This is a genomic window from Phytohabitans flavus, assembly GCF_011764545.1.
GTDB classification, from domain to species: Bacteria; Actinomycetota; Actinomycetes; order Mycobacteriales; family Micromonosporaceae; genus Phytohabitans; species Phytohabitans flavus.
On sequence record NZ_AP022870.1, the window covers coordinates 6,062,538 to 6,120,208 of the forward strand.

Consider the following 57,671-nt stretch of genomic DNA (forward strand, 5'->3'; position numbering starts at 1 on the left):
GACCGTCCACTGTGCTCAAGAGCGACGGGTTCCTCGACGCGGAGACGCCCGGCATCCTCAACATCGAGGCCGGCGAATGCTTCGACGACCCGGCCTACGACGTCGCCTTCGCCGACGTGATCGTGGTCTACCGCCCGTGCGTCGAGGGTGCGCAGAACCAGTCGTACGGCTTCGTCCAGGTGCCCGACGGCGCCTGGGACGAGCCGCGCGTGCGGGAGTACGCATGGGACGGCTGCCGCCGCTCGCAAGCCCGCCGCTGGCCGGACGGCGACCCGGGCGTCGCCCTGTACCCGGTGCTCCCGACCGCGGAGACCTGGGCCGACGGCGACCGCACGGTGATGTGCGTGCGCTACCGCCCGACCGGCCGCCTCTCCCCCGCCGACACGCGCTGAAAGCCATTCGCGGGTTTGGTTGTGAACCGCGGAGGGTGAGGCCGCGGGAGCAGCGGTCCGGACCACGACGCACATCGCGGTAGCTCAAATCTCTTTTCGAATTTTGCAGCGGATGCCGGTCTGGACGGCCGATGCCCGAGGTCGCGTGGGCGACCTCGGGCATCACGCGGAACCTCGATCCGGCTAGACCCGGCTGAGGAACGTCGGCGCCTGTGCTTTGGCCGCGGCCTCGCGCACCGGGCGGCTGGGCCACCAGATCTTCTTGCCCAGGTGTACCGCGAGCGCCGGGATCAGCAGGCTGCGGATCACGAACGTGTCGAGCAGCACGCCGGCCGCGATGATGACGCCGGTCTGCACCGAGGGCACAAGCGGCAGGATGGTCAGCGCCGCGAACGTCGCCGCCAGCACAAGTCCGGCACTCGTGATCACGCCGCCGGTGACGGTCAGCGCGTGCAGTACCCCGCGCTTGTGGCCAAGCTGGCCGACCTCCTCCCGGGCCCGGGTCATCAGGAAGATCGTGTAGTCCACGCCGAGCGCCACGAGGAACAGGAACGTCTGTAGCGGCAGGCCGGAGAAGAGCTTGGTGTAGCCCATCGCGTCCAGGACGAAGGCGGCGGCGCCCATAGCGGCCGCGTACGAGAGGACCACGCTGGCGATCAGCACCACCGGGGCCACCAGCGCCCGCAGCAGCAACACAAGGATCAGGAACACCGCCGCGAGGATCAGCGGGATGACCACCCGCTCGTCGCGTTGCGCGGCTACCTCGGTGTCGAGCTGGATCGCCGTCTCGCCGCCGACCAGGGCCTCCGCTCCCGGGACCGCGTGGACCACATCCCGCATCCGCTCCACTGTGTCCTTGGCGGCCGAGCTGTCCGGCTCCGCGGCGAGCACCGCCCGGACCATCGCCCACTGGCCGTCGGGCGAGCGCTGCGGCTCCTGTACCGACGCGACGCCCTCGACGCCCCGCACCGCCGAGGCGACCGCGTCCGCCGCGTCCGCTCGCGCGGTGATCTCGGCCGGGGAGGCCGAGCCCTCCGCGAAGTGCTGCGTGATCAGCCGCTGCCCGATGACCGAGCCGACCTCCTTGGTGAACGTCTCGTTGGCCGGCAGCCCCATGCTCAGGTTGCCGATGCCGAGCGTGAGTGCGGCCAGCGCGACGGCGGTACCCATCCAGATGGCCCGCGGCCGACGCCCGACGAACGCCGCGACCCGGCCCCACATGCGGTGGTCCTCCGCGACGTCGTGCCCAACCGCGTGGGGGCTGTACCGGGGCACGAACGGCCAGAACAGCCACCGTCCGAAGAGGACAAGCACGGCCGGCAGCAGCAGCGTCATGACCAGGAACGCGGCGGCGATGCCGATCGCGCCCACCGGGCCGAGGCTGCGGGTGGAGTTGAGCTCGGCGGCGAGCAGGCAGAGCAGGCCGATCGCGACAGTCGCGGCCGAGGCCAGGATCGCCGGGAACGAGCGGCGCAGCGCGACCGCCATCGCCTGGTGCCGGTCGCGGTGCCGGCGCAGCTCCTCGCGGTACCGGGCGATCAGGAGCAGTGCATAGTCCACGCCGACGCCGAAGACGAGCACGGTGAGCACGCTCTGCCCCTGGAAGTCGACGGTCAGCCCAGCGTGCCTGGCCAGCAGGTACACCACGGCGCTCGCCACCTGGCTGGCCACGCCGACGCAGATCAGCGGTATGAGCCACAGCACCGGGCTGCGGTACGTGAACAGCAGCAGCAGCGCGACCACACCGGCGGTGACAAGTACCAGCGTGATGTCCATGCCGCCGAACGCGTCCAACAGGTCGTCGTTGGCGCCGGCCGAGCCGGTGAGCCCGGTGAGCAGACCGGCCGGTGGCGCGTTCGCCAGCTGGTCCCGGACCTCCCCCGTCGACTCGGCCTGCTGGTCCTCGTCGCCCGCGAGCGAAAAGGAGATCAGCAGCGCCTTGCCGTCCTCGCTCACGATGACCGGCGGCACCTGGCCGCCCTCGGCGTAGCGGGTGAAAGCGGTCCGGTCCGCCTCGGCCTTGGCCCGGTCGGCGTCGGTGAGGCCGGTGTCCCGGGCGTAGACCGCGACCGCGACGAGCCGGTCGGAGCCGGGGAAGGCCGCCTCCGCCCGTTCGAACGCCTGGGTGGCCTCGGCGGTACGCGGCAGCCAGGCCACCGCGTCGTCGGTGACCACGTCGGCGAGCTTGATGGCGAGCGGCCCGATCGCGGACGCGATGACGAGCCACAGCGCGAGCGCCAAAAACTTGGTACGCCTGCCAGACGGCAGTCTGGTGATCCAGTGCCAGGACATCTTGGCTTCCTCCCTCGGTAATCGACGCCTTCGATCCTTCGGCCAGCGCCGCGTCCGGACACTGGTCACAGCACCCCGAGGGGGGTGGGGCTAGCCCTACCGGCAGTGGCGGGCAGGTCGGGCAAGAATGGGTGGCGTGAACGAGGAGCTGACCGCCTGGATAGGCCGGGGCCTGGCCGCGAGCGTGCGGGGCTTCATGCTGGGCGTGGCCTTCTTCGTGAGCGGTCTCACCCTGCTCGTCCTGTGGATCGTCTCGCTCTCGTTGCTGCCGGTCCTCGGGGTCGGCATCCTGCTGCTGCCGCTGGTGACAGTCGCGGTCCGGGCCCTGGCCGACGAGCGACGCAGGCTGGCCGGACAGTGGTCCGGCGTGGAGATCCCTTCGCCCTACAAGCCACGACCATCGATGGAGTCGTTCGGCCTGGTCGGGGCCTGGCAGCGCTGCTTGTGGATCCTCGGCGACCCGGCCACCTGGCGCGATTTCCTGTGGCTGCTCTGCGCCCCGCTCACGCTGGCGCTCGGCATCCTGGGAGCGGCGCTGGTGGGGTATGGGGTCGAGGGCACCCTGGTCATGCCCGCCCTGCTGCGATTCATCGACGGATACCACTACGGGCTCGGTTGGGCGATCGACTTTCCGTTCGAGGGCATCGTCGCGATCCCCCAGGGCGTGCTCATCCTCGCGCTCGGCGTGGCCTCCGCGCCGGCGCTGCTGCGGCTGCACGACAGGTCCACCAAGCAGCTGCTCGGGCCCACCCGCCAGGCGGCGCTCGACCAGCGGGTGCGGGTCCTTACGCGTACGCGGGCGGAGACCGTCGACGCGCAGGCGGCCGAGCTGCGCCGCATCGAGCGCGACCTGCACGACGGCGCCCAGGCCCGGCTTGTCGCGCTGGGCATGAGCCTGGGCCTGGCCGAGGATCTTGTCACCCGCGACCCGGCCGCCGCGCAGAAGCTGCTCGCCGAGGCCCGCGACGCCAGCGATCGGGCCTTGTCCGAGCTGCGCGACCTGGTCCGCGGCATCCACCCGCCGGTGCTGGCCGAGCGTGGGCTCGACGGCGCGGTGCGCGCGCTCGCGCTTACGCTGCCGTTCCCGGTGGAGGTCGACATCGAGCTCGACGGGCGGCCACAGGCTCCGGTCGAGTCGGCCGGCTACTTCGCGATCGCCGAGGCCCTGGCAAACGTGGTCAAGCACAGCCACGCCACACGGGCCTGGGTGCTGGTCCGGCACAGCGGGCGCATCCTCGTCATGACGGTCAGTGACGACGGGGTCGGCGGCGCCGACCCGGCGAGGGGCACCGGGCTCCGCGGGATGGAGCGGCGCCTGGCAGCATTCGATGGAACGGTCGCTGTGAGCAGCCCGCCCGGCGGCCCCACCGTCGTGATCATGGAGCTGCCGTGCGAGTTGTCATCGCCGAAGACCTTGCCCTCCTCCGGGACGGGCTGATCCGGCTGCTCAACGCGTATGACTTCGAAGTCGTCGAGGCCGTCGACAACGGCCCTTCCCTCCTCCCGGCGCTCCTCAAGCACCGCCCGGACGTGGCCGTGGTCGACGTGCGACTGCCACCCACGTTCACCGACGAGGGGCTACAGGCCGCGATCGCCGCACGGGAGCAGGTGCCCGGCCTGCCGGTGCTCGTGCTGTCTCAGCATGTCGAGCAGCTGTACGCCCGGGAGCTGCTCTCCGACCGTACCGGCGGCGTCGGCTACCTGCTGAAGGACCGCGTCTCGCACGTGAGCCAGTTCGTCGACGCGGTCAAGCGGGTGGCGGCCGGCGGCACCGCGCTCGACCCCGAGGTCGTCGGCCAGCTCCTGGCCCGCCGCTCGGCCGAGGAGCCGCTGAAGGCGCTCACTCCGCGTGAGCGCGAGGTGCTCGGCCTGATGGCGGAGGGCCGCTCCAACAACGCGATCGCGGGCCGCCTCTTCGTCACCGACAAGGCCGTCGGCAAGCACATCAACAACATCTTCACCAAGCTCGGCCTGCCCCCGTCGGACGACGACAACCGCCGGGTGCTCGCGGTCCTCACCTACCTGAATGGCTGAGCGCTCAACTTAAGAACCGGTCGTCCGTTCGCAGGAGGTGTTCCGGCTTGCGGGGTGCGATGTTCGAAGGGCCAGTCGCTGCGTCAGGGCTACGACCGGGAGCGGCCGGCGGCGGCCGTGGGCGAGACCACGCCACGGGCCCTCGCCCACGGTCCCCAAAGCCGGGCTTTCCGCCGCGCCAAGCGCGGAGGGGGCGCGGGCGGGTCCCGCCCGCCCGCCGCGGCAACGACGGGCGGGCGGGGGCCTCTGCCCGCCCCGCCTACGGGTAGAGGCCGGCCAGCACGGTGGCGGTTTGGACCGCGTTGGTCACCACAAAGTAGTGACCGCCGTCCACCACGTGCGTGCTGGCGACCATCGACGGGCGGAGCCGGGCGGCGACGCCGGGCAGCGTGCAGAGGGTGTCCTCCGCACCGACCAGCACGTGCACAGGGGTCTCCAGCGAGGGCGTCCAATCGTCCGGTACGAGCGACAGGTCGCGCCGGAAGCGGGCAGCAGCAGCCGGCCAACCTCGTCGGCCGTGAGCGTGGTCGGCGGCATCAGCCCGCTGCGGGTCAGCTCGGCGACAAGCTCCGCGTCGTCCTGCGCGCGGATGGTCCTGGCCGCCGCGCCGGACAGCGGCGGGGCGGAGAGCACCACGTGCCCCGGCTCCAGCCCGGCACCGGCGCGGCCCGCTATCTCGGCCGCGACGAGCGCCCCCAGGCTGTGTCCGAAGAGGACGGTGCCGGACGAGAGGTACGGCGTGATCGCCTTCCACCACGCGTCGGCGACGTCGGCCACCGTGACCGGGCCGCGCAGGCTCGCCTCGCCGGCCACCACCCGCCATGACTCGGGCAGGTGCTTGGCCAGCCGCGTGTAGGAGCCGGCCGAGCCGCCCGCGTACGGCAGGCAGATCAGCGTGCGGCCGTGGCCTTCGCGCAGCACCCGCATGGTGACATTGACCTCGCCGGTACGCAGCTTGAAGCGGGCCAGCTTGCCGGTCGAGGTGACCGGGAGCTGGTCCACGACCTCGATGACCGCCGGCCGCTTGAAGACCGGCAGCCGCTCGCGGAATGCCTGCCGGGCGGCCGTGCGCAGCGCCGAGCGGTCCGCGCCGTTCTCCGGTACCAGGTAGGCGACCGCCTGCTCCAGCCCGTTGCTGTCGTGCGCGCCGACGACCGCCACCTGGGAGAGACCGTCCACCTCGCGGGCGGCGGCCTCCACCTCGAACGGCGACACCTTGAACCCGCCCACGTTGATCAGGTCGTCGCGGCGGCAGATGTACTCCAGGTCGCCGTCCGCCGCGCGGCGCACGATGTCGCCGGTGTACGCGCCGCCGTCCGCGAACGTGCGGGCGGTGGCGTCGGCGCGGTCGAGGTAACCGGCCGCGACCGAGCCGCCGGCCACGTGCAGCCGCCCCTCGACACCGTCCGGCACGATCTGGCCCTGCTCGTCGCGTACGGTGATCCGCACGCCGGGCACCGGGATGCCGGTCGAGCCGGGCCGGCTGCCGTTCGTGGCCACCACGATGTGCAGCACCTCGGTCGCGCCGAGCCCGTTCACCAACGGCGCGCTGCACACCTTGGCGAACTCGCCGCACATCGGGGCGGGCAGGTGCTCGCCGGCCGAGACGGCCAGCCGCAGCGAGCCGAGCGCGAGCGCCTCGCCGTGGCGGATCCGCTCCAGCAGCGCCGCGTACACCCGGGGCACCGAGCACAGCACGGTCGGGCGGTGCGCGGCGAGCGTGGCGGAGACCCGGAAGACGTCCGGCGGGCCGGCGCTCAGCACAGTACGGGCGCCGGCGGCGAGCGGGAAGAGCAGCGAGTTGCCGAAGCCGTACCCGAAGGAGAGCTTGGCCGTGGAGAGCACTGTGTCGGCCGGCGACAGCGCGAGGATCCGGCCGAACCCGGTCAGCACGCTGTCGATGCCGGCGCGGGTGTGCAGTACGCCCTTGGGCTGCCCGGTGCTGCCGGACGTGTACTGGATCAGCACCACGTCACCGTCGCCCTGGTGCGCGGGCGCCGGGATCTCACCGTCGTACGGTGCCATCCGGTCGGCCCGGCCGCGGGGCAGGTCGAGGGCGCCCTTGGCGGGCAGGTGCGTGTCGGCCCGCTCGTCCACGTGCAGGTACGTGGCGGAGCAGTCTGCCGCGATGAACTCGATCTCGGCCGGGGTGAGCATCGGGCTGACCGGTACCGGTACGCCACCGGCCCACCACACGCCCAGGATCGCCACGACCGTCGCGATCGAGTCGTCCGCGACGATCAGCGCGTGGCTCCCCGGCCGGAACGCGGAGCCGTCCAGCCGCGCCCCGTAGGCGTGTACCGCCCGGGCCAGCTCGGCGTACGTGACCTGCCCGCCGGCGTCCACGTACGCGGTCGCGTCGGGCTTACCGGCGGAGAGCAGGTGCTCGACGATGTTGTTGTTCACGATGACGAAACCTCCAAGCTGGCCGTGCTCCCGCACGGCTCGACCGCGAGGGCGAGGATTTTCGTGGGGCTGGTGGCGGCGGCGCAGAGCGCGGCGGCACCAACCACCGCGAGAAACCCACCCGCCGCGCCGAGGTCGCCGAGCGACCGCTCAACGTGCCAGACGGGGAAGGGTTGGCCGGACGCGAGCGCGTCCACGAGTCCGGCGTCCAATGTGGAGATGACGAGGCCGTCCGGGCGGGTCTCCGGCCGGGCGGCGGCCTGGATCACGCGAGCGGTCGCGTGTACGAGGTCGGTGCGCTGGCACTCGCGCAGCTGGATGCCTGGCCCGGCGGAGGGCTCCAGCGCGAGGCAGGCGGCACCCTCGGCGGGCGTGAGGTGGTCGTGCGCGGCGGTGAGGCTCCACCGCGTCACGGTCGCCGAGGCGCCGACCAGCGCGGCGCTCGCGTCACCGGTCGCGATGAGCCGCATGGCCTCCGCGATCGCCGAGATGCCCGCGGTGGCGCCGCCAGTGAGGGTGAGGTTGGGCCCGGCGAGGCCGAGCCGGATCGATACGGTGGCGGCCGGCCCGTTGTACGCGGACGCGGGGCCGAGCGCCGGTGCGACGAAGCCAGGGTCCAATGTAGACGCCTCGGCGCAGACCGTGGCGTACTCCGGCAGCCCGGCCGTGGAGCTGGCCCACACCACGGCCGTCGTGTCGTCCGGCGTCCGAGCCTCGGGGCGGGTCGGCGTATCCGCCGCGGACGCGAGGGCGAGCAGCGACTCGTGCGGTACGCTGCGCAGCCCACGGGAGCCGGCGCGGGCCGGCAGGCGGGGCTCGACCGGCCCGTACACGCCCCGCTCCACCGGCGCCAGCACGGTGTCCGGGGCGGCGAACCGGCGCACCGCCGCGGGTGCCGGTGCGTCGGAGAGGCGGCGGGCGAGCGCCGCCAGGTCCTCCACTTCGGACAGTCGGAGGCCGGCGCCGCGAACGGCGACGCTAGCGGGCATCGGGTGTCCCCTTCCCCAGGAGTACGGTGCAGACCGCGCCGCCGAAGCCGTACGCCTGGCTCAGCACGCGGCGCACCGGCCCGCGCCGGCCGGCCGGCTCCACAAGGTCGACGCCGGCACACTCCGGGTCCGGGTCGACGAGCGTGACGTTGCCGGGCACGAGGTCGTGCGCGAGTGCGCGTACCCCGATGACCGCCTCCAGCGCGGCGGCGCCGCCCTCCGCGTGGCCGAGCTGTCCCTTCACGGAGGAGAGCACCGGTCGCCGCCGGCCGCCCAGCGCCTTGGCGACCGCTCGGGCCTCGACCGCGTCGTTGGCCGGCGTACCGGTGCCGTGCGCGCAGACCCAGTCGACGTCGTCCGGCTCGACTCCGGCGCGGTCGAGGCAGGTCTGGATGGTGGCGATCAGCCCGGCACCGTCCGGGTGTGGCTGGGTCAGGTTGTGCGCGTCGGCGGCGGACGCGGTGGCCAGTACGTGGGCGAGCGGCGCACGGCCACGGGCGGTGACCCGCCCGGCCCGCTCCAGCACGAGCACCGCGGCACCCTCGCCGGGCATCGTGCCCCGGCGCCCCGCGTCGAACGGCCGGATCGCGTCGGCGGCGAGCGCGCGCATAGAGGTGAAGAACGCGAACACCTCCAGCGACAGCTCGTCCGCCCCGCCGCAGACCGCCACGTCGACCTCGCCTGAGGCCACCGCGGCGGCGCCCGCGGCTATCGCCTCGTTGCCGGCCGAGCAGCCCGGCGCGAGGAGCACGGCCGGACCGTCCACTGTGACCACTTTGCGAACGGCGGCGAGCAGTTCGTCCGGGCGGGCCCAGGCCCGTTCGGCAACGCCGAGCGGCCCGCGCCCGATCGCCCGGTCGAGCAGTGGCCGGGTGCCCATGACCGTGCCCACGAACAGCCCCAGCCGCCCGCGCCGCCGGTGCGCCGGCAGGCCCGCGTCGCCGAGCGCCTCGAGCGTCGCGGCGGCCAGGTAGCGGGCGGCGAGCGACTCGTGTGGCGGTACCAGCGAGTCGAGCGCCGCCACCGCACCGGGCGGCACCTCGGCGGCCTGCTGGGTCGGGTACCCGGACAGGTCGTACCGCGTCACCGGCCCGGTGAGCACCCGGCGGTCTTCGATCGCACGCCACAACGCGTGCACGCCAAGTCCGGCGGGCGAGACCGCGCCCACGCCGGACACCGCGACGCTGTCACGGTCCAACGCTCAGTCCCCGGCTGCGCAGCACGGCGATCGCTCCGCCGAGGTCCCGCATGCCGGCCGCCTCGTCGTCGGTGAGCTTCAGCCCGAGCTGCCGCTCCATCCGTACGACGAAATCGACCTTCTGCAGTGAGTCGACGCCGAGATCCTCATAGAAGGCCGCGCCGTCGGTGATCTCTTCCGCTGGTACGTCGAACACATCGGCCGCCAGCTCACGCAGCCGCGTTGCGGACGTCTCCTGTGGCATCGTCTGTCTCCCCTAACCGCTTTCTGCCTCCCCAGGCCCAGTACTGCGGCCGACCGTCGTTGGGAGCGGCCAGGTTCGCCGGGACGATCAACCTGGGGGATCAGACACCGGGCCCGTCGCGCCCGGTCGCACACGGCGTGCGTCGTTAGGGGCCCTGTTCCAAGACCCAAACAGATTTGAGCTACCGCGACGTCCGCGGTGGTCCAGACCGTCGCTCCCGCGGCCTCACCCTCCGCGCTCCACAACCCACCCGCCCGGCGCGGCGGCCGTCTTCGAAAGCGCGGCCCCGCACGCTCGAAGATCCCAGCAAAATCCCTGATTTTGCTGGATCCCGTCGCGGTCTAGGCAGCAAAATCCCTGATTTTGCTGCCATCTCGTCCGCGAAGCGGGCGCTCGTCCGCAGCCGCGGAGGGTGAGGCCGCGGGAGCGACGGTCTGGACCACCGCGGACGTCGCGGTAGCTCAAGTCTTGAAATAGATCGTTTCGGTTTGGAAAGCGATCAGGGCGCCCCCTAATCGCGGGGGCGCCCTGATGGAGGCTGTCGCTCAGTCTTCGTCGCCGCCGACGATCTCGCGGAGCTCGACGCCCCAGTAGCGTGCGTCCGGCCAGCGCTGGGCGATCTCGACAGCCCGTTCCAGCGACTCGGTCTCGAAGATGCATAGGCCGGCGAGCTGCTCCTTGGCCTCGCTGAACGGCCCGTCCGTGACCGCCGCGACCCCGTCCCGGACCCGGATGGCCTTCGCCTGAGCCGGGCTGGCGAGCCCGGCACCGCTCACCCATTCGCCGGTCTTGACCAGCTCCTGCCAGATGTCGCCGGCCTCGTTCTGTAGGACGCCCATCTCCTCCTCGGACATCCCCGCCGCCGCTGCGGTGTTCTGGTAGATCAACATCATGTACTTCACGACGTCACCCCTCGTGGTGTCGGCGCCCCGGTCGGGCGCCTCGCACTGGTGGGTCGGAGCGGCGCACTGGCCCTCGACATCGCCAGGGCCTAGCTGGTGAGATCCACGTCACGTACGCGGCACGGCCCACGCCGGGGGAGAGTCTAGTGGTGGAGATCCACGCCGGCCGGCTCGACGACGACGAGCTCTATCGGGCGGCAGGCTATTCGCCTGATTCCTCCTGGACCCGATGGGTTCGCCCCCTTGGGGTGAAGGGTCCCTCCGGACGGTAATGCCCGTGACTGGAGCCGGCACCTGGGGAAACTGAGAGGAGTCTGAACCGCACCTGGCGCTTGGAGGTGCCCATGACGATCGATGTCCAGCTACCCGATTCGATGCCGGTGCTGTCTCGCGGCCGACATCGCAACCCGCGCAAGGGCGCCTGCTTCATGGAGATGGCGTCCTACCTCGCCGGGGAGAAGTGGAGCGATCACCCGGGCTGCACACACCCGCTGCTCGCCTCGCTCGCCCGCCTGGTCAACGACCACACAAGTGACACAAATCGCCAGCGCCTCGCCGAGCTGATCCCGTCGGTAATCGGCCTGACCAGCGACGACGTCCGCTGGGACGCGCTGATCGCGCTGCGCGCCGCGGAGACCGCCCTGCCGGTCGTCTCCGCCGAGATGCAAAATGCGATGGCGGTCTCGGTGCTCAGCGGCAACCGGCTGCTGGCCGGCCTCGACGGCCGCCCGCCGGACACACTCCGCCCGTCCAGCCGCGGCGCCTTGCTACGGGCGCCACAGGCGGCACGCTGGGCGCACAAGTTCACTTACGACGTCTCCGTCTCACGGAGGATGTACCAGCGGCATGGCGCGCCACGCACGGTGGAGTTCGCGGTGCAGGGCATCGCCAAGGCGTGCATCCCCGACCCGGACGAGACGATGCGCGGCCTGCTCTTAGGCGCGATCGACGACGTCCGGGCCGCTCAGCCGGCCACGACGGTGAGCCACTCGGCGGTGCGCACCCGGTAGCCGTGACGGTCCAGCAGCCCGCGCACGATCGCGGGCACATGGCCCGCGCCGTAGACCACGGCCACGTCGATCCGCTCGTCCGCGCGGGTCCTGTGGATCTCGGTGAGCGTGTCGAGCAGCCGGGCGTCCCGCTCGTGCAGGGTCACGCGGTCTATGTGCTCGGCGAAGTCGCCGTCGGCGAACTCCTCTTCGTGCGGCGAGGGCAGGTCGTTGACCTCGACCTCCGGCCGCAGCAGCGACTGCCGCCCGCCGAAGAACTGCATCGCGGCGACCACCGGCACAACCGCGTACGTGGCCAGCCGGTGTTGGATTGGAACACTCGACCAGGACTTGTCGATCTCCTCGGCCGTGGTGTCCGGATTGATCACCGGCACGCCCAGCGACCGGTACGGGATGTTCTGCTTGACCAGCCCTGAGCGGCGGTTGGCGGGGATGACCCGGTAGGTCATCGTGAGCGCGCTGCTCAGTGCTGAGCGACCACGGATACCCTCGACCACCAGCAGGTCGCAGCGGCGCAGTCGCTCCTCCACCGCGGCGAAGAACTCGGGGCTCGCCACGTGGATCATCGGGAAGACAAGAAACTCGAGCGCGGTGCCGGGCCGCTTCAGGCGGAGCACGGCAGAGCGGGTACCGACGATGCTGTGCTCGATGATCTGCATGCCCGCCTCCGGGAGCGATCCGATGAGCTCACGGTAGGCGCGCCCCGCAACCGGCCCTAGGACTCGTCCTCGTCGTCGGACTGGGGGGTGTCGCCCTTGCGCACCAGCGCCTCGGGGCGGCAGAGCACGGTGATCCGGTACGACAGGCCCACGTTCGACCAGATCTCGCCGCGCAGGCTCAGGCAGAGCCCGACCCCGTCGAGCCCGGCCGGGTGCTCGAAGAAGTCGACCTCGGGATCGGCGATCGCGCCGACCAGGCCCTGCGTGCCGCGGTCGGTGCTGGGCACCTGCACGAGCCCGACCGCGAGCTGCACCTCGACGTCGTCGAGAGAGTCGACGTCGTACCAGTGGGTGTCGGGCAGGAAGAGCTGCGAGTCGACCGCGCGGCGGCGGTAGTCGGGGCCCATCATGCCGGTCTCGCCGTCCGGCTCGTCGCCGATCCAGGCCATCCCTGCGAAGTCGCTGCGCAGCCGCCGGCTCTCGGTGTGGAACTCCGTCACGACGGTATCGATGCGCGGCTGGGCGACGAGGTGCACGTCAGCATCGGTCACGGCAGGGACCCTAGCACCGTCGCGGCGGGGCGCCCGCCCCGCCGCGACGGCACGCTCTACCTCTCCAACTCGACGGCCAGCGGCGTGGCCACGAACACCGACGAGTACGTCCCCACGCCGACCCCGACGAGCAGCGCGAGCGCGAAGTCGAACAGCGACTCGCCGCCCAGCGCGACGAGTGCCACCAGCACGAAGACCGCGCCCAACCCGGTGCTCACCGTGCGCGGCACGGTTTGCAGGCAGGCCCGGTTGGCGAGCGTGGCGAACGGCTCCCGCGCCCGACTCCGGCGCCCTGCTCGGGTCAGCTCGCGGACCCGGTCGAAGACCACCACCGAGTCGTTGACCGAGTACCCGATGACGGTCAGCAGCGCGGCCAGGAAGACGCCGTCGACCGGGCGGCCCAGCCAGGCGAAGAGGCCGAGCAGCAGCAGCACGTCGTGCCCCATCGCCGCGACCGTCGCCAGCCCCCAGCGCCAGTGGAAGCGCACGGCCAGGTACGCGAGCTGCGCGCCGAGCGCCACGACCAGTGCCACGACCGCCTTGCGCCGCAGCTCCTCGCCGAGGCTCGGGCCGATCCGGTCGTCCCGGTCCCGGCGCACGTCGCCCCCACCGGCCTCTGCCAGTTCCTGCCGCACCCGGGCCTCGGTCGCGTCGTCGAACGAGCCCGCGCGGACACTTACCCCGGTAGGCCCTTGGGCATTGACGACCGCCCGGGCAGTCCCGCGTCGGCCACCGCGGCCCGCGCGGCCTCCGGGCGGAGCGGGGCACTCGTCGAGTACGTCACCAGCCGGCCCCCGGTGAACTCGACCCCGAGGTTGAGCCCTCGTACCGCGATGCCGGTCACCGCCACCGCGATGGCGAGCGCCGAGATCGCCAGCCAGCGGCGCCGGTGACCCATGATGTCCGGCTCGCGGCGGGCCAGCGTGCGGCGTACCCACCCGGTGTGCGCCAGCCCGGTCCAGGCCGGCCGCCGCGCCAGCCCCCGCAGGCCCAGCGTGCCCTCCGTGAGCGCGCGGGCCAGCACCAGTGCGGTGAACATCGACACCACCACACCCACGGTCAGCGTCACGCCGAAGCCGCGCACCGGGCCCGCGGCGAGGAAGAACAGCAGCCCGGCCGCGAGCAGCGTGGTGACGTTGGCGTCCGCGATCGCCGACCAGGCCCGCGCGAATCCGGTACGCAGCGCGGTGCGCGCTGTGGGCCGGCCGGTCGCATACTCCTCGCGGGCCCGCTCGAACACGAGCACGTTGGCGTCGATGGCCATGCCGATCGCCAGTACGAAGCCGGCGAGCCCGGGCAGCGTCAGCGTGGCCCCGAGTGCCAGCAGGGCGGCGTACGAGATCAGCCCGTACGCGCCCAGGGCCAACGCGGCCATGAAGCCGACAAGCCGGTACGCCGCGACGACGAACAGCGCGGTGGCGAGCACCCCGACGACCGCCGCCCGCGCCGACGCCTCGATCGCCTCCTGCCCCAGCGTCGGCCCGACCGTGCGCTGCTCGATGACCTCCACGGGTACCGGCAGCGCCCCGGCCCGGATCAGCAGGGCGAGCTCGCGCGCCTCGTCGCCGGTGAACGTACCGGTGATCCGCGCCCGGCCGCTGGTGTTGCCGCTCCCGCACGGGGTGCTGGCGTCGACCTCGGCCGAGACGAGCACCCGCTGGTCCAGTACGACGGCCACCCGGCGGGTCGGGTCGCCCTGTGGGGCACACGCGGCCGTACCGGTCAGCTCGGCCCAGGCGCCCTTGCCGGCATCGCGGAAGTCGAGCTGTATCTCCCAGCCGCCGACCTGTCCGCGGGCGGCGGCCGCGTCCGCCACCTGGTCGCCGCTCAGCGCGGCCGGCCCGAGCCGGAGCGGTTGCCCCCGCTCGTCCGCCAGTACCTCGTCACCATCCACAGTGGATGCGGCGCCGAGCACCGGGCGGAAGGACAGCTGTGCGGTACGGCCGATCACCTCGGTCGCCTGGCCGGGGTCGGTGACGCCGGGCAGTTCGACGATGATGCGACGTTCGCCGGCTCGGGCCAGCGTGGGCTCGGACAGGCCGAGCGCGTCGACGCGGCGGCGGAGTACCTCGACCGCCTCGTCCGTGGTCTCGGCGGTGGCCTTTGCCAGTTCGCCGTCTTTCGTTTCAAGCACTATCTGGGTGCCGCCGCGCAGATCCAGCCCGAGCCGCACCGGCCGGACGGCGATGAGCCATCCGGACACGACGATGACGACCAGGGCGAGAGCGGCGCGCGCGACAGCGGCGCGCGACACGATGTACTCCTCGCTTCTCGGTGGAAAGCCGGCCGGCCGCGCGAAGGCGGGCGAGCCGGGTGAAGGGGTGGACTCGACGCGTGCCGTCAGGCAGGCGGAGCTCGACCCCGGAAGGCGAGGAGCGGCGCGCCGGCCGCCCGCTCCACCGTGGAGTGACGCGGGACGGACCAGCCGGCGGCCGGCGGCGGGAGGGTCTCGACCGCGGCGACCGCGACGGCCCCTGGCGCGGGCGACGCCGCGGCGGCCGACCCGATCGCGGCGACCACGGCGAAGGCGCTCGGCCAAGCGGACGTGGCCGCGAACTGCCCGGACGTGGCGACGCCCGAGCCGGCTACGGTCGACCGGGGCGGTGCGGGGCGCGCGCCGGGCGGCGGGACGAGGAGCGTGACAAACAGAGCCAGCAGCAGGGGAAGTGCCGCGGCCGGCCGGCGGAGCGCCGGTGTTGTCACGCTCGTGAATGTATCAGCCGGGGGCACCGCCGAGGGTCATCCCGTCAAGGTCACCGTTAGTTGAGTTCTTGCGGATATGGATCAGCTTCTTGCGTTGATCAGTCTGAATTTGTATCGTCATCGCCACGAAACATCGCACGGCGGTACGCCCCACGCGCCCGGGCGTGGCGACGTCACCGGTATGGCCCTCTGTCGCCCACGGAAGTAGGTGCCGCACCGCCATGTCCACCAGCCGAGCCAGATCAAGATTCAAAAGAGCGCTCGCGCTCACCACTGCCGTCCTGCTAGCGCCCGTCGCGCTCGCGACCCCGGCCGAGGCCGCTGGCGGCCCCAACCTCGCATCCGGCCGCACCGCGGCGGCCAACGCCACCGACGGCGCGTTCCCCATCGCCAACCTGACCGACGGCGACCAGGCCACCTACTGGCAGGGTTCCGGCGCATTCCCGCAGTGGGCGCAGGTCGACCTCGGCAGCAGCCAGAACATCGACCAGGTGCAGCTCAAGCTCCCGGCCAGCTGGAGCCAGCGCACCCAGACGCTCTCCGTGCAGGGCAGCCCGAACGGCAGCACGTTCGCCACGATCGTGTCCTCGGCGGCGTACACGTTCGCGCCGGGCAGCGGCAACACTGTCACGATCAACTTCGGTGCCACCACCGCGCGCTATGTGCGGATCAACGTCACCGCCAACACCGGGGGTCGGCCGCTCAGCTCTCCGCGCTGGACGTGTTCGCCGTCGCCGCGGTCGGGCCCAACCTCGCCGCCGGCAAGACGATGCAGGTGAGCAGTAGCCAGGGTGGCTACCCCGGAGGCAACGCCAACGACGCCAACCAGGGCTCGTACTGGGAGAGCGCGAACAACGCGTTTCCACAGTGGATCCAGGTGGACCTCGGCTCGTCGATGAGCGTCAACCAGCTGGTGCTCAAGCTGCCGACTGGCTGGGGCACCCGCACGCAGACGCTGACCGTGCAGTCGAGCACCACCGGCAACCCGTTCACCCAGCTGGTCGCCTCCGCCGGGTACGTCTTCAACCCGGCCAGCGGCAACACCGTGACGATCAACTTCACCGCCACCACCACCCGGTACCTGCGGCTAAACATCACCGCCAACACCGGCTGGCCGGCCGGGCAGATCTCCGAGTTCGAGGTCTACGGACCGGCGACGGGTGACACGCAGGCGCCGAGCACGCCCGGCAACGTCGCCTACACCCAGCCGGGCACCGGCCAGATCCGGCTCACGTGGAACGCGTCGACCGACAACGTCGGCGTCACCGCGTACGACATCTACGCCAACAACGAGCTCCGCACGAGCGTGGCCGGCAACGTCACCACCTTCACCGACAACCAGCCGGACGGCACCACGGTCTCGTACTACGTGCGGGCTCGGGACGCGGCCGGCAACCAGTCGGCGAACAGCAACACCGTGACCCGGCCGGGCGCCCCCACCGGCGGCGGTACCAACCTCGCCGTCGGTAAGCCGATCACCGAGTCCGGCCACATCCACACGTTCGTCGCCACCAACGCCAACGACGACAACGTGGGCACCTACTGGGAGTCCAACGGCTTCCCCGGCACGCTGACCGTACAGCTCGGCGCGAACGCCAGCGTCAACTCGATCGTGGTGCGGCTCAACCCGGATTCGATCTGGGGTTCCCGCACGCAGACGATCCAGGTGCTCGGCCGGGAGCAGAGCGCGTCCGGCTTCAGCAACCTGGTGTCCGCGCAGACCTACTCGTTCAACCCGGGCACCAGCAACACTGTGACGATCCCGGTCACAGCGACCGTCGCGGACGTGCAGCTGCGCTTCACCAGCAACTCGGGCGCACCCGGCGGGCAGGTCGCGGAGTTCCAGGTGATCGGCACCCCGGCGCCGAACCCGGACCTGACCGTCACCGGCATCACGTCCAGCCCGGCCGCACCGGTGGAGACCAGCGCGATCACCCTCTCCGCCACCGTGCGCAACGGCGGCAACGCGGCCTCCGGCGCCACGGACGTCAACTTCTACCTTGGTACGACGCTCGTCGGCACCGCCGCCGTCGGTGGGCTCGCGGCGGGTGCCACGGCCACCGTCTCGGCGAACATCGGCCCGCGCGACGCGGGCACGTACCAGGTGACCGCCAAGGTGGACGAGGACAACGACGTCATCGAGCAAAGCGACGCCAACAACTCGTTCACCAGCCCGACGGCCCTTGTGGTCACCGCGGTGTCCAGTTCGGACCTGGTGGCCGCGGCCGTGGGCTGGACGCCGAACAATCCGTCCAACGGCAACACGGTCACGTTTACCGCGTCCATCCGTAACCAGGGCAACATTGCCTCCGCGGCCGGTGCGCACGGCATCACGCTGACCGTGCTCAACGACTCCGGCGCGGTGGTGCGGACGCTTACCGGCTCGTACACCGGCGCGATCGCGGCCGGCGCCACCACGCCGATCATCAACCTCGGCACGTGGACCGCCGCCAACGGCCGGTACACGGTCCGGGTGGTGCTCGCGAACGACGCCAACGAGCTGCCGGTCAAGCAGGCCAACAACACCAGCGAGCGGCCGCTCTTCGTGGGCCGCGGCGCGAACCTGCCGTTCGACATGCTCGAGGCGGAGGACGGTACGGTCGGCGGTGGCGCGGCCGTCGTCGGTCCTAACCGGACGATCGGTGACCTCGCCGGTGAGGCCTCCGGCCGCCGGGCCGTCACCCTCAACCAGAACGGCGCGTTCGTGCAGTTCACCACGCGCGGCGACACCAACACGCTGGTCACCCGCTTCTCCATCCCGGACGCGCCGGGCGGTGGCGGTACCAGCAGCACGCTCAACGTGTACGTGAACGACGTGTTCCACAAGGCGATCCCGCTGACCTCGAAGTACGCGTGGCTGTACGGCGCGGAGGCCGGCCCTGGCAACTCGCCGAGCGCGGGCAGCCCGCGGCACATCTACGACGAGGCGAACATCTTCCTCAACTCCACCGTGCCCGCCGGCAGCCGCATCAAGCTACAGAAGGACGCGGCGAACAGCGGGACGTTCGCGATCGACTTCGTCAGCACCGAGCAGGTGTCGCAGGTGGGCAACCCGGACCCGGCGCGGTACACCACGCCAACCGGTTTCACCCACCAGGACGTGCAGAACGCGCTCGACCGGGTGCGCATGGACACCACCGGCAACCTGATCGGTGTCTACCTGCCCGCCGGCGACTACCAGACGTCGAGCAAGTTCCAGGTGTACGGCAAACCCGTCCGCGTGGTCGGCGCCGGCAACTGGTACACCCGGTTCGTCGCGCCACAGAACCAGGAGAACACCGACGTCGGCTTCCGCGTGGAGAGCGCGGCGAACGGCTCGCTCTTCACCGGGTTCTCGTACTTCGGTAACTACACCCAGCGCAACGATGGTCCCGGCAAGGTCTTCGACCTGCAGAACGTCTCCGGAATCACCATCGACGGCATCTGGGCCGAGCACCAGATGTGCCTCTACTGGGGTCTCAACACCGACAACATGACCATCCGCAACAACCGGATCCGCAACGGCTTCGCCGACGCCATCAACATGACGAACGGCAGCACGGGCAACCTGGTCAGCAACAACGAGTCCCGGGCGTCCGGCGACGACAGCTTCGCGCTCTTCGCGGCCACCGACGGCGGCGGCGGGGCGCAGCGGGACAACGTGTTCGAAAACCTCACGTCGATCCTGACCTGGCGTGCCGCCGGTGTCGCGGTCTACGGCGGGTTGGGTAACACGTTCCGGAACATCTATGTGGCGGACACCCTGGTGTACTCCGGTATCACCATCAGCTCGCTCGACTTCGGCATCGCGATGGACGGCTTCGGCGCCAGCCCGCCGACCGTGTTCGACGGGCTGTCGATCGTGCGGTCTGGTGGGCACTTCTGGGGTGCGCAGACCTTCCCCGGCATCTGGGTGTTCTCCGCCTCCAAGGTGTTCCAGGGAATCCGGGTCAGCAACGTGGACATCGTCGACCCGACATACCACGGCATCATGTTCCAGACCGGCTACGTGGGCGGTCAGCCGCTCTTCCCGGTCGCCGACACCGTCTTCACGAACGTCTCCATCTCGGGGCGCAGCGCAGCGGTGACGCCTTTGACGCCAAGTCCGGCTTCGGCATCTGGGCAAACGAGCTGCCCGAGCCCGGGCAAGGGCCGGCACGCGGCTCGGTGACGTTCAACAACCTACGGTTCAGCAACAATTTCCAGAACATTCGGAATACGACTACCACGTTCACCATCAACGTCAATCCGTAGTTCCCCACCGGGACAGGGCCTTCGCGCGTGCGCGGGGCCCTGTTTCGTTGTTTATCAAGCGTGTGGGTGTTTCCGGGACGCTGCCGGGCCCCGGCTTTAGGGGTTCTATACGGGTGTCCCCCGGCTCGGCGCCCGACAATCATGGCTCTCGTAAGTCGAGACGGACCCCCACCGATGCCCCCGGTGGGATCTCGCGGGGAGGAATCGTGACCCAAGCACTTGCCGAGCCCACATACCAGGAGCTCCGCTATCCGGCCGGTGGCACACCGGCGCACCGGCACGCGGACGCATACCGGTCGCTCTTCGAGCGGTCCGGCATCTGTATGGCCTCCGTCGACCTGGCGCTGCGGGTCCAGGAGGCAAACGAGCCGTTCCGCCGGGACCTCGGCGGAGCCAAGGAGATCGTCGGGCGCGACCTGTTCGATTTTCTCCGGGTGAGCACCCAGGCCACGCTCCGCCGCCAGTTCATACGCCTCATGGAGGGGCGGAACGAGCGGATCACCGAGCGGGTACTGGGGCTGCGCTCCGAGGAGTGCCTCATGCCCGCACAACTGACCGCGGTGTCCATCCGGGACCGCTCGCCGCTGGTGTCGAGCATCCTGATCATGCTTCAGTGGGACGAGACGGCGGCCGACACGGCTACCCGTTCGGCCCGCCACAAGGTGCTCACCGACCTCGACGCCCGCATCCTTCAGGGCGTGGCGATGGGCATGTCCACCGTCAACCTGGCCGCCAAGCTCTACCTCAGCCGGCAGGGCGTGGAATACCACGTGGCGACCATGATGAAGAAGCTCAAGGCGCCCAACCGGGCGGCGCTTGTCTCCCGGGCCTACGCGACGGGCGTGCTCTCCGCGGGCATGTGGCCCCGGTGGTAGCGCAAGAATTCATCAAGTAACCCCCTATCCGGGTTGCCTCATAGCGTGGTCAGGGAGTTGGCTGGCGGGCCGCTTGGCGTGGCGCCGCGCCAACTCCCTGTTTCACGTCCAGGAACGGGGAGATCAGATCCGGCACCGCCCGGTCGGCCAGTGTCAGCGCCTGAGCCTCGCCGGCGTCCGGAATCTTGTAGCCGCCGTGGTTGGCGGCGGTGGTGGCGGTCAGCGTGACCAGGCCGGCACGGCGTTGCATCGGCGAGCTTGTCACCACCCAGCCGATCACGCCGTCCCGGCGCAGAGCGACGGTGCTGCGCCGCACGCTCCCCTGCCGCGCCACGAGGTATTCGCCGGCGATGCCGTGTCCGAGGGCGCGGTAGGCATCGAGGCCCATCCAGACGGCGGCTGGGATCAGCACGACCGCGCTGATCCAGGCCAGGTGGAGCAGCGCTTCGACAAGCAGTAGCCCAAGCACGGCGAGCACCAGCGCAACCCCCACCGCGGCGCCGACCGCCCACACGAGGCGGCGCCGGCGGGCGGCCGGCGGGTGCGGGGTGAGGATAGCCGCCTCGGTCGGGGTCATCGGCTCGCGCAGGATCTCAGCCGCCACCCGGTGCGCCAGCTCCTTGGGTACGACCGGCAGCAGCGTACGCGGGTCGTTCCGCTGCTCGTCGATGCTGACCGTGAACCCGCTCGCCACCGCGTCCAGCCGGGCGCCGTCGGCCAGCCGGGCGCCGAGCGGCTCGACCACCTCGATGCCGCGCAGCCGGCGTTCCTCCAATGTGAGCGAGCGGCGGGTCAGCAGCCCCCGCCGCACCAGGAGATTGCCTGACTGACGGGTTAGGCGGAAGCCCCACCACAGCTCGACCCACAGGCCGAGCGAGCCGATCACGCCGAGCACGAGGCCGATCGCCACGATGACCCGAGCAGCGGGATCAGCGGCAGCTCCCGGAAGAGGTCACGGACGAAGTCGACGACCGCGACCTGGAGGTTGAACCAGTCGCTCACCTGCATCACGAGGCCGAACGCGCCGGCGCCGAGGGCGGGCGTGGTGACCGCGATGGGCGCGTACCGGATCCAGGCCAGGTTGAAGCGGGCCAGCTCGACCTCGGGTCCTTCGTGTCCCTTGTGGAGAAGGTCGGCCCGCAGCGCCTGGGCCACCTCCCGCCCGAGCGGGTCGAACGTGATCGAGACCTTGCCGAACATGTCCTGCTCGCCGGTACCGATCCGGAGGCTGGCCAGGCCGAGCAGCCGGTGGACGATGGTGGCGTTGACGTCGACGTTGCGCACCCGCTCGCGCGGCACCGACTTGTGCGTGCGGAAGACGAACGTAAAGCGCCGTTCCACCCGCTCCTCGGTGATCCGGTACTCGGTGTACCACCAGCGGACCCAGTCGACGAGCACGCCGTGCGCGATGAGCACGACTCCGCCGCCACCGACCACAAGGGACACGAGCCAGGCGGCGACGCCGCCTTGGAGGAGCAGGAGCGCGGTGGGCACTCCGGCGACGATGACGAGGCCGAGGAGATAGAGCGCGGTGAGCCAGAGGGTACGGACGTCGAGCCGCTGCCACTCCGCGCTGCTCATGTCGCGTCCCCGTCGGTTGCCTGGGTCACGGCGGTGAGCTTGCGTACCAGCTCCTCGGCGCGCTTGTGGTCGAGCCCGTCGATCCGCACCGGTCCCCGCGCGGAGGCGGTGGTGACCGTGACGGTGGCGAGGCGGAAGCGCTGCTCCAGCGGGCCGCGCACGGTGTCGACGGTCTGGATGCGGGACATCGGCGCGATCCGCCACTGCTGGAAGAACCAGCCCCGGCGCGCGTACACCGCGTCGAGCGTGACCTCCCAGCGGTGCACCTGGTACCGGATCCGGGGCACCGCGACCGCGTACGCCACGCCGCCGATGACGACGAGCACGAGCGCGGTGAGCAGCCACGGCCGGAGCGGGCCGATGAGCAGGGCCAGTACGGCGAGGACCAACGCCGCCGCGCCGGTGACGGCGAGCGCGCGAGTGGCCCACCAGGTGACGGCGCGGCGCTCGACGGGGTTGCGAGGCGGGCGGAGTCGCACGGTACGCGTCTCGGTCACGCGATCAGTCTCCCTGCTGGCTGAGTTCCTCGTCGAGGAGCGCGAACATCTCCTCGTCCGAGGCGTCATCCAAGTTAATCTCTGCGCGCGGCGCCTGCTCGCCCCGAGCGTCGGCCCATCTGGCCCGGAGTACCTCGAGCCGGCCTTCGATCTGCTGGTGCGCCTTTGCGTCCACTGTGGTGCCGGCGAGCGCCTTCTCCAGCGACTCCAGCACGGCCAGCAGCCCGTTGAGCTCGGCCGCCGCGTCCGGTGCCAGCTCGCCGTGCAGGTACTCGACAAGCGCGGCCGGCGTCGGTTGGTCGAACAGCAGCGTGGCGGGCAGGCGGAGGCCGGTCACCGCGTTCATCCGGTTGCGGAACTCGACGGCGGTCAGCGAGTCGAACCCGAGGTCCTGGAACTGCCGCTCCGGCTCGACGTCCGCCCGCCCGGCGTGCCCGAGCACCGCCGCCACCTGGTCGAGCACCAGCTCCAGCAGCACCTCGCGGCGCTCCGCCTCGCTCACGGCGGCGAGGCGCTGGGCGAGCCGGTGCCCGCCGTCCGCCACCTGATCGCGGCGGGCCGGTACGCGGATGAGGCCGCGCAGCAGCGCCGGCACGTCTCCGGCCCGGCGGATTGTCGCGAGGTCCAGCCGTACGGGTACGAGGCTGGCCGTTTCCGCGCCGAGCACCGTGTCGAACAGCGCCAACCCCTGCTCAGTGGTGAGCGGTGGCATGCCGGCCCTGGCCATCCGCTCGTTGTCGGCCGCCATGCCCTGCGCCCACGGTCCCCACGCCAGCGAGACAGCCGGCTTCCCGTCCGCCCGTCTTTGCGCGGCAAGGGCGTCGAGGAAGGCGTTGCCGGCGGCGTAGTTCGCCTGCCCCGCCCCGCCAAACGTCCCAGCCGCCGAAGAGAACAGCACGAACGCTTGAAGATCACCGGCCAACTCGTGCAGGTGCCAGGCCGCATCCACCTTCGGCCGCAACACCTTGTCGAGCCGCTCCGGGGTCAACTGAGTCAGCACGCCGTCGTCGAGCACCCCGGCGGCGTGCACGACCGCACTCACCCGGTGCCGGGCCAGCAGCGACTCCACCTGCACACGCTCGGCGACGTCGCACGCTTCCACGGTCACCTCGGCACCGAGCCCGGCCAGCTCTGCGGCCAGGTCGGGAGCGTGTCCGCTGCGGCTGACCAGCAGCAGGCGCCGCACACCGCGGGCACCGGCCAGGTGCCGGGCCACATCCGCACCCAGGCCGCCGGTACCGCCCGTGACAAGCACAAGACCATCCGGATCCCAGGTGTACGGGTCGCCTGCTGCCGCCCTGCCCAGCCGCGCGACGTACGCCTCGCCGTCGCGGAGCACGACCTGCGGCTCGGCGGCCTGGAGTGCCGGGGTGACGTCGGCCTGGTCGGTGTCGACGAGGGCGAAGCGGTCCGGATTCTCCGACTGGGCCGAGCGCACAAGGCCCCACACGGCGGCTGCCGCCGCGTCGGCGCCGGTCGTAGCGCCACGGGTGACGACGACGAGGCGGGACCCGGCAAGCCGCTCGTCGGCGAGCCAAGCCTGCATGAGCCCGAGCATGTCGGCGGTGAGGGCGTGAGTGGCTTCGACCGGCTGCCCGCTGCCCTGCGCGGTGACGAGCATTGTCGCGGGTGGGTCCGTCACGGCGGCGAGGTCCGGGTAGGCGGTGGCACCCATCGCCTCCGCGAGTCCGAACGGGTCGGTGCCGAGGACGGCGACGGATCCCGCGTGCTCCCCGGCCGCCGTGGCCGGCACCCAGTCGAGGGCGAAGAGGGCATCCTGCTCGATGGGCTTCGCGACGGTGGCCACCGGCCTGGTGACGAGCGACTCGACCGTGGCGACAGGTGCGCCACCGGCGTCGGTGACTGAGATGGACAGTCCACTCTGGTCGGACCGCGCGAGGCGTACGCGTAGCGATGTGGCACCCGAGGCGTGCAGCGTGACGCCCGTCCAGGAGAAGGGCAGGCCGCCGGCGTCGTCGGTACCGCCCTCGCTGGGCAGCATCGCGGCGTGCAGGGCGGCGTCGAGCAGGGCCGGGTGGATGCCGAAGCCGTTCCCGGCGCCGTCTGGCAGCTCGACCTCGGCGAAGGTCTCGCCGCCCCGGCGCCAGGCCGCCCGTAGGCCCTGGAAGGCAGCTCCGTACGCGAAGCCGGCGGCGGCGAAGGCGTCGTAGCAGCCCTCCACGTCGACCGGTTGGGCGCCGGCCGGCGGCCAGGCTTCGCCGCTGGAGGTGGCGGCCCGCTCGCCGGCCACGAGCACGCCTGCCGCGTGCTGGGTCCACGGGGCGTCCGCCTCGGCCGAGTAGACGCCGATGCGGCGGCGACCCTCCTCGTCCGGCTCGGACACCGAGACCTGGAGGCGCACTGTGCCCTGTTCGGGCAGGACCAGCGGCGCGGCCAGGGTCAGCTCTTCGACGTGGCCGCAGCCGACCTCGTCGCCGGCCCGGATCGCGAGCTCCACGAAGCCGGTACCAGGGAAGAGCAGTGCCCCGCCGACGCGGTGGTCGGCCAGCCAGGGGTGCGTACGCAGCGAGAGCGTGCTGGTGAAGAGCATGCCGCCGGAGTCGGCGAGTTGTACGGCGGCGCCGAGCAGCGGGTGGTCGGTGGCGTCGAGCCCGGCGGCGCGTACGTCCCCGGTGCGGGTGGTCGCCGGGGCCGGCCAGTAGCGCTGGTGTTGGAAGGGATACGTGGGTAGGTCGACATGCTGTGCCGCGCTGTACACCGGTCGCCAGTCGATGGCGGTGCCGCTGGTGTGCAGCCGAGCCAAGGCGGTCAGGAACGCCGTTTGTTCGTCGCGGTCCTTGCGCAGGATGGGGATCGCGGTACCGGTCATCGCGGACAGCACCCCGTCCGGCCCGATCTCCAGCAGCGTGGCGCCGTCGAGGGCAGCGACTGCGTCGGCGAACCGCACGGTGTCCCGCACATGACTGACCCAGTACTCAGGATCGGTCACATCCCCGGCTGTCGCGATCGGGACCCGCGGCGGACGGAAGGTGACGTCTTGGATGGCGGCCCGGAACTCATCGAGCATCGGATCCATCAACGGCGAATGGAACGCATGCGAAACCCGCAACCGAGTGGACCGCTCAAACCGCCCCGCCACCGCCTCCACGTCGTCCACATCCCCCGCGATCACCACAGCGGAAGGACCATTCACCGCGGCGATCGACACCCGCCCAACCAGGTAGGGCGTGATGTCGTCTTCGCTGGCCTGGACCGCGACCATCGCCCCACCAGCGGGTAGCCGCTGCATCAGGCTGGCCCGCGCGCTGACCAGCCGGCAGGCATCCGGCAGGTCGAGAACGCCAGCGATGTGGGCGGCGGTGACCTCACCGATGGAATGGCCGGCAAGGTGGCCGGGCTTGATGCCGAACGACTCGGCCAGACGGTAAAGGGCGACCTCCACCGCGAACAACGCCGGCTGCGTATAACCAGTCTGGTTCAACGCTTCGACGTCCTCACCCCACATCACGTCCCGCAAACCCGGGTCGAGATGCTCCAACACCTCATCGAGCGCCGCCGCGAAGACCGGGTAGTGGGCGTACAGGTCACGACCCATACCCAGACGCTGCGAACCCTGACCGGAGAAGAGCACGGCCAGCGGACCGGGCTTGGCCTGGCCGCGCGCGACCTCGCTGACACCGTCCCGGGTCGCCAGCAGGACCGCGCGGTGGTCGAAGACTGACCGCGTGCTCAGCGTCAAGCCGACATCCGCCGCTGGGACGTCGACGGCCCGCAGCCGCTCGATCTGCACGGCCAGCGCGGCCTCGGACTTGGCGGACACCGGCCACGGCACCATGGCCGGGTGCGGGGCGGCTTCGCTGGCTGGTTGCGCCGGCTGCTCGAGGATGACGTGTGCGTTGGTGCCGCTGATACCGAACGACGACACCGCCGCCCGGCGCGGCCGGTCCACCTCAGGCCAGGCTGTCTGCTCAGTCAGCAGCTCGACCGCGCCAGCAGACCAGTCCACATGCGACGACGGCACGTCCACGTGCAGCGTCTTCGGCGCGACACCGTGCCTCATCGCCATGATCATCTTGATTATGCCTGCCACGCCAGCGGCTGCCTGGGTGTGACCGAGGTTCGACTTGACCGAGCCGAGCAGCAACGGCCGCTCCCGGTCCCGCCCATAGGTCGCAAGGAGCGCCTGCGCCTCGATCGGGTCGCCGAGCGTCGTGCCGGTGCCATGACCCTCGACCACGTCGACGTCCGCTGTGGAGAGTCCGCCGCTGGCGAGGGCCTGCCGGATCACCCGCTGCTGGGAAGGGCCGTTCGGGGCGGTGAGGCCGTTGGAGGCGCCGTCCTGGTTGATGGCGGAGCCCCGTACTGTCGCGAGGACTTGGTGGCCGTTGCGCTGTGCGTCGGATAGGCGTTCCAGCACCAGCATGCCGACGCCCTCGGACCAGGCCACGCCGTCGGCCGCGTCCGCGTACGCCTTGCTGCGCCCGTCGGGTGACAGGCCCCGCTGCCGGGAGAACTCCACGAAGGCTGTGGGAGTCGACATCACCGTCACACCACCGGCCACCGCGAGCGTGCACTCCCCGCCCGCAGCGCCTGTGCGGCGAGGTGCAGTGCGACAAGCGACGAGGAGCAGGCGGTGTCCACACTGACCGCCGGCCCTTCGAAGCCGAACGTGTACGACACTCGGCCGGATGCCACGCTGCCCGAGCTGCCCTGGCCCTGAAGTCCCTCGTGCTCGCCGCCGTCGAGGAGCGCGCCGTAGTCGTTGTACATGACGCCCGCGTACACGCCGGTCTGGCTTCCGCGCAGGGACACCGGGTCGATGCCGGCCCGCTCGACCGCCTCCCACGTCACCTCCAGCAGCAGCCGCTGCTGCGAGTCCGTGGCGAGCGCCTCGCGCGGGCTCATCCCGAAGAACGCCGGGTCGAAGTCGCCAGCGTCGCGCAGGAAGCCGCCCTCGCGCGTGTACGAGGTGCCGAGGTGCTCGGGGTCCGGGTTGTAGAGGGCTTCCAGGTCCCAGCCGCGGTCGGTTGGGAACTCGCTGATCGCGTCGGCACCGTCCCGGACGAGCCGCCACAGGTCCTCGGGCGAGCCGACCCCGCCCGGGTACCGGCACGCCATGCCGACGATGACGATCGGGTCGTCGGCCACGCTGGGCAGTACGGTGGCGGGCACGGCGACCGCACTGTCCACATCGAACAGCTCGTCGTGCAGGTAGCCGGCGAGCACGGTCACGGTCGGGTAGTCGAAGACGAGCGTCGCCGGCAGCCGCAGTCCGGTGCTGCCGCCGAGCCGGTTACGCAGCTCCACGGCGGTGAGTGAGTCGAAGCCCAGCTCCTGGAACGCCCGCCCCGGGTCGACCTGTGCGGCTGTGGCGTGCCCGAGTACGGCGGCGACCTGCCCCCGTACCAGCTCGACAAGCTCGGTCCGGCGCTCGGCTTCCCCGAGTCCGGCGAGGCGGGCGATAAGCCCGCGCGTGGCGTCCGAGGCTTGGCCCCGGCGGACCGGTACGCGGATGAGCCCGCGCAGCAGCGCCGGCACCTCACCGGCCTTCCGCAGCGTGGCCAGGTCCAGCCGTACGGGTACGAGGTTGGCCGTTTCCGCGCCGAGCACCGCGTCGAACAGCGCCAACCCCTGCTCACTGCTCAGCGGTGGCATGCCGGAACGAGCCATCCGCTCGTTGTCAGCAGCCATGCCCTGTGCCCACGGTCCCCACGCCAGCGAGATAGCCGGCTTGCCTTCCTCGCGGCGCTTTGCCGCGAGCGCGTCGAGGAACGCGTTGCCGGCCGCGTAGTTTGCCTGCCCCGCCCCGCCAAACGTTCCAGCCGCCGAAGAGAACAGCACGAACGCCTGCAAATCATCGGTCAGCTCGTGCAGGTGCCAAGCCGCATCCACCTTCGGCCGCAACACCTTGCCGAGCCGCTCCGGAGTCAGCTGAGTAACCACCCCGTCATCGAGCACACCGGCCGCATGCACCACCGCACTCACCCGATACCGGGCCAGCAGCGCCTCCACCTGCACACGCTCGGCAACGTCGCAGGCCTCGACCGTCACCTCCGCGCCGACCTCGGTCAGCTCAGCCGCCAGGTCCGGCGCGTGCCCACTTCGGCTGACCAGCAGCAGCCGCCGCACACCGCGGACACCGGCCAGATGCCGGGCGATGTCCGCGCCCAAGCCGCCGGTACCGCCCGTGACCAGCACAAGACCATCCGGATCCCAGGTGAAGCTGTCGGCCGGCGCTGAGGCACGGCTCAGCCTTGCGGCGTGGATCGTGCCGTCGCGGACGAGGATCTGCGGCTCGCCGGTCGCGAGCGCCCGCTCCACCTCGACGGTTCCATCGGTATCCACAAGGACGAACCGGTCAGGGTGCTCCGACTGCGCGGACCGCACCAGACCCCACACGGCTGCCGCCGCCACGTCATCGCCGGTCGTGGCGCCCCGAGTGACGATGGCGAGGCGGGACCCGGCGGGCCGCTCGTCGGCCAGCCAATCCTGGAGCTGCCCGAGCACCCGTGCCGTCAGGGCGTGGGTGGCGTCCACCACCGCGCCGGCCCCCTCGGCTGGCACGATCGCCGCGCCTTCGAGCGGCTCGGCGGGGTGTCAACCGGCACCCACTCCAGGCGGTACAGCGCGTCCCGCTCCACCGGCCCCTCGGCCTCCGGCAGTGCCCGGACCACCAGCGAGCGTACGGAGGCGACCGGCACACCAGAGGTGTCGGCCACGTCGAGGCGGAGCGCGTCGTTGCCCACACGGGACAGTCGCATCCGGACGGTCGCGGCACCAGCGGCGTACAGGCGCACGTCCGACCAGGTGAACGGCACGGCCAGGCCACCCGACCCGTCCTCGCCAGCACCGGCGAAGGCGGCCGCGTGCAGGCTCGCGTCGAGCAGCGCGGGGTGGATTCCGAACGCACTCGCGCCGTGTACCTGCTCGGGAAGCGCGACCTCGGCGAAGACCTCGTCGCCGCGCCGCCACGCCGCCCGCAACCCTTGGAAGGCTGGACCGTAGTCGAGGCCCGCAGCCGCCCGGCCGGCGTAGAAGTCGTCTAGGTCGACCGGTGCGGCGTCCACCGGCGGCCAAGCGTCCACATCGAACTCTGACGCCGGACCGCCCTCGGCCAGCTGGCCAGAGGCATGCTCCAGCCACGGCTCGTCCACGCCGGACCGCGAGTGTATCGCGATCGGTCGGCGGCCGGCCTCGTCGGGCGGGCCGACCCGCACCTGCACCTGGACGGCGCCCGACTCGGGAAGTACGAGCGGTGCGGCCAGCGTCAGCTCCTCAACCCGGTCGCAGCCGACCTGGTCGCCGGCCCGGATCGCCAACTCCACGAATCCGGTACCGGGGAAGAGCAGCGCACCGCCCACGCGGTGGTCGGCGAGCCACGGGTGCGTGGCCAGCGACAGCCGCCCGGTGAACACCACGTCGTCCCCGCCGGCAAGCTCGACCGCCGCACCGAGCAGCGGGTGCCCGGCCGGTGCCTGGCCCAGCCCGGCCGCGTCCCCGGTGTACATGGGGGCGGCCGGCCAGTACCGCTCGTGCTGGAACGGGTAGGTGGGCAGCTCGACCGGCTTCGCTCCGGTGAACGCCGGCCGCCAGTCGATGGTGGTGCCGCTGGTGTGCAGCCGTGCCAGGGCGGTCAGGAGTGCGGTCTCTTCGTCCCGGTCCTTGCGCAGGGCGGGGATTGCGGTGCCCGTCATGGCCGACAGCACCCCGTCCGGCCCGACTTCCAGCAGTGTCGCCTCGCCGAGGCTGTCGACCGCATCAGCGAACCGAACCGTGTGCCGCACGTGCCTGACCCAATACTCAGGGTCAGCCACGTCCCCGCTACTGGCGATCGGGATACGCGGCGGGTGGAAGGTCAGGCTCTCGATCGCGGTCCGGAAGTCATCGAGCATCGGGTCCATCAGCGGCGAGTGGAAGGCGTGCGAGACCCGCAGCCGGGTCGCCTTCTCGAACCGCGCCGCTACTGCCTCCACCTCGCTCTCCACACCGGCGATGACGACGGCCTCGGGTCCGTTGACAGCGGCGATGGACACACCGGAGGTCAGCACCGGCGCGATGGCGGCCTCTGTGGCTCGGAGGGCGACCATCGCCCCACCGGCCGGCAACTGCTGCATCAGACCCGCGCGGGCGCTCACCAGACGGCAGGCATCGGCCACGTTGAAGACACCGGCGACGTGAGCAGCTGCGATCTCACCGATGGAGTGGCCAGCGAGATGGTTTGGCTTGACGCCGAAGGACTCGATGAGGCGGTAGAGCGCGACCTCGACGGCGAACAGCGCGGGCTGGGTCCAGCCGGTCTGGTTGAGCAGATCCGGATCCGAACCCCACATCACGTCCCGCAACCTCGGATCGAGATGTGTCAGGACCTCATCCAGCGTTGCCTTGAACGTCGGGAATCGGGCGTACAGATCACGACCCATGCCGAGCCGCTGCGACCCCTGGCCGGAGAAGAGCACGGCGAGGGATCCGGGCTTGGACACGCCCCTGGCCACCTCAGTGATGCCGCCGCCGGCCATCGACAGGAGCACCGCCCGGTGCTCGAAGACGGAGCGAGCGGTCAGCGACAGTCCGACGTCGGCGGGCGGGAGGTCCAGGGTGCGCACCCGCTCGATGAGCGTCTCCAGCGCCGGCTCGGACTTGGCCGCGACCGGCCAGGGCACCGTCGTCGGTTGGACCGCCGGCTCGGGTGTGGGTACCGGCTCGGGCTGCTCCAGGATCACGTGTGCGTTGGTGCCGCTGATGCCGAACGACGACACCGCAGCCCGCCGTGGCCGATCCACGTCTGGCCACGCCACGGACTCAGCGAGCAGCTCGACCGCGCCCTCCGTCCAGTCCACATGCGACGACGGCGCATCGACGTGAAGGGTCTTCGGTGCGATGCCCTGCCGCATCGCCATGATCATCTTGATCACGCCTGCCACACCAGCGGCTGCCTGGGTGTGGCCGAGGTTTGACTTGACCGAACCGAGCAGCAGTGGCCGCTCCCGGTCCCGGCCGTAGGTGGCCAGCAACGCTTGGGCTTCGATCGGATCGCCCAGCGTGGTGCCGGTGCCGTGCCCCTCGACGACATCGACGTCCGTCGTGGAGAGTCCGCCACTTGCCAGGGCCTGGCGGATCACCCGCTGCTGCGAAGGGCCGTTCGGCGCGGTCAGGCCGTTCGAAGCGCCGTCCTGGTTGACCGCGCTGCCCCGTACGACCGCCAGGATCGCGTGGCCGTTGCGGACGGCGTCGGACTGGCGTTCCAGCACGAGCATGCCGACGCCCTCGGACCAGGCCACGCCGTCGGCCGCGTCGGCGAACGCCTTGCACCGCCCGTCCGCTGCCAGCCCGCGTTGACGCGAGAAGTCGACGAACGCGCCGGGCGTCGACATCACCGTTACGCCGCCGGCTACGGCGAGGGAGCATTCACCACTGCGGAGGGCCTGCATCGCCCAGTGCATCGCGACGAGGGAAGAGGAGCAGGCGGTGTCCACGGTTACCGCCGGCCCCTCGAACCCGAACGTGTACGCCACCCGCCCGGACGCGATGCTCAGCGACGTACCGCTGCCCTGGTGGCCCTCGTAGTCGCCGCCGCCGAGCAGGGCGCTGTAGTCGTTGTACATCGCGCCGGCGAAGACACCCGTCTGGCTGCCGCGCAGGGATGCGGGGTCGATGCCGGCCCGCTCGACCGCCTCCCACGTCACCTCCAGCAGCAGCCGCTGCTGCGAGTCCGTGGCAAGCGCCTCGCGCGGGCTCATCCCGAAGAACGCCGGGTCGAAGTCGCCAGCGTCGTGCAGGAAGCCGCCCTCGCGCGTGTACGAGGTGCCAGGGTGGTCAGGGTCGGGGTGATACAGCGCCTCGACGTCCCAGCCCCGGTCGGCCGGGAACGGGGTGATGGCGTCCACTCCCCGGCGACCAGCCGCCACAGGTCCTCCGGCGAGGCGACCCCTCCGGGGTAGCGGCAGGCCATGCCCACGACCACGATCGGGTCGTCGCTCACCGGCGGCAGCGCTCGTACCGGCACGGCGGGGACAGTGTCCACATCGAACAGCTCATCGTGTACGTGCGCGGCGAGTACGGCCGGCGTCGGATAGTCGAACGCGAGCGTGGCGGGCAACCTCAGCCCCGTGGCCGCGTTGAGCCGGTTGCGCAGCTCGACCGAGGTGAGCGAGTCGAAGCCGAGGTCGCGGAACGCCCGCTCGGCATCCACATCGGACTGGCTGTCGTGGCCGAGGACGAGTGCCGCCTGCTCCCGTACGAGGGCGAGCAGCGCGTCCCGCCGTCCCGCCTCGTCCAGCCCGCCCAGGTTCCGTACCAGGTCGGCGGCGACGGCCGACGTGGACGCCGACGCCCGCCGTGCCCGGGTGCGGACCAGGCCGCGCAGCAGCGGGGTACCTCGTCCAGGCGGCGCAGCGCGGCGAGGTCCAGCCGGACCGGGACGACGGCCGGGGTCCCGGCGGCGATGGCGGCATCGAAGAGGGCCAAGCCTTCCTCGGCGGTGAGGGGTGGCATCCCGGAGCGGGACATGCGCTCGGCGTCGGAAGCCATACCTTGCGTCCACGGTCCCCAGGCCAGTGACACCGCCGGCATCCCGGCGGCCCGCCGGCGCGTGGCGAGGGCGTCGAGGAACGCGTTTCCGGCCGCGTAGTTGGCCTGACCCGCGCCGCCGAAGACACCGGCCGCCGAGGAGAAGAGCACAAACGCCTGGAGGTCGCCAGCCAGCTCGTGCAGGTGCCAGGCGGCGTCCACCTTGGGCCGCAGCACAGTGTCGAGGCGGTCGGGGGTGAGGGAGGCGACGATACCGTCGTCGAGGACGCCGGCCGCGTGCACCACCGCCGACACCCGGTGGCGGGACAGCAGCTTGGCGAGCGCGGCACGGTCGGCGACATCGCAGGCGGCAACGGTCACCTTGGCGCCCAGCGTGGAAAGCTCGGCGCGCAACGCGGATACGCCCTCGGCCTTCGCGCCCCGCCGGCCGACGAGCAAGAGGCGGCGTACCCCCTGTCCGGCCAGATGCTTGGCCACGACGGCGCCGAGGCCGCCGGTCCCGCCGGTGATGAGCACGAGGCCATCGGGGTCCCACTCGGTGCGGTCTTCGGGCGCCGCCAGGCGGCCGAGCCGGCCGGCGAGCGTTTCGCCGTCGCGGAGCAGCAGCTGCGGTTCGCCGGTCGCCAGCGCACGCGGGAGCCGCCCGATGGACGCCTCGTCCGCGTCGACGAGGGTGAAGCGGCCAGGGTTTTCCGACTGGGCCGAGCGGACCAACCCCCACACGGCGGCGGCGGCCAGGTCGTCGCCGGAGACCGCACCCCGCGTCAGGACCACGAGATGCGCTTCCCGCTCTTCGGCGAGCCAGCGCTGGAGCAGGGCGAGGATTCGGGTCGTCTGCGCGCGCACTTCGGCGGTCGGGCCGGCACCTGTGGATCCGGCGACGGTGACGACGACTGTGCCGCTGTCCGGCGGTGTGTCCACTCCGGGCGCCGCCACACCGAATGGGTTCGGTCCGAGGACGGCGATCGGCTCACCGGCATCGTCCGGCTCGGTGACGGAGACCCACTCGAGTGCGAAGAGCGCCTCCCGCTCGATTCCTGGCCTTTCGACGGTGACCGGCCGGGTGACGAGGCCCTCTACAGTGGCCACCGGTGTGCCGTCGAGCGCGGCAACGGCGATCGCCACGGCACCGCGTGATGACGGCGACAGCCGTACCCGCACCGAGGTCGCGCCTGAGGCGTGCAGCGAGGCACCCTCCCACGAGAACGGCAATCCGGCCACATCGCCGGAACCAGCGGCCGCCATCGCGGCGTGCAGGGCCGCGTCGAGCAGCGCGGGGTGTATCCCGAAGGCGTTCGCGCCTGGCGCCTGCTCGGGAAGGGCGACCTCGGCGAGCACCTCGTCACCCCGGCGCCACGCCGCTCGCAGGCCCTGGAACACGGGGCCGTAACCGAACCCGGCCTCGGCGAAGCCGTCATAGCAACCGGTGAGGTCGACCGGCTCGGCACCGGCGGGTGGCCATGTGTCCACATCGAACCGGGCCGGCCGTGCGCCGTTCCCGAGGAGGCCGCTGGCGTGCTCCACCCACGGCTCCTCGGCTCCCGAGGGTCGCGAGTGGATGGTGACCGGCCGGCGACCGGCCGCGTCTGGGGCGGCGACCCGGACCTGTACCTGGGTCGCACCGCGCTCGGGCAGCACGAGCGGCGCGGCCAGCGTCAGCTCTTCCACGCGGTCGCAGCCGACTTCGTCGCCGGCCCGGATCGCCAGCTCCAGAAGGCTGGTGCCGGGGAAGAGCACAAGCCCACCGACGCGATGGTCGGCGAGCCACGGGTGGGTGGCCAGCGCGAGACGGCCGGTGAAGACGACCTCCTCGCCACCGGCGAGCTCTACGGCGGCACCGAGGAGCGGGTGCCCTGCGGGCGCTTGGCCAAGCCCGGCCGCGTCTCCGGTGTAGACCATGGCCGTCGGCCAGAACCAGCCGTGCTGGAACGGGTACGTAGGCACGTCGACCCGCTTGGCCGCGGGGAGGGCTGGCTTCCAGTCGACGGTCGTCCCGGTGATGTGTACCCGGGCCAGGGCGGTCAGGAGCGCGGTCTCTTCGTCCCGGTCCTTGCGCAGGGCCGGGATTGCGGTGCCCGTCATCGCGGACAGCACCCCGTCCGGCCCGACCTCCAGCAGTGTGACGTCGCCCAGACCAGCCACCGCGTCAGCGAACCGGACCGTCTCTCGTACATGCCTGACCCAGTACTCAGGGTCCGTCACGTCCCCGCTACTCGCGATCGGGATACGCGGCGGCTCGAAGGTCAGGCTCTCGATCGCGGCCCGGAAGTCGTCCAGCATTGGGTCCATCAACGGCGAATGGAACGCGTGCGAGACCCGCAGCCGGGTCGACTTCTCAAACCGGGCCGCAACCGCCTCCACCTCGTCTTCCACACCAGCGACGACAACGGCTTCGGGGCCGTTGACGGCGGCGATGGAAACACCAGCGGTCAGCAGCGGGGTGACCTCAGCCTCGGCGGCCCGGATAGCAACCATTGCCCCGCCGGCCGGCAACTGCTGCATAAGCGCGGCGCGGGCGCTCACCAGGCGGCAGGCTTCTGCCAGCTCAAGGACGCCGGCGACGTGCGCCGCAGCGACCTCACCGATCGAATGGCCAGCGACGTAGTCCGGCTTGACGCCGAAGGACTCGACGAGGCGGTACAGCGCGACCTCGATCGCGAACAGCGCGGGCTGGGTCCAGCTGGTCTGGTTCAGCAGATCCGGATCCGAACCCCACATCACATCCCGCAGACCAGGATCGAGATGCACCAACACCTCGTCCAACGCCTGCGCGAACACCGGGAAGCGGGCATACAGCTCACGGCCCATACCCAACCGCTGCGAACCCTGACCAGAGAAGAGCAACGCGATGGATCCGGGCTTGGACACACCCCTGGCCACCTCGGTCACACCGTCAGCCGATGCCAGGAGCACCGCCCGGTGCTCGAAGACTGACCGGGTGCTCAGTGTGAGGCCGATGCCTGCGGCGGGAGCATCCACGGCCCGCAGCCGCTCGATCTGCGCGTCCAGAGCGGCGGCGGACTTCGCCGAGACCGTCCAGGGCACGACGCCTGCCTCGGGCGCCACCTCGAGCTGCACCGGCGCCGGCGTGTGCTCGAGGATGACGTGTGCGTTGGTGCCGCTGATGCCGAACGACGACACCGCCGCCCGGCGCGGCCGGTCCACCTCAGGCCAGGCTGTCTGCTCAGTCAGCAGCTCGACCGCGCCAGCCGACCAGTCCACATGCGACGACGCCGTATCGACGTGCAGGGTCTTCGGCGCGACACCGTGCCGCATCGCCATGATCATCTTGATTATGCCCGCCACACCAGCGGCTGCCTGGGTGTGACCGAGGTTCGACTTCACCGAACCGAGCAGCAACGGCCGCTCCCGATCCCGCCCATACGTAGCCAGCAGCGCCTGCGCCTCGATCGGGTCACCCAGCGTCGTACCAGTGCCATGACCCTCGACGACATCGACGTCCGCTGTGGACAATCCGCCACTGGCCAAGGCCTGCCGGATCACCCGCTGCTGCGACGGGCCGTTCGGCGCGGTCAAGCCGTTCGACGCGCCGTCCTGGTTGATCGCGGAGCCCCGTACTGTCGCGAGGACTTGGTGGCCATTGCGCTGTGCGTCGGATAGGCGTTCCAGCAAGAGCATGCCGACGCCCTCGGACCAGCCCACGCCGTCGGCCGTGTCGCTGAACGCCTTGCACCGCCCGTCCGGCGACAGCCCTCGCTGCCGGGAGAACTCCACAAACGCGCCCGGCGTCGACATCACCGCGACACCGCCGGCCAGCGCGAGAGAGCACTCGCCGCTGCGGAGTGCCTGTGCCGCGAGGTGCAGCGCGACAAGGGACGATGAGCAGGCGGTGTCGACGGTGACCGCCGGTCCCTCAAACCCGAACGTGTACGACACTCGGCCCGAGGCGATGCTGCCCGAGCTGCCGTGCCCCTGGTACCCCTCGTGCTCCGCCCCGTCGAGCAGCGCGCTGTAGTCGCTGTACATGACGCCCGCGTACACGCCGGTCCGGCTGCCGCGCAGCGACACCGGGTCGATGCCGGCCCGCTCCACGGCTTCCCAGGTCACCTCCAGCAGGAGCCGCTGCTGGGAGTCGGTGGTGAGTGCCTCGCGCGGGCTCATACCGAAGAACGCCGGGTCGAACTCGGCCGCCTCGCGCAGGAACCCACCGGACCGCGTGTACGAGGTGCCGGCGTGGTCAGGGTCGGCGTGGTAGAGCGCGTCGAGGTCCCAACCCCGGTAGTCGGGGAACTCGGTGATGGCGTCGACCCCGTCGCTGACGAGGCGCCACAGGTCTTCTGGCGAGGCGACCCCGCCCGGGTAGCGGCACGCCATACCGACGATGACGATCGGGTCGTCGTCCAGCTTCGGCAGGGCAGCGGTCGGCACGGCGATGGCACTGTCCATATCGAACAGCTCGTCGTGCAGGTACCCGGCCAGCGCCGTGACCGTCGGGTAGTCGAAGACGGCCGTGGCGGGCAGCCGTAGCCCTGTGCCTGCGTTGAGGCGGTTGCGCAGCTCAACGGCGGTGAGCGAGTCGAAGCCCAGGTCCTGGAACGCCCGGGCCGGGTCCACATGCTCGGCGCCGGCGTGGCCGAGCACGGTGGCGACCTGTCCGCGTACAAGGTCGACCAGCTCGACGCGGCGTTCGGCCACACCGAGGCCAGCCAGCCGCGCGACGAGCCCGGCGGCCTTGTCGGAACGGGCGACCGCGGAGCGGCGGGAACGCGAGCGGATCAGTCCACGCAGGAGCGGCGCCACGTCACCGGAGGCGCGGATCGCCGCCAGGTCGAGCCGGATCGGGACCACCGCCGGCTCGTCGGCCGCGAGCGCGGCGTCGAAGAGCGCGACGCCCTGCTCCGTGGTGAGTGGCGGCATTCCGGCGCGGGCCATCCGTTCCGCGTCGGTCACCATGCCCTGGGTCCACGGACCCCAGGCGAGCGAGGCTGCCGGCAGCCCTTCGGACCGGCGGTGCTGGGCGAGCGCGTCGAGGAAGGCGTTGCCCGCGGCGTAGTTGGCCTGCCCCGCCCCGCCGAAGACGCCGGCCGCCGAGGAGAAGAGTACGAACGCGTCCAGGTCCAGGCCGCGGGTCAGGTCGTGCAGGTGCCACGCGGCGTCCACTTTGGGCCGGAGCACGGCGGAAAGGCGCTCCGGCGTGAGCGAGCCGATGACCCCGTCGTCGAGAACGCCGGCCGCGTGCACGACCGCGTGCACGGGATGCTGTGCCAACAGCGCGGCCAGCGCCTCGCGGTCGGCCACATCGCAGGCGACGACGGTGATGTCCGCGTCCAGATCGGCCAGCAGCTCCGCGCCACCGCCGCGACGGCTGGCAAGCACCAGGCGGCGTACCCCATGGGTGGTCACCAGGTGCCGGGCGATGACCGCGCCGAGGCCGCCGGTACCGCCGGTGATCAGCACCGTCCCTTCTGGACGCCAGGCGATCGTGGGCGACTCGGCCCCTAGCCGCGCCAGTCGCGCGGCACGCAAGATGCCGTCGCGGATGGCCAGGTGTGGCTCGTCCAGCCCGAGCGCCTGCGGCAGCGCGGACGCCGAGGTGGCGTCGATGTCAATGAGGGCGAACCGGTCCGGATGCTCAGACTGGGCCGATCGTACGAGGCCCCACACCGCGGCTGCGGCCACGTCGTCGCCGTCGGTGGCGCCCCTAGTGACGATGGCCAGGCGCGAGCCGGCGAACCGCTCGTCGCCGAGCCACTCTTGCAAGAGTCCGAGCACCCGCGCGGTCAGCGTGTGCGTAGCCGATGCGGGATCAGCGCCCGGCGCCGCGGCGATCGGGAGCAGCACCGCGGCCGGTGGTTCGGCGATCGTGACGAGGTCCGGGTACGCCTTGACCGGCAGTGCCTCGCTGATCCCGAGCGGGTCCGGCCCGAGGATCGCCAGCCCGCCGAGGTCGATGGGCGTGCCGGCCGGTACGGGCGTCCAGCCAAGGCCGAAGAGCGCATCCCGTTGCGGCGCCTGCTCACCCTCGACGAGCGGCCGGACGACGAGGGAACGTACTGCCGCGACGGGCGCGCCGGTGGCATCGGCGAGGTCGACTGCGAGCGCGCCTGACCCGTCGCGGGTAAGCCGGACGCGCACCGAGGCAGCGCCGGCCGCATACAGGGAAACGTCGGCCCAGGAGAACGGCACCGCCCGCTCCTCGGCCGGGCCCGCGAAGCCGGCGGCGTGCAGGCTCGCGTCGAGGAGCGCAGGGTGCATGCCGTACGACGCCGCGTCGCTGACCTCATCGGGCAGCGCGATTTCGGCGAAGACCTCGCCGTCCCGCTGCCATGCCGCGCGCAGCCCTTGGAATACCGGCCCGTACGCGAAGCCCTCGGTCGCCCGCTCGTCGTAGAAACCCGCGACGTCGAGCGGCTGGGAGCCGTCCGGCGGCCAGGTCGTTGCGTCGAATGTGGACTCAACGGCACCGGGTGCCAGGACGCCAGAGGCGTTCTCCGTCCAGGGCGCGTCGTCGGCGCTGTCGAGTCGGCTGTGGATGGTGACGGTACGCCGCTGCGCCTCGTCCGCCACGCCGGCCCGAACCTGCACCAGCAGCGCGCCCTCCTCGGGCAACACCATTGGCGTGGCGATGGTCAGCTCTTCGATCCGGTCACAGCCGACCTCGTCGCCGACCCGGATCGCTAGCTCCACGAAGGCGGTACCGGGTACCAGCACCGAGCCCATGATGGCGTGGTCAGCGAGCCACGGGTGGGAGGCGAGCGACAGCCGGCCGGTGAAGAGGAGCCCGTCGCCGTCGGCGAGTTCGACGGCGGCGCCGAGCAGCGGGTGGTCGGCCGAGCCGAGGCCCGCCGCCCGCACGTCGCCCGGCCGGGTGAGCGAGGCCGCCGGCCAGAACCACTCACGCTGGAACGGGTAGGTGGGCAGCTCGACCGGCTTCGCTCCAGTGAACGCTGGCCGCCAGTCGATGGTGGTGCCACCGATGTGCAGCCGTGCCAGCGCGGTCAGGAGTGCGGTCTCTTCGTCCCGGTCCTTGCGCAGAGCCGGGATTGCGGTACCCGTCATCGCGGACAGCACCCCGTCGGGGCCGACCTCCAAGAGCGTCGCCTCGCCCAGACCAGCCACCGCGTCCGCGAACCGGACCGTCTCTCGCACATGCCTGACCCAGTACTCAGGGTCCGTCACGTCCCCACTGCTCGCGATCGGGATACGCGGCGGATGGAAGCTGATGTCCTGGATGGCGGTCCGGAAGTCGTCCAGCATCGGGTCCATCAGCGGGGAGTGGAACGCGTGCGAGACCCGCAGCCTTGTCGCCTTCTCGAACCGGGCCGCTACCGCCTCCACCTCGTCTTCCACACCGGCAATGACGACGGCTTCGGGGCCGTTGACGGCGGCGATGGAAACACCCGCGGTCAGCAGCGGGGTCACGTCGGCCTCGGCGGCCCGGATAGCGACCATCGCCCCACCAGCCGGCAGCTGCTGCATAAGCGCAGCGCGGGCGCCCACCAAACGGCAGGCATCAGCCAACTCGAGAACACCAGCGACGTGCGCCGCAGCGATCTCACCGATCGAGTGACCCGCCAGGTGGTCCGGCCTGACGCCGAAGGACTCGACGAGGCGGTACAGCGCTACCTCGATTGCGAACAGCGCGGGCTGAGTCCGGCCGGTCTGGTTCAGCAGATCCGGATCCGAACCCCACATCACATCCCGCAAACCCGGATCGAGATCTGTCAGGACCTCGTCCAACGCCTGCGCGAACACCGGGAACCGGGCATACAGCTCGCGACCCATACCCAACCGCTGCGAACCCTGACCAGAGAAGAGCACCGCAAGACGACCGGACGCCGCCGTGCCTCGCGCGACTTCCTGTGCGCCGTCTGCCGACGCCAGGAGCACCGCCCGGTGGTCGAAGACTGAGCGGGCGGTCAGGGCGAGCCCGACACCGGCAGCGGGCTCATCGACCAAGCGCAGCCGCGCGATCTGCGCGTCCAGTGCGGCCTCAGACTTGGCCGACACGGGCCACGGTACAACCGCCGGCTCGTGGACCTGATCCGGCGCCGGCGTGGCGGCCGGCTGTTCCAGGATCACGTGCGCGTTGGTGCCGCTGATACCGAACGAGGAGACACCCGCCCGTCGGGGCCGGCTCAGCTCCGGCCACGCCCGCGCCTCGGTGACCAACTCCACCGCGCCCTCGGTCCAGTCCACATGCGACGACGGCGCGTCGACGTGCAGCGTCCTCGGTACCGTGCCGTACCGCATCGCTTGGACCATCTTGATGACGCCGGCCACGCCTGCTGCGGCCTGGGCGTGGCCGAGGTTGGACTTGATCGAGCCGAGCAGCAGCGGTTCTTGCCGGTCGCGCCCGTACGTGGCGAGCAATGCCTGCGCCTCGATCGGGTCGCCGAGCGTCGTACCGGTACCGTGCCCCTCGACGACGTCGACATCCACTGTCGACAGTCCGCCGCTTGCGAGTGCCTGGCGGATGACTCGCTGCTGCGAGGGTCCGTTCGGGGCGGTGAGGCCGTTCGAGGCGCCGTCCTGGTTGACCGCGGAGCCGCGGACCACGGCGAGTATCTGGTGCCCGTTGCGGAGTGCGTCGGACTGCCGCTCCAGCACGAGCATGCCGACGCCCTCGGACCAGCCCACCCCGTCCGCGCCGTCCGCGAAGGCACGGCACCGGCCGTCCGGCGACAGGCCGCGCTGCCGGGAGAACTCCACGAACGTGTGCGGTGTCGAGATGACCGTTACGCCACCGGCCAGCGCCAGCGTGCACTCTCCGCTGCGCAATGCCTGCATCGCCCAGTGCATCGCCACGAGGGACGACGAGCACGCGGTGTCCACAGTGACCGCTGGCCCCTCCAACCCCAGCGTGTACGCCACCCGCCCGGACGCGATGCTGCCGGCGCTCCCCTGCCCCTGGTAACCCTCGTGCTCGCCGCCGTCGAGGAGCGCGCTGTAGTCGTTGTACATGACGCCGGCGAATACGCCGGTCTGGCTGCCCCGCAACGAGACCGGGTCGATGCCGGCCCGCTCGACCGCCTCCCACGAGACTTCCAGCAGCAGCCGCTGCTGCGAGTCGGTCGCGAGCGCCTCCCGCGGCGACATGCCGAAGAACTCGGCGTCGAACTCCCCCGCGTCGTGGAGGAACCCGCCCGACCGGGTGTACGAGGTGCCGACCTGGTCGGGATCCGCCGCGTACAGGCCGTCGAGGTCCCAGCCGCGGTTGTTCGGAAACTCGGTGATGGCGTCGACGCCCTCGCTGACGACCCGCCACAGGTCGTCCGGAGAGGCGACACCGCCCGGGTAGCGGCACGCCATGCCGACGATCACGATCGGGTCGTCGGCCAGCGCGAGCGCGGTGCGCGCCACCGCCGGCCCCTCGTCCTCCGCGCCGATCAGCTCCTCCAACAGGTACGTGGCGAGCGAGGACGGCGTCGGGTAGTCGAAGACGAGCGTGGCGGGCAACCGCAGCCCGGTCGTGCCGCCGAGCCGGTTGCGCAGCTCGACCGAGGTGAGCGAGTCGAAGCCCAGCTCCTGGAACGCCTTGGCCGGGTCGATCCGCTCCGCGCCGGCATGCCCGAGGACCGCGGCGACCTGTCCCCGCACCAGGTCCAGGACCGCCTCGCCGCGCTCGCCCTCGTCCAGCCCGGCCAGCCGCTGCGCCAGACCACGAGAAGCCTCCGACGCCCGCGCCCGCCGGACCGGGTTGCGGATGAGGCCCCGCAGGATGGCCGGTACCTCGCCGGCCGCCCGGATCGCTGGCAGGTCCAGCCGCACCGGCGCCACCACGGGCTCGCCAGTTGTCAGCGCCGCGTCGAGAAGCGACACGCCTTGCTCGGGCGAGATGGGCGGCATCCCCGCCCGTTCCATCAGCTCCGCATCCGCCGACATGCCGACTTCTGCCGCCCATGGTCCCCAGGCGAGGGAGACGGCCGGTAGCCCTTGCGCACGCCGGTGCGCGGCCAGAGCATCAAGGAACGCGTTACCCGCCGCATAGTTTGCCTGCCCGGCACCACCAAAAACGCCGGCAGCGGAGGAGAACAACACAAAGGCGTCCAGGTCGCGGGTCAGCTCGTGCAGATGCCAGGCGGCATCCACCTTCGGCCGCAACACATTGTCAAACCGCTCCGGGGTAAGTGACTCGACTACCCCATCGTCCAAAACGCCGGCCGCGTGCACGACGGCGGTCACCGGATACTGCCGCAACAACTCGGCCAGCGCATCGCGATCGGACACGTCACACGCGACCACGGAAACCTCGACGTCCAGGTCCGCGACAAGCTCGGCACCGCCACCACGCCGACTCGCCAAGACAAGCCGCCGCACACCATGCGATACCACAAGATGCCGGGCAACTACCGCACCCAAACCGCCAGTGCCACCGGTGATGAGCACAGTGCTGTCCGGACCCCAGACGGGTGCACCGGTCAGCCCGGCCGAGACCCGCGACAGCCGCTTAGCGAACGCCTGCCCCTCGCGGATCGCCAGCTCCGGCTCGTCCGATCCGGCAGCGGAAGGAAGAAGAGCCGCGGACGCTGAATCGCCGTCGATCTCGACCAGCGCGAACCGGCCCGGATTCTCCGCCGCCGCCGTACGCACCAGACCCCACACCGCCGACGCGGCCAAATCACCCGCACGGGTCACGAACACCAGCCGCGAACCAGTGAATTCCTGTACCAGAGCCAGTACGCGGCTGGTCAGCTCGCGCACCGCGGTCGGCACATCCAGCCCGGCCGGCGACACTACTTCGTGCAGCTCGGCGTCCACCTGCGCCTCAGCAAGAGCCACCGGTGTCCACTCCGGACGGAAGAGCGACTCGGTGACCGCATCGTGCTCAGTGACGGGTGCGACCGACCGGACCACGAGCCCTTCGACCGACGCGACGAGCCCGCCGGCCGGATCGGCTGCGGCGATCGCCACCGAGTCACCACCGGTACGGGTCAGCCGTACCCGCAAGGCGGAAGCACCTGCCGCATAGAGCGACGCGCCCTCCCAGGCGAACGGCACGCCGCCGGCCGGCATCCCCAGGTCGGCGACACCCAGCGCGTGCAGCGCGGCATCCAGAAGGGCGGGGTGCACGCCGTACGCCGAGGCATCCTGCACCTGCTCGGGGAGGGCGACCTCGGCGAAGACCTCGTCGCCCTGCCGCCACACTGCCCGGAGTCCCTGAAACACCGGCCCGTACGCGAATCCCTCGTCGGCCAGCCGCTCGTAGAGGCCCTCGACGGGGATCGGCGATGCTCCGGCCGGTGGCCAGGCAGCGGTGTCGAACGCCGGTGGGCGGGCGCCCCCGGCGAGGAACCCGGTGGCGTGGGCGGTCCACGGTGCACCCTCCGCGCCCTCTCGTCGGGAGTGGACGGAGAGCGGGCGGCGGCCGGCCTCGTCGGGCGCGCCAACGCGCACCCGCACCTGGACCGCGCCCGCTTCGGGCAGCACGAGCGGCGCGGCGAGCGTCAGCTCCTCGACCCGGTCGCACCCGACCTCGTCACCCGCGCGGACGGCGAGCTCAAGGAGGGCCGTCCCGGGTACGAGCACCGAGCCGAGCACCGCGTGGTCGGCGAGCCACGGGTGTGAGCGCAGCGACAGCCGGCTGGTGAAGAGGACGCCTTCGCCGCCGGCCAGCTCCGCCGTCCCGCCGAGCATCGGGTGTCCCGCCGGGGCGAGGCCGAGCGCGGCCGCGTCGCCGAGCCCGACCAGCCCGGACGGCCAGAACCACTCGCGCTGGAACGGGTACGTGGGCAGGTCGACCCGATGCGCGCTGGTGCCGGTGAAGTACGCCGGCCAGTCGATGCGGACGCCGGATACGTAGAGCTGGGCGAGCGCGCCGAGGATGGCCGCGTCCTCGGGCCGGTCTTTGCGCAGGATCGGCACCGAGCCCTCGATGAGCGCGGAGAGCACGCCGTCCGGTCCGATCTCCAGGAACGTGGCCCCGTCCAGGGTCGCGACCGCGTCGGCGAAGCGGACGGTGTCCCGTACGTGCCTGACCCAGTACTCAGGATCGGTCACGTCCCCTGCGGCGACCACGGGGATTCGAGGTTCCGCGAACGACAGCGATGACACTACGGCCCGGAAGTCGTCCAGCATCGGTTCCATCAGTGGCGAGTGGAACGCGTGCGACACCCGCAACCGGGTCGACTTCTCGAAGCGAGAAGCCACCGCCAATACCGCGTCCTCTTCACCCGCGACCACGACGTTGGACGGTCCGTTGACCGCCGCGATCGACACACCTTCGGCCAGCAGAGGCAGGACCTCGGACTCGGCGGCCCGCAGTGCCACCATCGCCCCGCCAGCCGGCAGCGCCTGCATCAACGATGCCCGCGCGGTAACGAGACGGCAGGCATCGTCCAGCGACAGCACACCCGCCACATGCGCCGCCGCGATCTCACCGATCGAATGACCCGCAACATGGTCCGGACGCATACCGAACGACGACACCAACCGGTACAGCGCCACCTCGACAGCGAACAAAGCCGGCTGCGCCCAACCGGTCTGGTTAAGCAGATCTGGATCCGAACCCCACATCACGTCCCGCAAGCCCGGATCCAGCTGCGCCAGCACCTCGTCCAGCGCCGACGCGAAGACCGGGAAACGGGAGTACAGGTCACGGCCCATACCCAGCCGCTGCGAACCCTGACCGGAGAAGAGCATCGCGAGCGGGCCGGCCCCGGCCACGCCTCGGGCGGCCTCGACCACGCTGTCGCCAGTGGCCACCAGCACCGCCCGGTGCTCGAACACTGACCGGGCGGTCAGCGCGAGGCCGACGCCGGCGCGCGGCAACTCCAAGGCGCGGAGCCTGCCGATCTGGGCATCGAGCGCGGCCGCGGATCGCGCCGACACCGGCCACGGTACGACCGCTGGCGAGTCGGCCGGATCGGTCGAGGTCGGTGCGGGGGTTGCCTGCTCCACGATGATGTGTGCGTTGGTGCCGCTGATGCCGAAGGAGGAGACCGCCGCCCGTCGTGGCCGATCCACCTCCGGCCACGCCACCGCGTCCGGCACGAGCGTGACGGATCCAGCTGCCCAGTCCACATGGGACGACGGGGCGTCGACGTGCAGCGTCTTCGGCACCACGCCGTTCCGAATCGCCATGATCATCTTGATCACGCCTGCGACACCGGCGGCCGCCTGGGTGTGGCCGAGGTTGGACTTGATCGAGCCGAGCAGCAGCGGCTCGTCCCGGTCGCGCCCGTACGTGGCCAGGAGCGCCTGCGCCTCGATCGGGTCGCCCAGCGTCGTACCGGTGCCGTGCCCCTCGACGACGTCGACGTCCACCGTGGACAGGCCGCCACTTGCGAGTGCCTGGCGGATGACCCGTTGCTGCGACGGGCCGTTCGGCGCGGTGAGCCCGTTCGAGGCGCCGTCCTGGTTGATCGCGCTTCCGCGTAGCACCGCGAGGATCTGGTGACCGTTGCGGAGCGCGTCGGACTGCCGCTCCAGCACGAGCATGCCGATACCCTCGGACCAGGCCACGCCATCGGCCGCGTCGGCGAAGGACTTGCACCGCCCATCCGCCGCCAGCCCGCGCTGCCGGGAAAACTCCACGAACGGCCCGGGCGTCGACATCACCGTTACACCACCGGCCACCGCGAGGCTGCATTCCCCCGCTCGCAGCGCCTGTGCGGCCAGGTGGAGCGCGACAAGCGAGGAGGAGCAGGCGGTGTCGACAGTGACCGCCGGCCCTTCGAAGCCGAACGTGTACGAGACCCGCCCGGACGCGACACTCGCGGAGCTGCCACTGCCTTGGAAGCCTTCGTAGTCGCCGCCCTCCACGAGGGTGATGTAGTCGCTGTACATCACGCCCGCGTACACGCCGGTCTGGCTGCCGCGCAGAGAGGTCGGGTCGATGCCGGCCCGCTCCACCGCCTCCCACGTCACCTCCAGCAGCAGCCGCTGCTGCGAGTCGGTCGCGGTCGCCTCGCGCGGGCTCATCCCGAAGAAATCGGCGTCGAACCAGCCTGCGTCGTGCAGGAAGCCACCGTTGGTGACGTGTGTCTTGCCGGGCCGGTCCGGGTCGGGGTCGTAGAGCGAGTCGAGGTCCCAGCCACGGTTGGTGGGGAAGCCGGTGATGGCGTCGGTGCCGTCGAGCACGAGACGCCACAGGTCCTCTGGTGAGCGGACCCCGCCCGGATAGCGGCAGGCCATGCCGACCACCACGATCGGGTCGTCGGCGAGCGAGGGCAGCGCGCGTACCGGGGTGGAGACCACGACGTCGGCACCGACGAGCTCATCGACGAGGTGGCCGGCGAGGGTGGCCGCGTTCGGGTAGTCGAAAATGAGCGTGGCCGGCAGCCGCAGGCCGGTCACCGCGCCGAGCCGGTTACGCAGTTCGACGGCGGTAAGCGAGTCGAAGCCGAGTGCCTGGAACGCCCGCGCAGGATCGACCGACCCGGCCGTCGCGTGGCCGAGCACCTGGGCGACCTGCCCACGTACCAGATCGAGCACGACCTCCCGCCGCTCCTCCACCGCGAGCCCGGCGAGGCGCTGCGCGAGGCCCTCGGCCGTCGCCGACATCGCGGCGACGCCACGCCGCGCGGGCGTCCGGATCAGGCCGCGCAGCAGCGATGGTACGTCGCCGCGAGAGCGGAGGACGCCCAGGTCGAGCCGCACCGGCAGCAGAGCCGGCTCGCCAGCGGCCAGTCCGGCATCGAAGAGGGCTACGCCCTGTTCCACGGCGAGCGGTGGCGTACCGGAGCGGCTGACACGGTCCACATCGGACGCGTTCATCGCCCCGGTCATGCCGATCTCGGTGGTCCACGGTCCCCATGCCAGGGAGGTGGCGCGGAGACCGGTCGCGTGTCGGTGGCGGGCAAGCGCGTCGAGGAACGCGTTGCCGGCCGCGTAGTTGCCCTGCCCCGGGCTGCCGAACGTGCCCGACGCAGAGGAGAAGAGCACGAACGCTTCCAGATCTGTGTCGCGGGTCAGCTCGTGCAAGTGCCACGCGGCGTCCACTTTCGGGCGCAGCACCGTGTCGATCCGCTCCGGTGTGAGCGAGCCGATGACACCGTCGTCGACCACGCCGGCGGTGTGGACGACACCCCGCACGCGATGGCCGGCCAAGGCGGCGGCGAGCGCGTCCCGGTCCGCCACATCGCAGGCGACGACGGTCGCTTCGGCGCCGAGCGCGGCAAGCTCCTCGACGAGCGCGGCCGCGCCGCTGGCTGCCGGGCCGCGGCGGCTGAGCAGTAGCAGGCGTCGTACCCCGTGCGTGGTCGCGAGATGGCGGGCGAAGACGGCACCGAGCCCGCCGGTGCCGCCGGTCACGACAATGGTGCCCTCGGGGTCCCACACGGTCGGCTCGCCCGCTGCCTCGGCCCGCGCGAGCCGGGGCGCGAGCACCGCGCCGTCGCGGATGGCGACCTCGGGCTCGTCCACATCGAGCACCCACGGCGGGATCTCCGCCGTACCGTCCAGGTCGATCAGGCCGAACCGGTCCGGGCTCTCGGACTGCGCCGACCGCACGAGACCCCACATCGCGGCGGCCGGGATGTTGCCGCCACCCGCGGCTCCGCGGGTGACGAAGACGAGCCGGACGTCGGCGAACCGTTCGTCCGCGAGCCACCGCTGGAGCAGGTCGAGGGCGCGGCCGGTGAGCGCGCGAGTAGCCGCGGGCACGTCCACATCGGATGGCGGGCGCATGTCGACGAGGACGACGCCGCCTGTCGCGTCGAGGGTCGCCAGGTCGTCGACGTCCTGGATACGGACGAAATCGGCTTCGGTGGTGGAGGTAGGGGCGCTCAGCGGTACCCAATCGATGCGGAACAGCGAGTCGCGGTCAACCGCGCCGCCGCCCAGCTGCTCGGCCGGCATTTTCCGGACCACGAGCGACTCGATTGACGCCACCGGCCCGCCGGCCGGATCGGTGACCACGATGGACACCGCGTCGTCGGCGGTGCGTGACAGCCGGATCCGGACCGCCGTGGCACCGGAGGCGTGCAGCGAGACGCCCTCCCAGGAGAACGGCAGACCACCGCGGCTGATCGAGCCGAGGTCGGCGAAAGCCACGGCGTGCAGTGCGGCGTCCAGGAGCGCGGGATGGAGGAAGAACCGCCTCGCCTCGCCCTCGACCGCCTCGGGCAGGGCCGCCTCGGCGAAGACCTCGCCGTCGCGCCGCCACCCCGCGCGCAGCCCGCGGAAGACCGGACCGTAGTCCCAGCCGGCCTCGGCGAGTCCCTCGTAGAGTCCACTGAGGTCGACGCGTTCCGCACCGGGCGGGGCCACACCTCGCCGAGCTGCGCCGCCTCAGTCGGTGCTGTACTCACCGCACCCGTGGCGTGCGGCGTCCACGGCGCATCCGGCGCTCCCTCGGGCCGGGAGTAGACCCCGACCGGGCGGCGACCGCTCTCGTCCGCGTCGCCCACCCGCACCTGTACGTGCGCCGCGCCCCGCTCCGGCAGGACGAGCGGCGCGGCGAGCGTCAGCTCCTCGACCCGCGTGCACCCGACACCGTCGGCGGCGCGGAGCGCCAGCTCGAGGAAGGCCGTGCCGGGGACGAGTGTCCGCCCCATGACGACGTGGTCGGCGAGCCACGGGTGGGTGCGCAACGACAGGCGGCTGGTGAAGACCGCCCCTTCGCCGTCAGCCAGGTCGACGGCGGCACCGAGCAGCGGGTGCTCGACCGACTCCAGACCGAGGTCCGCGGCGTCGCCGGCGCGGCCGTACCCGGACGGCCAGTAGCGAGCGTGTTCGAAGGCGTACGTGGGCAGGTCGACCCAGTGCGCGCCGGTGCCGGCGAAGACCGGGCTCCAGTCGATCGTCGTACCGGTGGTGTGCAGCCGGGCGAGCGCGGTCAGGAACGCCAACTCCTCCGGCCGGTCCTTGCGGAGCACGGGGATGGCAGTGCCGGTCATCGCGGAGAGGACCCCGTCGGGTCCGACCTCCAGGAGCGTCGCCGCGCCCAGCCGCTCTACAGCGTCGGCGAAGCGGACGGTGTCGCGCACGTGCCTGACCCAGTACTCAGGATCCGTCACATCACCAGCCGCCACCACAGGAATGACAGGCTCCGCGAACGACAGCGAGGTAACCACCGCGCGGAAGTCATCCAGCATCGGCGCCATCAACGGCGAATGGAACGCATGCGACACCCGCAACCGCGTCGACTTCTCAAACCTCGACGCCACCGCCAACACCGCGCCCTCGTCGCCCGCGACGACGACATTGGACGGGCCGTTCACCGCCGCAATCGAGACACCCTCGGTCAGCAGCGGCAGCACCTCGGACTCAGCGGCCCGCAACGCCACCATCGCCCCACCGGCCGGCAGCGCCTGCATCAGCGAAGCACGCGCGGAAACCAACGCACACGCATCGGGAAGCGACAGCACACCCGCCACGTGCGCCGCCGCGATCTCACCGACCGAGTGCCCGGCCAGATAGTCCGGTGAGATGCCGAACGAGGACACCAGCCGGTACAGCGCCACCTCGACCGCGAACAGCGCCGGCTGCGCCCAACCGGTCCGCTCCAGCAGGTCCGGATCCGAACCCCACATCACATCCCGCACGCCCAGATCCAGCTGCGCGAGCACCTCGTCCAGCGCCGACGCGAAGACCGGAAAACGGGAGTACAGGTCACGACCCATACCCAGCCGCTGCGAACCCTGACCGGAGAAAAGCACCGCCAGCTCGCCCGGCTCGGCGGTGCCCCGGGCCGCCTCGGTGATTCCCTCGGCGGCGGACGCCAGTAGGACGGCCCGGTACTCGAGCGGCGACCGCCCGGCCGCGAGCGAGTATCCGACGTGGACCGCGCCCTCGCCCAGCCGTCCGGACACGCGAGCGATCTGCTCGTCCAGCGCCGCCGCGCTCGCCGCGGAGACGGGAAGCGGCGCGACGGCCGGCGCCGAGACCACCTCCGGCGGGCCGGCGGGCGACGGTGCCTGCTCCACGATCACGTGCGCGTTCGTGCCGCTGATGCCGAACGCGGAGACACCCGCCCGCCGCGGTCGCCCGGTCTCCGGCCACGCCATTGCCGACGTCAGCAGCGCGACCGAGCCCGCCGACCAGTCCACATGCGACGATGGTTCGGACACGTGCAGGGTCTTCGGCAGCACACCATGCCGCATTGCCATGACCATCTTGATGACACCGGCGACGCCGGCCGCAGCCTGGGCGTGGCCGATGTTCGACTTGACCGCGCCGAGCCACAGCGGACGTTCCCGGCCCTGCCCGTACGTCTCCAGCAGTGCCTGCGCCTCGATCGGATCGCCTAGCGTGGTGCCAGTGCCGTGCGCCTCGACAGCGTCCACCTGGTCCGGGGTCAACCGCGCGTTGCTGAGCGCGGCCCGGATGACCCGCTGCTGCGACGGGCCATTCGGGGCGGTGAGGCCGTTGGAAGCGCCGTCCTGGTTGATGGCCGAGCCGCGGACGACCGCGAGGATGCGGTGGCCGTTGCGCTGGGCGTCGGAGAGGCGCTCCAGCACCAGCACCCCGGTGCCCTCGGACCACCCGGTGCCGTCGGCCGACTCGGAGAACGGCTTGCACCGCCCGTCCGGCGCCAGCCCACCGCCCTGCGACGTAAAGGACACGAACGCCGACGGGGTCGACATCACAGTTGCCCCGCCCGCCAGGGCGAGCGAGCACTCGCCGCCGCGCAGCGCTTGTACCGCCCAGTGCAGCGCCACGAGCGACGATGAGCATCCTGTGTCGACAGTAACCGCTGGCCCTTCCAGTCCGTACGTGTACGAGAGCCGCCCGGAGATGACGCTGGCCGCGAAGCTCGTGCTGGAGTACGCGTTGATGTCGGCGTCGGAGTTGAGCGCCACGTCCGCGTAGTCCTGCCCGGTGGTGCCCATGAAGACACCGCTCTGGCTGCCGCGCAACGACGATGCGGGAATGCCGGCCCGCTCCAGCGCCTCCCACGAGACCTCCAGCAACAGCCGCTGCTGTGGGTCCATCGCCAGCGCCTCGCGCGGCGAGATGCCGAAGAAGCCCGGGTCGAACTCGACCGCGTCGTAGATGAAGCCGCCCTGGCCGGTCAGGCTGCTGCCGTCGCCCGTACCGGATAGCGCGTCGAGGTCCCAACCGCGGTCCTGCGGGAACCCGGAGATCTCGTCGCGCCCCTCGTCGACAAGCTGCCACAGCTCCTCCGGCGAGGTGACCCCGCCCGGAAACCGGCACGCCATGCCCACGATGGCGATGGGTTCCGCCGCCGCCGCGACCAGTTGCTGGTTCTGCTGTCGTAGGCGCTCGATCTCCTTCAGTGACGACCGCAGCGCTTCGACGTACTGGTTTGTGGAGGTGGTCATATGGCTCACTCCGGTCGCGCGTCAGGTCGTCGTGTTGTCGATCGCCAGCTGTAGGAGGCTTTCCGCGTCCATGTCGTCGATGGAGGTACCGGTGGTGGGTGCCGGTGCCGGCACCTCGCCGTCCTCCTTGGCGAGCTGGAGCACCATGTCCAGCAGCCCGGCCTTGCGGAGCCGGCTGACCGGGATGGAGGCGAGTACCCGCCGGATCTCCGCGTCCGGGTCGTCGGCCGCCACGGTGGACACGTCCTCCGGGTAGAGACGGGCCAGCAGGTTCTGGGCGAGCGCGGTGGGCGTCGGGTAGTCGAAGGCGAGCGCTCCGGGCAGCGTCAGGCCGGTGGCCGCCTTGAGCCGGTTGCGCAGCTCCACAGCGGACACCGAGTCGAAGCCGAGGTCCCGGAAGGCGCGGCCGGCCGGAATCGGCTCGCCGGCCTCGTAGCCGAGGACCGCGCCTGCGGCCGCGCGTACCAGCTCGAGGACCTCGCGGCCCCGCTCGCTCGCCGGAATCGTGTCGAGGCGACGCTTCAGCGCCGGCTCGTCCCCGTCATTCCGCTCGCCCTCGTGGCCGGCGGCGTCGAGCCGCCGTACCTCGGCGAGGTCGGACAGGAGCGGGCTGGGCCGGCTGGCGGTGAACGTGGGCGCAAAGCGCTCCCAGTCCATATTGGTCACCGTCAGGACGGCTGTGCCGTCCTCGAGCGCACCCTGGAGCGCCGCCAGTGCGAGCGGCGGTTCCATCGGCAACACTCCTCGGCGCCGCAACTGCTCGTTCACCTCCGAACGGGCGGCGAGTCCGGCCTCACCCCAGGCACCCCAGGCAACCGACGTCGCCGCAAGACCTTCACTCCTGCGGTACTCGGCCAGCGCGTCCAGGTAGGCGTTCGCCGCCGCGTACGCGGGCTGGCCACCACTACCCCACACCCCGGCACCGGAGGAGAACAAGACGAAATCACTTAGACCCAGATGTGCCGTGAGCTGGTGAAGGTGCCACGCCGAAGCGCCCTTGGAGCCGAACATGAGCCCTAGCTGGTCACCGCTGAGCGCGGCCACCGGGCCCTCGCCGTCGACCGCGCCCGCCGCGTGCATCACCGCGGTGAGCGGTGCATCGGATGGGATGCCGGCGAGCAGCGCGGCGACCGCGTCGCGGTCGGAGACGTCGCAGGACGCGACGGTTACCCGGGCCCCGAGACTCTCCAGCTCGGATACGAGCTGTGCGGCACCCGGCGCGGCGAGCCCGCGCCGGCTCGTCAACAGCAGGTGCGCGGCACCGGACCGGGCTGCCCAGAGCGCCACCTGTCCGCCGACGCCACCGGTACCACCGGTGACAAGCACCGTGCCGCCGGAACGCCAGGGCCGCGCTACCGTCGCCGGCCGCGCGGAGGCACGCCGCAACCGCCGCCCGTGTACGCCGCTAGCGCGCACCGCCACCTGGTCCTCGCCGCTATCACCGCGGAGCACGCCGAGTAGCCGCGCCGCGATCCGGCTGTCTGACCGCTCAGGCAGGTCGACGAGCCCGCCCCAGCGGTCCGGGTGTTCGAGCGCGGCCACCCGGCCAAGCCCCCATACAGCGGCCTGGAGCGGTCTGGTCACCGGGTCCTGCGGTCCGGTCGACACCGCGCCTCGGGTGACGCACCAGAGCGGAGCGGTGATGCCGCTGGCGCCGAGCGCCTGGAGGAGCGCCACTGTGGCAGCGAGCCCGGCCGGCACGCCGTCGGTGCCGGCTTCGTCCGTCGCGCCGAGCAGCGCGACCACGCCCGCGAACGTCTCTCCGGTCGGGAGCTTCGCGGCCTCCGCCCGTACCGTGTCCGGCCCGAGGGCGGCCACGACCTCCTCCACCCACGGGTCCGCCTCCGGGGGTACGACGACGAGCCACGGGCCGGTGTGGTGGCCGTTGGCCACGGGTGGATCGGGCAGCCGGGTCCACTCCACCCGATAGCGCCAGGAGTCCACGGTGGAGCGTGCCCGGCCACGGTCGCGCCACGAGGAGAGCGCCGGGGCAACCTCCCGCACCGCGTCGGCATCCACCTCCAGCGCGGACGCGAGCGACTCCAGGTCGCCGCCGGCCACGAGCTCCCAAAACTCCGCGTCCACCGCGGTCTCGCCGGCCGCACCCGATGCCACCTCGCCGGAGATCCAGAAGCGCCGTCGCTGGAACGGGTACGTGGGCAGGTCCAGGACGCGGTATCCGGCGCCAGGGAACGCCACCCTCCAGTCCACGGGTACGCCGAGCACGTGCGCCTCGGCCAGTGAGGTGAGGAAACGCGTCCGGCCACCGTCGTCGCGGCGCAGGGAGCCGACGCCGGCCACGTCGTCCGGCAGGCCTGGCACGAGTACCGGGTGCGGGCTGGCCTCGATGAAGACGCGGTGCCCATCGGTCATCAACGCCTGGGTCGCCTCGTCCATCCGCACGGTCTGCCGCAGGTTCGTGTACCAGTACTCAGCATCGAGAGCGGACGTATCGATCTGGCCGCCGCTCACCGTGGAGTAGAAGGGAATCCGGGACGGCTGGGGGCGTACGCCGGCGAGGACCCGAAGCAGCTCGTCCCGCACCGACTCCACCTGCGGACCGTGCGAGGCGTAGTCCACGGAGACCCGCCTTGCCCGTACCTCCACCTGCTCGCAGGCGGCCGCCAATGCGTCGAGCGCCGCCGGGGTACCGGAGACGACGACCGACGCGGGACCGTTCACCGCAGCCACCGACAGGTCTCCGGCCCACGGTGTGACCAGCTCTGTGACCCGCTCGACCGGCGCGGCGACCGACATCATCCCGCCGTGTCCACAAAGGCCGACGAGGGCCCGGCTGCGCAGCGCTACCACGGCGGCCGCATCGGCCAACGACAGCGCACCGGCCACGTACGCGGCGGCGATCTCGCCCTGTGAGTGCCCGACGACCGCGGCCGGCGTGACGCCGTACGAGCGCCACAGCTCGGCCAGCGCGACCATGATGGTGAACAGCGCTGGCTGCACCACGTCGACCCGCTCCATCAGCTCCGGGTCCCCGGTGCCGGCCACGACGTCCGCCACCGACCAGTCCACGTAGGGCGCGAGCGCCGCCGCGCACTCGTGCACCGCCTCGCGGAACACGTCGGAACTGGCCATCAGCTCCCGGCCCATGCCCCACCACTGCGATCCCTGACCGGGGAAGACGAATACGCCGCCCCGACCGCCGCCCTCGACCACCGCACCGGTCACCAGGCCCGCCGACTCCGCGCCGGAGACGAGCGCCGACAGCCCGGCCCGGGCGTCGTCCAGGCTCTCGCCCACGATGACCGCCCGGTGCTCGAACGTCGACCTAGCCGTCGCGAGCGACCAGCCCAGGTGCGCGGGGTCCGCCCCTGCCTCCAGGTAGGACAGCAGCTGAGCCGCCTGCTCCCGCAGCGCGTCGCCGCTGCGACCGGAGACCAGCCACGGGACGGGGCCGGCAGGTCCGTCCGCCTCGATCGGCGGCCCGGACGCCGGTGCTTCCTCCAGGATCGCGTGGACGTTCGTGCCGCTGATGCCGAACGACGACACACCGGCACGGCGCGGGTGCCCGTTGACCGGCCACTCAGTCGGGTCGGTGAGCAGTTCGATCGCGCCGGCCGTCCAGTCCACGTGGGACGAGCGCTCGTCCGCGTGCAGCGTCCGCGGGAGGTGACCGTGCCGCAGCGCCATCACCATCTTGATGATGCCCGCGACGCCGGAGGCCATCTGGGTGTGGCCGATGTTCGACTTGACCGAGCCGAGCAGCAGCGGCCGGTCCCGGTCCTGGCCGTACGTCGCGAGAAGCGCCTGCGCCTCGATCGGGTCACCGAGCGCGGTGCCGGTGCCGTGCGCTTCGACAGCGTCCACATCGGACGGCGCCAGGCCGGCGTTGGCGAGCGCTTGCCGGATGACCCGCTGCTGCGAGGGCCCGTTCGGGGCGGTGAGGCCGTTGGAGGCACCGTCCTGGTTCATCGCGCTGCCGCGCAGCACCGCGAGTACCGGATGCCCGTTCCGCACCGCGTCGGAAAGCTTCTCCACCAGAACGACGCCCACACCCTCGGCCAGCGACATGCCGTCCGCGCCTTCGCCGAACGCCTTGCACCGCCCGTCCGTCGACAGCGCGCCGAGCCGGCTGAACGCCACGAACTCGGTCGGGTTGGGCATCACCGTCACACCGCCGGCGAGCGCCAGCGAGCTCTCCCCGGTACGCAGCGACTGCGCGGCCAGGTGCAGTGCGACGAGCGAGGAGGAGCAGCCGGTGTCCAGGGATACCGCCGGGCCCTCCAACCCCAGCAGGTACGACACCCGGCCGGACACCACACAGGAGGCCGAGCCGGTGACCATGTGCGTCTCGGATGCCTCCTCTGTGGACGCCCCAGCCGCGTAGTCCTGGTACGTCGCACCGATGAACGCGCCGGTCTGGCTGCCGCGCAGCGATGCTGGATCGATGCCGGCCCGCTCGACGGCCTCCCAGGCGGTCTCCAGCAGCAGTCGCTGTTGTGGGTCCATGGCGAGCGCCTCGCGCGGAGATACGCCGAAGAAGCCGGGGTCGAACCCAGCGGCGTCGTCGAGGAATCCGCCATGTAGCGAGTACGTCTTACCTTCCCGGTCGCGGTCGGCGTCGTAGAGGGCGGCGGCGTCCCAGCCGCGGTCGGTGGGCCAGCTGGTGATGGCGTCCACACCGTCGAGCACGAGCCGCCAGAGGTCCTCCGGGGAGCGGACTCCGCCCGGGTAGCGGCAGGCCATCCCGACGATCGCGATCGGCTCGTCGTCCGCCACGTGGGCGGCGGCGACCGGTGTGGCCGCGGCACCGGCTGTGCCGAGCACCTGACCGCGCAGGAAGTCGGCCAGCGCCACCGGATTGGGATGGTCGAAGACCATGGTGGCCGGCAGCGTCAGGCCGGTCGCGGTGGCGAGCCGGTTGCGCAGGTCGACGGCGGTGACCGAGTCGAAGCCCACCTCGCGGAACGCCCGCCGGTCCCCCAGCGCCTCGGGCGACGCGTGCCCGAGCACCTTGGCGGCCTCGCCGCGCACCAGGGCGAGCAGCATCCGCTCTTGTTCGGCCGGAAGCAGACCGCGCAGCCGCGCGGCGAACTCGCCCTCGTCCCGCTCGTCCGTCGCCCGCTCGTCGGCCTCGGACAGCGCCCGCACCTCGGGTACCTCGTCGAAGAGCGTGGTGGCGCGCCCGGAGGTGAAGACCGGGAAGTATCGGTCCCAGCGTACGTTCGTCAGCGCGATCGCGGTCTCGTCGTCGTCGAGCGTCCGCTTCAGCCCGGAGAGGGCGAGCTGTGGGTCTATGTACTCCAGGCCGCCTCGCCGGATGCCGAACGGGTCCTCCTGCCCGAACCGCTCCACGTCGTCCGGCCACTTTCCCCAGTGGACGGACGTCGCGACGAGGCCACGGGCGCGGCGGCTGTGCGCCAGCGCACCGAGGTACGCGTTGCCGGCGACGTACGCGCCGTGCTCGCC

At 71.6% G+C, this 57,671-nt stretch carries 22 protein-coding genes and 6 pseudogenes (2 of these 28 cut by a window edge); 6 read left to right on the forward strand and 22 right to left on the reverse strand.

Translation table 11 applies throughout. From position 1 onward, the window contains the following. A protein-coding gene (locus tag Pflav_RS26640) for a hypothetical protein (protein ID WP_173039141.1) crosses the window boundary here: on the forward strand, positions 1–392 show its 3' portion. The gene continues 94 nt to the left of window position 1, outside the view; only the last 392 of its 486 coding nucleotides appear in the window; its start codon lies beyond the left edge, outside the window; its stop codon occupies positions 390–392. 183 nt (positions 393–575) lie between these two features. Here Pflav_RS26640 and Pflav_RS26645 read toward each other — a convergent pair whose 3' ends face one another. After that, a complete protein-coding gene (locus Pflav_RS26645) occupies positions 576–2,684 on the reverse strand; it encodes an MMPL family transporter (RefSeq protein ID WP_173039142.1) in 2,109 nt (702 codons plus the stop codon). A 136-nt stretch (positions 2,685–2,820) separates the two neighbouring features. On the opposite strand from Pflav_RS26645, the gene Pflav_RS26650 reads away from it, so the two are divergent. Then, complete coding sequence (locus Pflav_RS26650; protein ID WP_232071949.1) at positions 2,821–4,122, forward strand: sensor histidine kinase; 1,302 nt, start codon at positions 2,821–2,823, stop codon at positions 4,120–4,122. Next, complete coding sequence (locus tag Pflav_RS26655; protein WP_173039144.1) at positions 4,074–4,718, forward strand: LuxR C-terminal-related transcriptional regulator; 645 nt, start codon at positions 4,074–4,076, stop codon at positions 4,716–4,718. The genes Pflav_RS26650 and Pflav_RS26655 overlap by 49 nt, the downstream gene beginning before the upstream one ends. A gap of 306 nt (positions 4,719–5,024) precedes the next feature. On the opposite strand, the gene Pflav_RS26660 is transcribed toward Pflav_RS26655, so the two are convergent. The 5 genes from Pflav_RS26660 to Pflav_RS26680 all read right to left on the reverse strand — a co-directional run bounded on the left by Pflav_RS26660 (position 5,025) and on the right by Pflav_RS26680 (position 10,448). Then, complete coding sequence (locus Pflav_RS26660; RefSeq protein WP_173039145.1) at positions 5,025–7,124, reverse strand: AMP-binding protein; 2,100 nt, start codon at positions 7,122–7,124, stop codon at positions 5,025–5,027. Then, on the reverse strand, positions 7,121–8,113 hold the full coding sequence (locus tag Pflav_RS26665) for a beta-ketoacyl synthase N-terminal-like domain-containing protein (RefSeq protein ID WP_173039146.1): 993 nt from the start codon (positions 8,111–8,113) through the stop codon (positions 7,121–7,123). Before Pflav_RS26665 ends, Pflav_RS26660 begins: the two co-directional genes overlap by 4 nt. After that, complete coding sequence (locus Pflav_RS26670; RefSeq protein ID WP_173039147.1) at positions 8,103–9,311, reverse strand: beta-ketoacyl synthase N-terminal-like domain-containing protein; 1,209 nt, start codon at positions 9,309–9,311, stop codon at positions 8,103–8,105. The genes Pflav_RS26665 and Pflav_RS26670 overlap by 11 nt, the downstream gene beginning before the upstream one ends. Beyond that, the gene (locus Pflav_RS26675; protein WP_173039149.1) at positions 9,301–9,555 is read right to left on the reverse strand and encodes an acyl carrier protein; all 255 of its coding nucleotides are present in this window, start codon (positions 9,553–9,555) and stop codon (positions 9,301–9,303) included. The genes Pflav_RS26670 and Pflav_RS26675 overlap by 11 nt, the downstream gene beginning before the upstream one ends. A gap of 545 nt (positions 9,556–10,100) precedes the next feature. Next, the gene (locus Pflav_RS26680; RefSeq protein ID WP_232072739.1) at positions 10,101–10,448 is read right to left on the reverse strand and encodes a YciI family protein; all 348 of its coding nucleotides are present in this window, start codon (positions 10,446–10,448) and stop codon (positions 10,101–10,103) included. A 353-nt stretch (positions 10,449–10,801) separates the two neighbouring features. Here Pflav_RS26680 and Pflav_RS26685 point away from each other — a divergent pair, with 353 nt between their 5' ends. Then, positions 10,802–11,467, forward strand: coding sequence for a hypothetical protein (locus Pflav_RS26685; protein ID WP_173039153.1), 666 nt, complete (start codon positions 10,802–10,804; stop codon positions 11,465–11,467). Here Pflav_RS26685 and Pflav_RS26690 read toward each other — a convergent pair. From Pflav_RS26690 to Pflav_RS26705, 5 genes and pseudogenes are all read right to left on the reverse strand, one after another. Continuing rightward, positions 11,422–12,126, reverse strand: a complete 705-nt coding sequence (locus tag Pflav_RS26690) for a TraB/GumN family protein (protein ID WP_173039155.1) — start codon at positions 12,124–12,126, stop codon at positions 11,422–11,424. The genes Pflav_RS26685 and Pflav_RS26690 overlap by 46 nt on opposite strands. A gap of 56 nt (positions 12,127–12,182) precedes the next feature. Then, positions 12,183–12,677: a hypothetical protein gene (locus Pflav_RS26695; RefSeq protein ID WP_173039157.1), complete on the reverse strand. Its 495-nt coding sequence runs from the start codon at positions 12,675–12,677 to the stop codon at positions 12,183–12,185. A gap of 56 nt (positions 12,678–12,733) precedes the next feature. After that, a pseudogene (gene secF / locus Pflav_RS43925) lies at positions 12,734–13,333 on the reverse strand (protein translocase subunit SecF); the annotation flags it as partial. Between the two features lie 20 nt (positions 13,334–13,353). Continuing rightward, a complete protein-coding gene (gene secD / locus Pflav_RS26700; protein WP_197938754.1) occupies positions 13,354–14,931 on the reverse strand; it encodes a protein translocase subunit SecD in 1,578 nt (525 codons plus the stop codon). 86 nt (positions 14,932–15,017) lie between these two features. Next, positions 15,018–15,380 (reverse strand): hypothetical protein, encoded by a 363-nt coding sequence (locus tag Pflav_RS26705; protein ID WP_173039159.1) that lies wholly within the window; start codon positions 15,378–15,380, stop codon positions 15,018–15,020. Positions 15,381–15,601: 221 nt separating this feature from the next. On the opposite strand from Pflav_RS26705, the pseudogene Pflav_RS26715 reads away from it, so the two are divergent. Beyond that, positions 15,602–19,613, forward strand: a pseudogene (locus Pflav_RS26715) (galactose-binding domain-containing protein). A 206-nt stretch (positions 19,614–19,819) separates the two neighbouring features. Next, complete coding sequence (locus Pflav_RS46265) at positions 19,820–20,488, forward strand: helix-turn-helix transcriptional regulator (RefSeq protein WP_173039163.1); 669 nt, start codon at positions 19,820–19,822, stop codon at positions 20,486–20,488. 49 nt (positions 20,489–20,537) lie between these two features. On the opposite strand, the gene Pflav_RS43935 is transcribed toward Pflav_RS46265, so the two are convergent. The 11 genes and pseudogenes from Pflav_RS43935 to Pflav_RS46280 form a co-directional block, all read right to left on the reverse strand. Continuing rightward, positions 20,538–21,398, reverse strand: coding sequence for a PH domain-containing protein (locus tag Pflav_RS43935; RefSeq protein WP_197938755.1), 861 nt, complete (start codon positions 21,396–21,398; stop codon positions 20,538–20,540). Then, positions 21,371–22,069 carry a PH domain-containing protein gene (locus Pflav_RS43940; RefSeq protein WP_197938756.1) on the reverse strand — a complete coding sequence of 233 codons (699 nt, stop codon included), beginning with the start codon at positions 22,067–22,069 and terminating at the stop codon, positions 21,371–21,373. Before Pflav_RS43940 ends, Pflav_RS43935 begins: the two co-directional genes overlap by 28 nt. Then, entirely contained in the window at positions 22,066–22,566 is a 501-nt protein-coding gene (locus Pflav_RS26730; protein WP_232071951.1) for a PH domain-containing protein, read from the reverse strand. Before Pflav_RS26730 ends, Pflav_RS43940 begins: the two co-directional genes overlap by 4 nt. A gap of 4 nt (positions 22,567–22,570) precedes the next feature. After that, a complete protein-coding gene (locus Pflav_RS48965) occupies positions 22,571–23,314 on the reverse strand; it encodes a phosphopantetheine-binding protein (protein WP_415624395.1) in 744 nt (247 codons plus the stop codon). Between the two features lie 66 nt (positions 23,315–23,380). Further along, a pseudogene (locus Pflav_RS49340) lies at positions 23,381–24,823 on the reverse strand (SDR family oxidoreductase); the annotation flags it as partial. Between the two features lie 39 nt (positions 24,824–24,862). After that, a pseudogene (locus Pflav_RS48975) lies at positions 24,863–29,106 on the reverse strand (type I polyketide synthase); the annotation flags it as partial. Further along, positions 29,043–31,781, reverse strand: coding sequence for a type I polyketide synthase (locus Pflav_RS43950; RefSeq protein ID WP_332107884.1), 2,739 nt, complete (start codon positions 31,779–31,781; stop codon positions 29,043–29,045). The pseudogene Pflav_RS48975 and the gene Pflav_RS43950, both read right to left, overlap by 64 nt. A 30-nt stretch (positions 31,782–31,811) precedes the next feature. After that, positions 31,812–32,476 (reverse strand): annotated as a pseudogene (locus tag Pflav_RS48095) (beta-ketoacyl synthase N-terminal-like domain-containing protein); the annotation flags it as partial. Positions 32,477–32,625: 149 nt separating this feature from the next. Next, a complete protein-coding gene (locus Pflav_RS46275; RefSeq protein ID WP_269474543.1) occupies positions 32,626–49,227 on the reverse strand; it encodes a type I polyketide synthase in 16,602 nt (5,533 codons plus the stop codon). 143 nt (positions 49,228–49,370) lie between these two features. Further along, positions 49,371–52,229 (reverse strand): annotated as a pseudogene (locus tag Pflav_RS47620) (type I polyketide synthase); the annotation flags it as partial. A gap of 36 nt (positions 52,230–52,265) precedes the next feature. After that, a protein-coding gene (locus Pflav_RS46280) for a type I polyketide synthase (RefSeq protein ID WP_180201281.1) crosses the window boundary here: on the reverse strand, positions 52,266–57,671 show its end. Its footprint extends 12,663 nt past the window's final position; only the last 5,406 of its 18,069 coding nucleotides appear in the window; its start codon lies off the right edge, out of view — the gene reads right to left on this strand; it ends in the stop codon at positions 52,266–52,268.

What these genes read in the sequence shown, in the direction of transcription:
- Pflav_RS26645 (WP_173039142.1), bottom strand. Translation starts at nt 2,684, where the DNA reads ATGTCCTGGCACTGGATCACCAGACTGCCGTCTGGCAGGCGTACCAAG.
- Pflav_RS26665 (WP_173039146.1), bottom strand. Translation starts at nt 8,113, where the DNA reads ATGCCCGCTAGCGTCGCCGTTCGCGGCGCCGGCCTCCGACTGTCCGAA.
- Pflav_RS26675 (WP_173039149.1), bottom strand. Translation starts at nt 9,555, where the DNA reads ATGCCACAGGAGACGTCCGCAACGCGGCTGCGTGAGCTGGCGGCCGAT.
- Pflav_RS26680 (WP_232072739.1), bottom strand. Translation starts at nt 10,448, where the DNA reads ATGATGTTGATCTACCAGAACACCGCAGCGGCGGCGGGGATGTCCGAG.
- Pflav_RS26685 (WP_173039153.1), top strand. Translation starts at nt 10,802, where the DNA reads ATGACGATCGATGTCCAGCTACCCGATTCGATGCCGGTGCTGTCTCGC.
- Pflav_RS26690 (WP_173039155.1), bottom strand. Translation starts at nt 12,126, where the DNA reads ATGCAGATCATCGAGCACAGCATCGTCGGTACCCGCTCTGCCGTGCTC.
- Pflav_RS43940 (WP_197938756.1), bottom strand. Translation starts at nt 22,069, where the DNA reads ATGAGCAGCGCGGAGTGGCAGCGGCTCGACGTCCGTACCCTCTGGCTC.
- Pflav_RS48965 (WP_415624395.1), bottom strand. Translation starts at nt 23,314, where the DNA reads ATGGCGGCCGACAACGAGCGGATGGCCAGGGCCGGCATGCCACCGCTC.
- Pflav_RS43950 (WP_332107884.1), bottom strand. Translation starts at nt 31,781, where the DNA reads ATGCTCGTGCTGGAACGCCAGTCCGACGCCGTCCGCAACGGCCACGCG.